A 57,671-nucleotide genomic window follows, 5' to 3' on the forward strand; every position below is an offset into this window, starting at 1 on the left:
CAAAACCGCAACGATCAATAAAGTCCTGCTCTCGCCTATCGGCTATAACTTTGTCTACACGGTTGATGGCAAAGCACCGTTTGAGAATGCCGAAAGCGGTCAGGAACCCGCCAGCCACCGCGATACATGGGACGCATTTTCTGCAAAACTGCTTATCAATAAGAAGGACGGCACTGTAATCGACCTGCCAGGCAACGGCGGCAGCATGGACTCGCATGACGGCAACACCGTCTGCACCCGCCAGGGCACGTTCGATACCATTCTCCCGCTTGATGAAGTGGCGTCCGTCACCATCGGTGATACTACGATTCCGGTAAAATAATCGGCGGAGTGCTTGCATTATCGCAAGATCGGTGCTATAACTATTAACAACGATGTGACACAGCCATGAGCTGCGAAAACCCCGGAGAGTGGTAGTCTCTGGGGTTTTCTCATGCCTAAACAAAAATGGAGAATGGAATGCTGCATGAGCACTTTCCATTCTCCATTCTTCATTTTCAATTTAAATCGTCGTCAGCAGCTTTGCGAACTCCGCACGGGTGAACGTACCCTGCGGCTTGATCGTGCCGTCGCTGAAGCCCTGCACCAAACCCTTCTGCATACACAGTGCAACCGCATTTCGGCGGTCCGCCAAGATGGAGCCTGCATCCTTGACAGACGCCAGCGTCTGGGCGGTTTCCGCATCACTCATGGCCGCTGCGCCGTCCGCCTGCAGCAAATTTGCAAAAAGCTGCATCGCATCCTCGCGGGTCATAGCAGCCGTCGGCCGGAAGTTATCGCTCAGGCCCTCGAGCAGACCGTTTGCGTACACCGCGCTGACCGCATCCGAGTACCACTCGCCTGCGCGAACGCCTGCGGGCAGTGCGCCGCTGCCGGACAGACCGCGCTGACGCGCGATGGCCGTGCAGACTTCGGCCGCCGTGATCTTATCGTCCGGACGGAATTTACCGTTCGCGCCGGTCATCAACTTGCGCTCGGTCACTGTATTGATATACTGCAGTGCCCAGCAGGTACTGCTTACATCGCTGTAGCCGGTCGCAGCAGCCGAAACTTTGGGCGAATACGACGTCATCAACGCCTTATAGCACGCGCTGTTCTGGTTCAGTACATCGGAAAGCTGCTCAAACGTCAGCAGATATTCCTCTGTATAAGCTCGGCGGGAAGCGCTCTCGTATTCGTTGTAAAAATAGGTTACGCCTTTCGTGCTGATGCGCGGATAGCTGTACAGATAAATCGCATGATCGTCCGGCAGCAGCTTCTTGACCGTCTCGATGTAGTCACCGGTCAGCAGGTCGTTCAGTGTGTACTGCGTGCCGGTGTGCAGATCAAACGCCAGACAGTTATTCCATACCGACGAACCGGCGCCTTTGCCGCTCACGCAGTTGGCCCAGACAACGAGCACCGAGCCTTCCACAGACGCACCGTAGCTGCCCTCGAGCGCATCATACTCGGCGGTAACGGACGGTCCCTTGAGGAAGAACGAGCGGATTTCGCTGTTGATGGTGTTCTGCACCTTTTTGTCGCTCAGACCGCTGATCTCCGGAAAATCGACATCCCATCCATGCTCCGTGCCGTCCTGCTGATAGCCCATGAACTTTTCGTAATGCACGGTCTTTGCAGTGATGCCGCCGCCAAGGTCGAACGACTTCGGCTGCTCGAACAGTGTTTTGCCGCTGCGCAGATCAATATACTTGCGGGTGTCGTCCTGCGTGACGCAGACCACGTTTTCGGTCAGAATAGTCGGGTTTTCCGCCTCTTTAACGGATGCTGCAAAGCCGCCGTTCTTGCGGAAGAAAATCAGTGTGCCGTCTGCGGTGTTGTGCCACGACAGACCGTAGCGCAGCTCGGAGAAGCCGCTGATGTAGCTTAGCGTGCGGTAAGACAGACTGCCGCCCGCATCCACCGCGGAAACCGAACCGTCCTCACTGCGGGCCGCGTACAGCCCCTCACCCATGTAGGACAGATAGTAATACGTCGGCGCCGTCAGCAGCTTGCCGGTGGTATCCATAATGCCCCAGCGGTTGATCTGACGAACCATTGCTTCGCCGTCGTGGAACTCCGAGATGGTGTTGTACAGAAACTCGGTCAGCAGTTTGCCCTCCGAGAGCGAATACAGTGCCTGATTGGTGCCGTTGGTGACGACCACCGTGCTCTCGCCGTAAATCGTCATGTAGGAAGGCGTTACGTCATTCGGCAGAGTGTACAGCACCGTGCCCTTGGTGTCGATCGCCTGATAATCGCCGTCCTGCGTCTGCACAAGCGTTCTGCCGTTTGAGAAGGCACCGGCCTTACGGTAGCTGCCCGAAAAAGCAGTCGAACCATCCTGCTTGACATAGGAATACAGCCCGGTATCCGCATTTCTGCACAGCAGCAGTCCGTCCTCAAAGAAGCCGACCGCGCCCGGATATGAGCCAATGCGCTTGCCGTCAGTCGCATAATACACGCTGTGGTCAGTGTAACGATACGCAACCATCGTATCCGAAAAATCCACCGAAACCGGCGAATCCGTATATGCAATGACGAGCTTGCCCGTGCGGTCGATCACCGCCGTCTGCCACTGCTCGTTTTCTACGGCAGCGAGTCCGCAGTCCGCGAAATCGCCTGCCTGTGCGTAAGCAAACGGGAGTACGGTCATGCCGTCCTCATCCAGATAGCCTGCGCGTGTCACGCCGTCAATGTCGGTGTACTCTGCCGGAAAAATGGTGCCGGCCGCCGCCGCGCTCACCAGCATCACACACGCAACCGCCAGCGCGGAAAGTGTTTTTTTGAACATATGCTTCACCTGTATATTGTGTAAAGTTCTCTATCCTTGTTATTCTTATACAATATACATTATAAGCAATCACGCACGCTCATACAAGGTCAGGCGGCAAAGTGTAACAATGGTGAAACAACCCGCCGAAATGTTACGATTATGTTACATTCCCAGAATGCACATCAGTTTCCGATAATCGGTGTTGCGCTCTTGGCGATGGATACCTTTTCCACATACGGCACATGCGCGTAAACGTTAGCTGTGGTGGAGATGTCGGAATGCCCCAGCCAGTCCTGAATCTGCTTGAGCGAAAAGCCCTGCTGCAGCAAAATCGTTGCAACCGAATGCCGTAAATCATGAAACCGGATACGCGGCAGGCACGCGCGGCGGCACACCCGCTCGAACTCACGCGAAATGTAATCCGGCCGGAGCGGCGAACCGTCCTCACGGCAGCAGACGTAATCGCTCTGACAGTAGGCTTTGCCGTACTTTTTGCGGTTGGCGTTCTGTCTGCGGCGCAGATCGGTCAGATACCGCCGGAGCGAGTCGGACAGCGGCAGCGTCCGATAGCTGGATTTGGTCTTTACGCTGTCCGCGTAGATCACGCGCCCGGAGGACAGCACCGCCGTATGATTGATGACCATGCTCCGTGCCCGAAAATCCACGGCACACCAGCGCAGACCGGCGCACTCGCTGCGGCGCAGACCATACGTTGCCGCCAGCACAAACGCCGCCTCTGCCGGCGACTGCAGCGCCGCTGCCAGAAAAATGTTGATCTGCGTCCGGTCGTACACCTGTCCTCGAAAGCGCGTCCGCTTGGGCAGCATGACATTATCCGACGGATTCGTCGGGATAATCTGCAGTGCTACCGCGTATTTCAGGCACTTATGCATAATGGAATGGAACTTAACGATCGAAGTCGGTGAAAGCCCCTGATCGAATTTCAGGTTGACAAAATCCCGAAAATCCATCGGCCGTGCCGTAGCAAGCGTTGTCCCTCGTGCGGTGAAAAACGGCTTGATGTGCTTTTCAAATGCGTAGCGGTAGCCGTCCATCGTGTTTTCGCGCACCTGCGTTTTCATCTGGGTCAGCCAGCGGTCCATGAAGTCTGCAAACGGCGTTCTCGCTTCGGTCGAGTAGCGCAGCCGCATCAGGTCCTCCGGACGCATAATAAAGTGAATGTAGCCGTCCTCCTCGTAAATGCGTATGTTCTCCATTGAGAAGCCTCCTGTAAAAATAGTCATCCTGCAGTATTCGGCAGCACCGCACAATGAAAGCTGCGGTGCTGTCTTATCCTGCATTTCCATATTCTACGAAAATTCGACCAAATTCGACAATATTCAATTTGCACAGAAAAGCAACAAAAAACCGCTCTGAATCTGCATTCAGAGCGGTTTTATCGGTTTTATGGCAATCAGATCGTGCGGACAGAGATCATACCTTCAATCGCACGCAGCTCATCGAGGTTGGCCTCGGTGGGAGCCTCTGCGGTGTCGATGATGGTGTACGCATAATCACCCTTGGAACGGTTGCCCATATTCTCGATGTTGCAGCGAACAGCGGAGGTGATGGACGCGATCATGTTCGGGATGTTCTTGTGGATCATGCAGATGCGGTAGCCGCCTTCGTACGGAACCTTGAGGTTCGGGAAGTTGACAGAGTTGCGGATGGTGCCCTTCTCGAGGTACTCGGTAATCTCGTAAACGGCCATCTTAGCGCAGTTGTCCTCGCTCTCCGGCGTGGATGCACCCAGATGCGGGAGCGTGATGGCATTCTCCTGCTCGAGGATCTCGTCGGAAGCAAAGTCGGAAACGTATGCTGCAACCTTGCCGCTCTCGAGTGCCTTCGCCATTGCCTTGGTGTCAACCAGCTCGCCGCGCGCAAGGTTGATGACGCGAACGCCGTCCTTCATTTTCTCGATCGCCTCTGCGCTGATGGTGTTCTTCGTGTCAGCGTTCAGCGGAACATGAATGGTGATGTAGTCGCAGTTTGCGAAAATCTCGTCCAGCTCGGTAACGTGCTTGACCGAGCGGTCGAGCTTGAGTGCGCCGTCAACCGACAGGTACGGGTCATAGCCCCAGACCTCCATATCCAGGCCAACAGCCGCGTTTGCAACCTTAACGCCGATCGCACCCAGACCGATGATGCCCAGCTTCTTGCCGGCGATTTCCGGGCCTGCGTAGGTGGACTTGCCCTTCTCTGCAGCAGGACCGATATCCGGCGTGCCCTTGAGGCCCTTAACCCAGTTTGCACCCTGTACCACCTTGCGGGAGGCCAGCAGCAGTGCGCAGATAACCAGCTCCTTAACGGCGTTAGCGTTTGCACCCGGTGTGTTGAAGACTACGATGCCTTCCTCGGAGCAGCGGTCGATCGGAATGTTGTTGACACCGGCGCCTGCACGCGCGATGCAGCGCAGGTTCTTCGGGAACTCGACGTCATGCAGCTTGGCAGAACGAACCAGAACGGCGTCATAATCGGTGAAATCCTCGGAGCAGGTGTACTTTGCCGGATCGAGATCGTCCAGACCTACCTTCGAGATCTTGTTGTAGAGTTTTACGTTATACATGGGATTATCCTCCAATGGAAAATGGAGAATTGAAAATGGAAAATGTCGCTATCCTTGCGCGATACCGCAATTTCCCATTCTCCATTATCAATTCTCAATTATTGTTACTTGTTTTCTTCAGCGAATTTCTTCATGAAGTCGATGAGCTTCTCAACACCCTCGATCGGCATTGCGTTATAGATGGAAGCACGCATGCCGCCTACCGAACGGTGGCCCTTCAGGTTGGACATGCCGGCTGCCATGGACTCCTTGGCAAACTTTGCGTCCAGCTCGTCGTTGCCGGTGCGGAAGGTTACGTTCATGCGGCTGCGGGAATCCTTTGCGGCTACAGTCTTGTAGAAATCCTGGGAATCGAGGTAATCGTACAGCATGGAGGAACGCTTCTCAGCACGCTCCTGCATAGCCTTTACGCCGCCCATGTCTTCAACCCACTTGGCAACCAGACCGAGTACATAGATGCCGTACGTGGGAGGCGTGTTGTACATGGAATCCTTGTCAGCCATGGTCTTCCAGTCGAGCATAACCGGATATTTCTCGAGCGGATAGTTGCCGAGCAGATCCTCGCGGACGATAACAACGGTAACACCGGCCGGGCCCATGTTCTTCTGTGCGCCGGCGTAGATGACGCCGTACTTGGAAACATCAACCGGCTTAGACAGGATGTTGGAGGACATATCCGCTACCAGCTCAACGCCTGCCGGGGGCTCGGGATCGTACTGATACTCGGTGCCGTAGATGGTGTTGTTGGCGCAGATGTAGAAGTAGTCGGCATCCGGACGGATATCCAGCTCATCCTGCGTCGGAACGTGGTCGAAGTTGGTCTCCTTGGAGGAAAATGCAGCGTGCATGTCGCCGAACTTCTGTGCTTCCTTGTAGGCCTTGGAAGCGAAGCTGCCGGTCAGCGCGTAGTCAGCCTTGCCGGTCTTCAGCAGGTTCATCGGGATCGCTGCAAACTGGGTGGTAGCGCCGCCCTGCAGGAACAGAACCTTGTAGTTATCCGGAATGGAGAGTACGCGACGCAGCGTAGCCTCGGTCTCCTTGATGATGCCGTCATATACCTTTGAACGGTGACTCATCTCCATGACTGACATACCGGAGCCCTGATAGTTCAGCATGTCGGCTGCACAGCGCTCAAGCACCGGAACCGGAAGCATGGAGGGACCTGCGGAAAAATTGTAGATACGATTGTCTGCCATAGTGAATAGCCTGCCTTTCAAATATAAGCGTAAAGACGTTCCCAGTTTACATATCACGGTCTGTCGCGGTGATATTACTTTTATGAATGGAACGTATTATTTATTATAATACAAAGCCCTTCCGTTGGCTACCGAAAAATGTCCCAAAAAATCCGCAATGAATAAACGAATGTCTGCACATTGTGGACAGTTCATGAAAATTAGTAATGCGTAATCAAAAATCAGTAATTTTTTGTGATAGGTAAATGCATACCTGTGAATCACGGCAATTCCTAATTCCTAATTCCTAATTATGTGTTATACTGTATTATAGCACAATAATGTAAGGAGCCAACTCAACTATGCACCACCGCCGACCGGCTGCGCCGCACAGCCACCGTCCCAATCACAGACAGATCAACCGCCTGATGCCGTTCACGACGGCGCCGCTGTTTCATGCTCTGCAGCTGCTCGAGACCGGCGACTCCGCGCGGTTTCATATGCCCGGGCACAAGGGTGAGCCGGTTTTCAACACCTATGCGGATATTTTTGCCATCGACTTTACCGAAACCTACGGCACCGGCAACCTGTACACCGGTGAAGGCCCTATCCGCGATGCGGAGGTTGCCGCCGCGCGGTATTTCGGCGCGGAGGACTGCTTTTTCCTGACCGGCGGCTCGACACAGGGTATTCTGGCCATGCTCGGCACCGCGGTCGGACGCGGCGGCGCTGTCCTGCTCGACCGCGAGGTACACAAGTCCGTCTGCTACGGCTGCGCGCTGCTCGGCATTACGCCATATTTTTTCTCTGCCCCGCTGATCGAGCCGTTCGCGGTTTCCGGTTCGCTTCCGGTCAAGGATGCGGAAGCACAGCTGATCGCGCATCCGGAGATCAAGGCAATCCTTCTGACCTCCCCGACGTATTACGGCATCCGGCGGGCGATTCCCGAGTTTGCTGATCTGTGCCGCGCGCACGGCAAGCTGCTGCTCGTAGACGGAGCACACGGTGCGCACTTCCCTGCTGTCGGCCTGCCGACACCGGTCGCGGAAGGTGCGGATATGGCCGTGCTCTCCATGCACAAAACGCTGCCGTGCATGGGACAGGGCGCCGTTCTGCTCTCCGCGGCAGGCGTGGACCGCCGCGCACTGCGCGAAAACACCATGCTGTTCGGCACGTCCAGTCCGTCCTACCCTATTATGGCGTCCATCGACCTTGCGCGTGCCTACACCGAGGGACCCGGTCACGCGGAGTACCGCCGCTCGGCGGAAACCTGCGCCGAACTGCGTACCTATGTGCAGCACCGGACCATGTTCACCGCACTGACCGAGGATCATTTTCCTGCGCTTGACCCATGCCGTCTGACGGTGTGCACCGCCGGAACCGACATCACCGGTCATCAGCTGGCCGATACGCTGTGGAGCGAATGCGGCGTGGCGTGCGAGATGGCGGACGACCGCAATGTTGTGTTCATCCTCACCGGCTCCGACCCGAACGGTGCGATCAGCCGTCTGAAACGCGGCCTGCGGCGCATTTCCAAACGGCGCGAGCTGCTTCCCCTGCCGTCCCTGTCCGCGCCGTTTCCGCCCGCCGAGCGCGTGATGAGCGTGCGCGACGCATGGTTCTCACAGACCGGCAGAGTGCAGCCTGCCGCTGCCGAGGGTCTGGTCTGCGCCCGTCCGGTCACGCCGTATCCGCCCGGTGTGCCGCTGCTCTGGCCCGGCGAGAAAATTACAGGAGCGCACATTGCACTTATCCGTGAAAGATGGTACAATATAATAGATGAAATAACCGTTGTTGTCCATCAATAACGCGTCTCATCCAAGCAAACGATATGTTTCCGCGCAGCAATGCGAATAGGGGGTTACTATTATGAAAATGGTACTGGCTATCATCAATTACGATGATTCGCAGGATGTTATCTCCAGCCTGATGAAAGCAGGCTTCTCTATCACCAAGCTGGCGACCACCGGCGGCTTCCTCAAAGCAGGCAACGTCACGATCCTGATCGGTCTGGACGAAAGCAAGCTGGATGAGTGCTTTGACATCATCCGCGAGCACTCCTCCTCCCGCAAGCAGATCATGCCGGCAACCGCTGAGCTCGGCATGGGCTTTTTCCCATCCACGCCGGTGCAGGTCGAGGTCGGCGGCGCAACCGTATTTGTACTCAACGTTGAGCGTTTTGAAAAGCTGTGATCTCATTTGACGCACTTGCGGGCAACAATGCGCTCAAAAACAGCCTGAAGCATGCGCTGAACGAGCGTTTTCCGCAGACCGTGCTGCTGTCCGGTGACGATCCGGCGGCGCTCAAAGCCCTTGCGAATGTGCTTGCAGCCGGTATTTTATGCGAAGGCGCGGGCAGTCATCCGTGCGGAAGCTGTCTGCCGTGCCGCAAGGTGGAGCAGGGTGTGCACCCGGATCTGATGATCGTGGACGAAGGAGAGGCCGAACTCAAGGTCGATCTAGCGCGTCAGATCAAGGCGGAAAACGCCATTATCCCGAACGACGGCGAACGCCGTGTGACAGTCATTCACCATGCGCAGAATCTCAATCCCATGGCGCAGAATGCGCTGCTCAAGGAGCTGGAGGAGCCGCCTGCGTATGCGTTCTTCATTCTGACCGCCGAGCAGCCGGATTCGCTGCTGCAGACCGTGCGCTCGCGCTGCACTAAATTTGCGCTCGAGCCGTCGCATGCGGCGGTGTCGGACGAGGAGGCGGCAAGCCTGCTTGCACCCTATCTCTCTGCGGTTGCCGAACGGCGTGAGGACCGCATGATGCTTGGTGCAATGGGTCTGGAAAAGACGCCGCGCCGTGCACTGTTAGGTGTACTCGGCATTCTGCAGGCCGCTGTCCGGGACGCGATTTTCGTCTCGAAGGCTCTGCCGCAAAAGCCGCTGCAGCTGGCACTCCGCAAGCAGACGCAGGCACTTGCCGGCGCCGTCAGTACGGAACGCCTGCTGGCGGTCTACGATTTTATTGATGTGCTGATCGACCGTGTGTCGCGCAACGCGGCATCCGCGGCTGTCACCTGTGCATTAACAAGCGATATTTACCGCATCTGTTACGCTTCCTAAGCGTTTCCATCATACAGGAGGAAAACTTTTTGACAACAATAATCGGAGTTCGTTTCAAATCGAACGGAAAAATGTATTATTTCGACCCGCAGGGGCTGGAAATCGCACCCGGTACGGGTGTGATCGTCGAGACAGCACGCGGCGTGGAATACGGCGACTGCGTGCAGGGCAACACCGATGTGCCCGATCAGCAGGTCGTGCAGCCGCTCAAGCGCGTGGTCCGTGTGGCAACCGAGACCGATATGAAAACGCTCGAGCGCAACAAAAAGCGTGCCGATGAGGCGTTTATCATCTGCAAGCAGAAGATCGAGGACCGCGGTCTGGAAATGAACCTTGTCACCGCGGAATGCACCTTTGACATGAACAAGCTGCTGTTTTACTTCACCGCAGACGGTCGTGTGGACTTCCGCGAGCTGGTTAAGGACCTTGCGAGCGTGTTCCGTACCCGCATTGAGCTGCGCCAGATCGGCGTGCGCGATGAGGCGAAGATGATCGGCGGTCTGGGCTGCTGCGGCCGCGAGCTGTGCTGCAGCTCATATCTCGATGATTTCCATCCGGTCTCCATCAATATGGCAAAGGATCAGAACCTGTCGCTCAATCCGGCGAAGATTTCCGGTGTGTGCGGCCGTCTGATGTGCTGTCTCAAGTATGAGCACGAGGCCTACGCCGAGCTGCAGAAGGTCACGCCGCGTCAGGGCAGCGTGGTCGATACGCCGGAAGGCCGCGGCAAGGTAGTTTCCACCCAGATGCTGCGCGGCACCTGCAAGGTGCAGCTGGACGACAGTCCGGAGCACTCGCTGACCGAGTTCCAGTGCACGCAGTGCTGCATGGTAAAGGGTGCGTGCCGCAACCGTCAGAATGCCGCCGCTATGGCCGAGGAACGCCGTAAGCGCGAGGAGCAGGAGGATGCTGCCGCTCCCGCACCCAAAAAGGATGCACCGAAAAAGAGCGAGGCTCCGCATCAGAAGCCGCAGCAGCCGCGTCCGCCGCGCAAGCCTGCCCCGCAGCAGACTGCCGCAGACGAACTGCCCGAAGATGCTCAGAATGAGCTGTCTCCGGACGGTGAAGGTGCGCCGCGCCGTCGCCGCCGCAGAGGCGGAAGACGCCGCCGCAAGCCGAATGGCGAGAACGATGCTCCGGAACAGAATTCCGGCGAAGAATGAGAAAAAGAGCGAAACCGTATGGTTTCGCTCTTTTTTTGTGCAAATACAGCCGCTCCCCTGTCTGCAAGCTCAGTGAAGAAAATCGGCTTCAGTGAATCACGCTTTCTACCATTCTCCTGCTTATTTTGCCGTGGCAGCGTACTTATCAACCAGCGTCTGTGCCATTTCCATCGCCTTCTCGCCCTTATTCAGACGCAGCGACAGATACGGTGTCGAACCGGCATTGAGCAGCAGGCGGCCCTTGAATTCACTGTCGCCGCAGAGCGCGGACAGGCGCGCGAAATCGGTCTCGGAGAAAGTGAGCAGCAGTCGTCCGTCCTGCTGCTTGATCTCCGCAATCCCCTGCTCGCTGGCCTTGGCACGCAGCAGCGCGATATCCAGCAGCGCGATGGCCTCCGCAGGCGGCTCACCGAAGCGGTCGATCAGCTCATCGAGCATATCACTGCGCTGCTCGTCCGTTCGGATGAGCGCGATACGGCGGTACAGATCGACACGCTGACCTGCATCCGCAACATAATCGGCGGGAAGATTGGCAGAAATCAGCAGCTCGGCCGCACAATCGACACGCGGCTTGGGTGTTTCGCCCTTCTCCTCCTGCACAGCCTCTTCGAACAGCTTGAGGTACAGATCATAGCCGACGCTCATCATGTGGCCGGACTGCTCGGGACCAAGCACATTGCCGGCACCGCGAATTTCCAGATCACGCATGGCAATCTTGAAGCCCGAGCCGAACGCCGCGAACTCACGAATCGCACCCAGGCGCTTCTGCGCGATCTCACTGAGCGCCTTGCCATGCCGATAGCACAGGTACGCATACGCATGGCGCGACGAACGACCGACACGGCCGCGAATCTGGTGCAGCTGCGCCAGACCCATATTGTCTGCGTTCTCGATGATAAGCGTGTTCGCGTTCGGAATGTCAATACCGGTTTCAATAATCGTGGTGCAGACCAGAATATCAATCTCGCCGTCTGCCATCTCGTTCATAACCTTTGCAATCTCTTTCTGACCCATTTTACCGTGAACGATGCCGATTCGCGCATCCGGAAGCCGCTGCTGCCACATGTTCGCACATCGCTCGATGGACTCCACACGGTTGTGCAGGTAGTACGCCTGCCCGCCGCGTCCCAGCTCACGCCGGATGGCATCAAGCAGCACGCCGTCGTTCTGCTCAAGCACGAACGTCTGCACCGGATGACGGTTCTGCGGCGGCTCCTCGATGGAGGACATATCGCGGATACCGGACAGCGCCATGTTGAGCGTGCGCGGGATAGGCGTTGCCGACAGCGTGAGCACATCCACGTTTTTGCTCATTTCCTTGAGCGTTTCCTTGTGCCCGACGCCGAACCGCTGTTCCTCGTCCACGACGAGCAGACCGAGATCCTTGAACTTGATCTTTTTGTTGAACAGCTTGTGCGTGCCGATAACCAGATCGACCGAACCCGCCTCCAGCTTTTTGAGCAGCGCAGTCTGCTCCGAGCCGGTCTTGTAGCGCGTGAGCAGCTCGATCGTGATGGGATGACCCTGAAAACGCTGCATCGCGGTCAGATAATGCTGCCGCGCAAGTACGGTCGTCGGTACGAGGATCGCCGCCTGCTTGCCCGCGAGAATGCACTTCATCACGGCACGCAGCGCGACCTCGGTCTTGCCAAAGCCGACATCGCCGCACAGCAGGCGGTCCATCGGACGGTCGGACTGCATATCGTCCTTAATCTCGGCAATGCAGCGCAGCTGATCGTCGGTCTCCTCGTAGGGGAAATCCTCCTCGAACTCGCGCTGCCACGCGTCATCCTGCGGGAAGGCGTAGCCCTTGACCTTGGCGCGCTCGGCATACAGCTTGATGAGACCCTCGGCCAGCTCCTTTGCCGCCGCTTTGGCGCGTGCTTTCGCCTTGCTCCAGTCCACACCGCCGAGCTTGTTCAGCCGCACGCGCTCGTTGTCGCCGCCGCCGATGTATTTGGAGATGAGGTCGAGCGAAGTCGCCGGAACATACAGAAAATCCGTTCCCGCAAACGCAATTTTGATGAAATCGCGCTCGGAACCGTCCACCGTCATGCGCTCCATGCCGATAAACCGACCGATACCATGGTGCTCATGCACGACCAGATCACCCGGCGTCAGGTCGGTGTATGACTTCACCTTGTCACGGTTGGACTTCTTGACCTGCGTTTTCTTTCGCCGGGCAAGAACCTGTCCCTCGGTCATGACAACAAGGCCGAGATCGGGATACTCAAAACCGGCAGACAGCGTGCCCTCCATGATGTTGACGCAGCCGCCCTTGGGCAGCAGGTCGCTGATTTTTACGTTGAGACCGGTGTCGGTCAGCGCGTCCAGCATGTTCTGGCAGCGCAGCGCACTGCCGCACACGACCGCCACCGCGCGTCCCTGCTCGGTGTAGCTGCGGATGTCGGCAGACGCCATGTCGAGATTGCCGCCGTAGGCGTTCATCTGGTTGGCAATAAAGTTTTCCAGATGCTGCGGCGTCAGCTCGGCCACATTGTTGAGAAAGCTGTCCAGACGCAGAATCTGGCGTTTCATGCTGCATACGCCGACAAAATCGAGCGCATATTCTCCCAGATTCGGCGGCATTTCGCCGCGCTCGAGCAGCGCGGTTACGTCATCGGCTACACGCGCGTGGAAATCGCGGACAGCGTCACGCAGACGCGGCGTGTCCTCGATGATGACGATGGCATTTTCGGGCAGATAGTCGAACGCGGTCGCCATTTCGGGATAAATGAGCGGCATATACTTGTCCGCTGCGGGCAGCGAACCGGTCTCGCACAGACGTTCTGCGTCCCGTTCAAGGTTAGTCTGCAAATCCGCGTGCTGCTTCTTTCGGCGGGTCGAGGTGAGTGCCAGAACAGCCTTTGCCAGTCCTGCCGCACCGCCCTTCGCCAGTGCCGGAATGGATTCCATGCACGGCAGACAGCGCAGGCACTCGCACTGCTCCAATCGGCGCTGACTGCCGACGTCGAACGTGGAGATCGAGTCGATTTCATCATCCCAGAATTCCACGCGGTACGGGTGCTCCGCCTGCGGCGGAAACACATCGAGGATGCCGCCGCGAATGGAAAACTGACCGGTGCCTTCGACCTGTACACAGCGCTCGTAGCCTGCGCGCGTGAGCGACTGTGCCAGCTCATCCAGCGGCGCGGTTTCACCGGTGGCCAGCGACACGATTGCCGCCTTGAGTGCCTCCGGCGGCATGGTGCGCTGGGCTGCCGCCTGCACGGACGCAACCGCAAAATGCGCTTCCGTCAGCTCGTCCAGTGCTGCCAGACGGCGCTGCTCGTAGCCGCGCGACACACCGACTACATCCGCCATCACCAGCTCACGAGAGGGCAGCTGTACAATGTCACGCTCGGCAAAGCCGCGCAGGTCGGCGGCAAAGCGGTTCGCGGCGTTATCGTCATCGGTCAGCACCAGCACCGGACGGCCGGTGTCCAGACCCAGAGCCGCCGCGAGGTGCGCCTTATGGATGGCAGATAGACCGACCGCCAGCACCGGAGATTTGCCCTCATCAACGGCTTGTTTTAACTGTTTGTATTCTTTTAGATAAGTTATACTTTTTGTAATTTCGTTCAAGAGGTTCACCTCCCTTTCATAATGGAAAATGGAGGAGTTCGCCTGTAAAGGCGGTTATTTGAATAATTGCGCAAAGCAAGATACCAGCGCAGCGCGACTGAAGTCTGCGCAAGGATAGCGCTAATTCTCAATTCTCCATTCTTAATTATTGAGACACCAAAAGGGCAGATTTCTCAATCTGCCCTAATGTTATGCGTATTTTTTGCGAAATATGCGTGTTAGTCTGCCTTGTGGCAGGTCTCGCAGTCTGCATCGCAGCCGAGAATCTCAGACGGATCCTTGCCCAGACGCTTGTAATAGTCGGAAATTGCAGAGCGCAGCGCTTCCTCTGCCAGCACGGAGCAGTGCATCTTTACCGGCGGCAGACCGTCCAGAGCCTCAGCAACGGCCTTGTTGGTCAGCTTGAGCGCTTCCTCCAGGCTCTTGCCCTTTACCATCTCGGTAGCCATCGAGCTGGTTGCGATCGCTGCACCGCAGCCGAAGGTCTTGAACTTAACGTCCTCGATGATGCCGTCGTCCGACACCTTGAGGTAAATCTTCATAATATCGCCGCACTTTGCGTTGCCGACCTCGCCGACACCGTTTGCGTCCTCAATCTCGCCAACATTGCGCGGATGCGTAAAGTGGTCGAGCACCTTTTCACTGTACTGCATAAAATCTATCTCCTTTTTGTCCAATCAAATGAATATATTGCAGGAAAATCAATCGTAGGGCGCGACAACCCCGGCGCGCCGAGTCGTCGCGCCCTACGGGATACGTTTCCGTTTATCTTAATGTGCGTGCAGCTCGGTTGCAGCGGTCAGGTTAGGATGACCGTTCTCCCAAACCGGGCTCATCGAGCGCAGGGTCTTAACAACATCGGTAACCGTCTCGATGATATAATCAACGTCCTCCTCGGTGTTCTGTTCACCCAGGGTCAGGCGCAGAGAGCCGTGCGCGATCTCGTGCGGCAGACCGATCGCCATCAGAACATGAGACGGATCGAGCGAACCGGTGGAGCATGCCGAACCGGTGGAGCCGCATACGCCTGCGTTATCCAGTCGCAGGATCAGGCCCTCGCCCTCAATCGCCTCAAAGACGAACGAAGCGGTGCCCGGCAGACGGTTTACCGGATCGCCGGTATAGTGGGAGTACGGAATGTTCTCCATAATGCCCTTAACCAGCTTATCGGTCAGCTTCTTAACGTATCCCATCTTCTCGTCCAGACCTTCAACGGCCTCCTTCATCGCTGCTGCCAGACCGATGCAGCCTGCGGTATTCTCGGTGCCGGAAACCAGACCGCGCTCCTGACCGCCGCCGTATACCAGCGGCTCAAGGGTGATGCCCTTCTTCACATACAGCACGCCGGTGCCGCGCGGACCGCGGAACTTATGACCGGACAGAGACAGCATATCGATGCCCATCTCCTGCACGTCAATGTGCATATGACCGACAGCCTGAACCGCGTCGGTGTGGAACTTTGCGCCAACCGAATGTGCCAGTTCAGCAATCTGCTTGATCGGCTGAATCGTGCCGATCTCGTTGTTTGCCGCCATAACAGAAACCAGTGCGGTGTCCTCGGACAGCTCTGCTTTAAGCTGTTCAAGGTCTACACGGCCTTCCTTATCCACATTCAGATAGGTAACGCGGTAGCCCTCCTTCTCAAGCGCCTCGCAGGTGTAAAGCACTGCATGATGCTCGATCTTGGAGGTGATGATGTGCTTGCGGCCCTTGGAGGACGGACCGTGCATAAAGCCGCGAATCGCAAGGTTGTCCGCCTGCGAACCGCCGCCGGTGAATACAATCTCACCCGGTGCATAGTCGTTCTTCTCGTTTACCGGCTCTGCCGCGTTCAGGCACTTGCCGACAACAGTACGCGCATCGTTGAGCGCTTCCTTTGCCGCACGGCCGATGCGGTACAGAGATGACGGGTTGCCGTAGTTCTCGGTCAGCCACGGCTTCATAGCGTTGAACGCAGTTTCGGACATCGGGGTCGTCGCCGCGTTATCCGCATATACGAATCTCTTTTCCATAGTATATCTGCCTTTCTTTGTCCAAAAAGGTTGTCTTAAATACAAGCTGAACAGGCGGTTTTCGATACGCGAAAACCCGAGTAAAATGATAGGTTCAGCGGGTACTACTAATATACACCCGAAACGGGTATTTTAGCAAGTGAAAAACTGACGAAACAGCAAGCATATCCTGCTGCATTTTGCATTAGTTTGTGCATTTTGTGTAGTTTTATAAGAAAGTTAGCTGCGTTTTACCGGTGCGTGTGTGTATCGAGGCGTTTTTTCAGCCGTTCGAGCACCTCAGTGTAACGCTCGGAGCGGGCGGTCGGGTTGCCGCGCAGCAGGCTCTTGCGGGTGCGGCCGAGTGCGGCTGCCCGCTCGTCAAAGCGGCGCTGCAGCTCGTCGAGCTTAGCCTGCAGCTGCTCGCGTGCAGCTGCGGTCTGCGCCCTGCGCTCATCGGAGCGCATTTCATGCACGGCGGCAAGCTGTTCCTTCGCATCGTCCATTTTTTCGGAGAGCTGCGCTTTCGCGTCGGCAAGCTGTTCCTTCGCATCATCTATTTTCTCGGAGAGCTGCGCCTTCGCCTCGCCCACCTTCTCGGTGAACTCGCCGTGTGCTTCCTCCACGCGGTAGGACAGGTTGGTCAGACCGACAAGCGCAGTCTCGGACAGCTGCTGACGCAGCTCGGCTCCCTGCTCGCGCAGACGGTCGAGTTCCTCGAGCACCTTGGCGAGATCGAGTGCGCTGCGTACGGATACGATCACATCGCTGATAAATGCCGCCGAAAACAGAACGTCGATCACAATCAACCCGATAAACGGCAGACCGAGCACCAGCTTTTCAATCGGCGGATGAATGACGCTCGTCAGGATCAGGCCGAGAAAGCCCCAGCACAGTGACGAGCGCAGGCAGACATAGCCCTGAAACTGGAATCTCTGCTTGGAGTAATCCCAGTATTTTACCTTGAATATCTTTTCCATCACCACGCCGACGATGTATTCAAACACGGTCGCCGCGATCATGCTCGCCAGATACAGCCACACCGGATGCTGCTTTAACGGCAGAGAAACATGCAGCAGGATCACGGCGCCGAAGCCGTAAATCGGCAGCATGGGGCCGCGCAGGAAGCCGCGGTTGACCAGTCTGCGCTGTCCTACCGAGACCACGGTGGACTCAAAGCACCAGCCGAGCATACAGTACAGGTAGAAAACCAGCAGCCACTGGGCGGCGGAATAACTGTAATACACGCTCTCACTCCTCACGATTCGGATTTCGTATTTATCTATTTTATCGAATTTTTTGACTTTTTGCAAGGGGAACGATATAATAGAATCATACTATTTTAATAGGAAGGGCAGGAACGCCTAATGCTGAATTTTAATCTGCACACCACGACTGAGATTGTATTTGGTAAAGATATTGAGGAACAGATCGGCCCGCGTCTGAAAGAGCTGGGAGTGCACCGCATTTTAGTGCACTTCGGCGGCTCGAGCGCACGCACGACCGGTCTGCTGGACCGTGTAGAAAAGAGCCTGTTTGCGGCGGGTCTTGCCTTTGTTGAACTGGGCGGTGTATCGCCGAACCCGAAGGTATCGCTTGTCCGCAAGGGCATTGCACTGGCAGAGCGAGAGGGCATCGACTTTGTACTGGCAGTCGGCGGCGGCTCGGTAATCGACTCGGCAAAGGCCATCGCCATGGGCGTTGCCACCAAAACCGATCCGTGGCAGTTTGCATCCACCGGCACAAAGCCGGATACCACGCTGCCGGTCGGCACTGTGCTGACGCTGGCAGCCTCTGGCTCGGAAAGCAGCAACTCCTGCGTACTCACCAACGAGGAGACCAAGGAGAAGCGCGGTATCACGAGCGAGACCAACCGTCCGCTCATCAGCTTCCTTGATCCGGAGAACACCTATACCGTGTCCAAATTCCAGACCGGCTGCGGCATTGTGGACATCATGATGCACACGCTCGAGCGTTACCTCACGCCGGAAGGCGGCGAAAGCGACATTACCGACCGCATTGCCGAGGGTCTGCTCATTGCCGTGCGCGATGCCGGCCGCCGGGCAATCGCTAATCCGCGCGACTACGAAGCCCGCGCTTCCCTGATGTGGGCGGGCAGCGTTTCACATAACGATTACACCGGCTGCGGCCGCAAGCGCCTGTTCCCGGTGCATAAGCTCGAGCATGAGCTGTCCGCGTTCCGCGATGAGATTGCACACGGTGCCGGTCTGTCCGTGCTGTTCCCTGCCTGGGCGCTGTACGAAATGAAGAACGATTTTCCGCGCTTTGCTCAGCTGGCGAACCGCGTATTTGGCGTGGAGATGGATTTCCATCATCCCGAGCGCACCGCGCGCGAAGGCATCCTGACCATGAAGCGCTTCTTTGAGGAGATCGGCATGCCGACGCATCTGACGCAGCTGGGCATCAAGCCGGAAAATTACGCACAGCTGGCAGCGAATACCGTCCGCACGGTCAAGGGTCCGGTCAAGAGCTATTCCGCACTTGATGAACAGGCTATCATCGAGATTTATAAGCTGGCGGAGTAAAACCGCCTGTGACAAAGGCAGCGCAATAAGCGTAACAGCTGCGAAGGGAAGGCTGTGCAGCAGCCGCCCCCTGTATCTCATCGCTATCGAGAACAAATGAAAGCAGGGATTTTATGCAAATTGTAGATACCGGCGTACTGACCCCATCCTTCATGGACTTCTCACTGCCGTCCGAATTTGCGAAAAGCGCGCTGTATTACTGCCCGCAGTTCGGTCAGTTCATCTGTAACAGAGATTACCGGATCGAACGAAACAGCATTGACCAATACCTGCTGATCTACATCAACAGCGGTTCGCTCTGCATCCGCACAGACGGTATGACCGCTGAGGCGCATGAGGGCGAAATAGCGCTGTTCGACTGCCGCAAGCCGCACTGCTACTGGTGTCCGGACAAGGTTGACTTCTACTGGTTTCACTTCAACGGTGCAAGCAGCAAGCAGTACACCGAATATCTGACCGAGCGCTTTGGCCTTGTGCACGAAAAGCAGCCGATGCTGTCGCTCAAGGACCAGTTCCGCACGGTTGTGCACTCGGCGCAGTACGGCATGAGCACGCAGTTTGCCTCCATGAACGAGCACCAGATTTCCATTGCCGTCCACAGCATTCTGGGCGGTCTGGCATCGCAGACCGTGCGAACCACCGTCATCAGCGAGCTGCTTGCACCGGCACTGGCGTACATTCACGGTCATTTTGCCGATGACATTTCGCTGAACGACCTTGCCGAGATGTGCGGCATCAGCAAATCCCACTTTATCCGCAGCTTCAAGCGATACGTCGGCTGTACGCCGCATGAGTATCTGCTGCAGTACCGTCTGCGTCAGTCCAAGCGTCTGCTGCTGTCCAGTGACCTGACCGTTGAGCAGATTGCCGAGGACTGCGGCTTCAACAGTGCGTCGCACTTTGCGCGGGCATTCCGGCAGGAAACGGATATTTCACCAACGGCGTTCCGGGCAATTTCCTTCTAAACGCACAAAAAAGACAGACCGCAAAACGGTCTGTCTTTTCTTCTTGTAAATCGTAATTCCGGCTGTCCGCAATGTGCTTCGTGCGGTAGCACGCATTCAATCGAATTTGCGAAGCAAATTCATAAAAAGGCGGGGCGTGTACGCGCAGCGCGACCGAGAAGTCGCGCAAGGATAGCGCCTGCCTTTTTATACAAGGGACGAAAAAATGTGTCCGCAGGACGCGGTTTTTCGTCGAAATTCGATTGAAACCGTGATTTCAATCGAGGCGAAGCCTTTAGCCGCCCAGACCCAGAGGAGAGAACAGCACATAAATGCCAACCAGCAGGATGAACGTAACTGCAATGACCGGCTTGCGGTACTTCCACGGGGTCATATCAACAACCTCAAGATCAGGCAGTACATAGGCTTCCTTGCGCGGTGCAGCCTTGGTCAGAATCGCCATCAGGATCAGGTCAATTACGAATGCGCCTACTTCAAAGTACAGGAAGTGGAACGGCAGAAGGTTCATCATCAGGCCATAGCATACGATATGGACAATGATGGCAGCCTTCGGTGCGAAGCTCGGCATGCGCGGCGCCAGAATACCCATAACAACGATGGCCAGAACCGGAACGCCGTAGTAACCCCACATCTGGTTGAGGAAGGTGCTGATGCCGGCCGGCAGATACAGCAGGAACGGTGCGATAATAATGGATGCCAGACACAGCACGATGCCGAAACGCTTTGCCATGGTGATCAGCTGCGCGTCCGTGCGCTTCTTCTTGGAGATAACCGGAAGGATGTCCAGAGTAAACAGCGTCATGGAGCTGTTCAGTACCGAGTTAAAGGAGGACAGGATCGCACCGAACATGACTGCTGCAAAGAAGCCCAGTACCGGAGTCGGCAGGATGTCCTTGATCAGAGACGGGTACGCCATATCGAAGTCGGTCAGTACGCCGCCGTCACGGATGAACTGGATAACGCCGGGCGCTACCAGAAAGATCGGGCAGAATACGCAGGTAAGACCGGTCAGCAGAGAGCCCTTCTGTGCTTCCTTCAGGTTCTTAGCGCCGAGTACGCGCTGCATGATGGACTGGTTAGTGCACCAGTAAGAGATGTGGTTGATACCACAGCCAAGTACGATCATCGGCCACGGAATGTACGGCGGCTGTGCGTCAGCAGGCTGGATTGCATTCAGGTGCTCCGGAGAGGATGTAGCGAAAATGCGGATGCCTTCTGCGATGCTGCCGTCGCCCAGTGCAATAAATGCCAGAACCGGGATCAGGATGACCGCGCCGATGATAAAGATAATGCCATTCAGAGAGTCCGATACGGCTACGGCCTTCAAGCCGCCGAAGATTGCATAGATACCGCCGATTATGCCGAGTGCAACGCACATTACGGTGGTTGCCATGAAACGGTTGCCGCCCATCAGTGCGGTAATGCCGAAGATACGCTCCATCGCTACCGAGCCTGCGTACAGCACCAGCGGCAGCATGGTTACAATATAAGCGACAAGGAAAATGAACGATACAATGACGCGGGTTGCGCGGTCAAAGCGGCTTTCCAGAAATTCCGGGATAGTGGAAATGCCGAGCTTGAAATACTTCGGGATGAAGAACAGTGCCATCAGCGTCAATGCGATCGGGCACATGGTCTCCCAGCCCATTGCAGTCATGCCGGCTGCATAGCCCTGACCGTTGCGGCCTACCAGCTGCTCCGCAGAAAGGTTGGTCATCATCAGAGAACCAAAGATAACCAGACCGCTCAGGCTTCGGCCTCCAAGGAAGTAACCGTCTTTGCTGGTCTCGTCCGTTCCCTTGGTTTTAAGCCAGCTTACGAATGCCACCGCTACAGTGACAAGCACAAATGAACCCAGTGTAAATACCATTTTTTAAACCCCTCTTGTTTGCTGTGTAAATACGCTGCCATGGGTGTTTTCAGCAGCGTGTCCCTCTTTTTCTCTGCAGTCTGCAGGATAATCCGTATAGAATTGCTAATTTTGTCTATCTCATCCAACTTCATTCCATAGCAATGCCCCCTAATCCTGCTTGGGCAGGAGCAGGGGGCACCACCATATAGAGAAATAGAATGAGAGAAAGGATCTTTGAAATTTGCGTTTATCCATTACGGATTGGCAGAACGTTGGAGCGTTTTCCTGCCGATCCGGAGAGAGGATCTTTTACGCGTGAACATTATCGCACAATCTGCGTTTGTGCGGAATGCAGTTTTCTTAGTGGAGCTGCGTCTTCAGGGTATCCAGGCGCTCCTGCGCGTTGTCCGGGGTAACTACGTCAGAACCAGAGTCAACGAACTCGTCAACGGTCTCGCCGTCCAGAACCTGAACCATGGTCTCAACAGCCTTGTAGCCCATCTCGTAAGCCATCTGGGCGACAGACATCGTCATCTGGCCGGCCAGGATTGCTTCACAAGCAGCGCGGTCACCATTGAAGCCGAGGAAGATGGTGTTCTTGTATGCGTCATGGCCCTGCGCTGCACGGGCTGCTGCCATAGCCATATCGTCGTTGTTTGCGCAAATGATTGCGATGCCTTCCGGATGTGTCTGCATGATAGCTTCCATAGCGGTGGTAGCGCGGTCAGCAGTTGCGTCTGCGTACTGTACTTCGTCGCTCAGGAAGGTGCCGCCTGCTTCTTCAACGCCAGCCTTGTAGCCGTTCATGCGAGCGGTGTTGGTCTGGTCGCCCTGTACGCCTGCGATCTCAATGCACTTGATATCGGTCCAGCCGGCAGCCTTGGCAGCCTCTACAGCAGCCTCGCCGCCCTTCTTGGCAGCAGCTTCGTTGCCGGTACCTACGAAGGACTTAACCTCCGGTGCCGTGAAGTTGGTGTCGATAGCAACAATCGGCAGCTTGGTGCCGCTGACGAGCTGCGCCGCAGTATCCGACTGCAGCGGAGAGATAATAACGCCGTCATAGCTGCCGGAGCTGAGGTCGGTCTCGATCATGTTCTGCATTTCGTCGAACGCTGTCTCAGAGCTTGGCCCCTTAACCTCTACCGTAACCTTGTCCGAATGCTCGGAAGCATAGTCCTCAGCGCCCGACTTTACATACTGCCAGTACTCGGCCGCCAGGGTCTTCAGGATAACGCTGACCTTGTAGCTGCCGCCGGAAGCGGATGCGCCACCGTCATTACTGCTGCCATCGGTCGAGGCAGAATTGCCGCCGCATGCGGTCATCGACAATGCCATCGCGCCTGCCAGCAACATCGCTAACACTCTCTTCTTATTCATAATTTTTCTCCTCTCTTTTTTCCGGGACCTGCTCTCTCAGCGCCCTTTTACGCTTGTGTATTTCACACTTGCGTGTACTCTTTATCAGCAGTCCCTCTTGATTTTCTGTTGGATGAAATTCAAGAGGGACCGGATAACAAAATAATGAAAACGGGAATAGTGTAGATGCGATTGTAAAATGGGTATTGCGATTACTATTTCATTAGAAACCCGCCTTGCGGAGGTTCTCACGACCAATGGTCGCCTTTTCGAGCGGTACGTCGAAGGACTTTACCGGGAACAGGTCCTGCTCTACGACGCACCAGCCGTCGTAGCCGCACTCGTCGAGTGCCTTATGCATTGCAGCGAAGTCAATGCTGCCCTTGCCCGGCTCAACCATGATATCCTCGGTAACAGCCTTGGCAAAAGACCACTTGTTTTCGTCCATCTTAGCCTTGACTGCCAGATCGCAGTCCTTGAAGTGGATGTACGGAATGCGCTTCGCCCACTTCTTGTAGAAGGAAATCGGCTCGCCGCCGCCGTATACATGGTGACCGGTATCGAAGCACAGATCTACATTGGTGTCGTTCAGGAAGCGCTCGATCTGCTCCTCAGTCTGAACGTGGCTGTCAACATGCGGGTGGAACAGACCGATAAAGCCGTTCGCTGCGCAGCGGTCCGCGCACTTCTGCACGTTCTTGCAGTAGGTAGCCCACTCCTCGTCGGTCAGCTCCGGGTTCATCTCCAGCTCACCGGTAGCGAGGTTGGTGTACATCGGAGGCAGCAGAACGATATACTTTGCGCTCGGGAAAGCCTTCAGCAGCTTGGAGATATCGTCGATGTCCTTGAGCATGCCTTCAACAGCCGCGTCATCAAGGAAGTTGCCGCCCTCGGTAGCGCCTACCAGAGTCAGGCCGCGTGCGTCCATTGCGTTCTTGAGCACCTTGGGATCGTCGTTCGGCATGTAGCCCCACGGACCAATCTCGCAGCCCTCGTAGCCGGCAACCTTCATTTCGTCCAGGCAGCGCCACCACTGGGGCTGCTTTGCATTGTTCGGATCGCTTGCCGGGAACCATACACCCCAGGAGTCCGGTGCAATACCAATCTTGATAGCCATAATTATATCCTCCCTGTCAAATTATTCAGGAAAATGTTACGCCTTTCCGATCTCGGCGGGATCGCTCCCGCCGGAGACCGTTTCGGCATTATGTTTTAATTGATGTAAGCGGACAACTTACTTAACGTCAACCCACTCGTGAGTCTTGGAGGACTCGATAACAGCAGCTACGGTGCGGTCGATCTTGTAGCCGAACTCGAAGTCGGTTACATAGTCAGCGCCATTGGTGATAGCGTCGAACAGAGCGTGAACCTCGAGGATCTTCATGTCGTTGTAAGCGATGGAGATACCGCCTGCCGGCTGGAATGCGGAGTAGCCCTTCATCAGCGGGTTGAGCAGTACGGTGCGGAAGCCGCGGTCGCGCTCGTTGTCAGACTGGAAGTAAACCTGAACTTCGCCCATGCGCTCCAGATCGTAACGAACAGAACCCTTGGTGCCCTGAATCTCGTAGGTCAGGTAGTTCTTGCGGCCGGTAGCAACACGAGAGCAAGCAATCTGGCCGATAGCGCCGTTAGCATACTCAGCCATGAAGGTCATGATGTCTTCGTTCTCAACATCAACCATCTCGGTGGAGCCTGCAGACTTCGGACGCTTCGGGAATACGGTGGTAGCAACTGCGTTTACCTTGGTGATGTCGCCCATGATGAACTGAGAAATGGACAGCAGGTGGGAACCGAGGTCGCCCAGAGCACCGCAGCCAGCCAGCTTGTTGATGTGGCGCCAGGTAATCGGGAGGGACTCGTCGAGCAGCTGGTCCTGATCGTAGGTGCCGGTAAAGCGCATGATCTTGCCGAGAGCGCCGGACTGAACCAATTCACGAACGTAAGCGTTTGCCGGGTTCTGGGTGTTGTTGAAGCCAACGTAGTTGACTACGCCCTTCTTGGCAGCCAGCTCAGCCAGCTCTCTGGACTCCTCAGCGGAGATGGACAGCGGCTTCTCGCAGTATACGTTCTTGCCGTTCTCCAGGGCAGCCTTAGCAACTACATAGTGAAAAGCGTTCGGGGTAGCGATATCAACCAGGTCTACGTTCGGGTCGGTAACTACATCGTGCCAATCGGTGGAGATGCGCTTGAAGCCGATCTTCTTCTGAGCGGACTTTGCAGCCTCTTCGTTAGCGTCAGCTACGATCTCGAAGGATGCGGTGCCGTAGTCAGGGCCAAACAGCATCTCAGCGTCAGCCAGTGCAGAGGAATGAGCCTTGCCCATCCAGCCGGAACCTACCAGACCAATACGGATTTCTTTCATGATAATTTCCTCCTTGACATTTAAGTCTTAGACATACTCTTTTCACGATTTACCAGAAGTTTTTGTTTTGTTTTAACTTTCGGTGTTTTCGTTTGTTTGACTATATTATAGCCGCGAATGGGTTATGTCACAATGCACTGCGTAACTCTGTTCTATACAAAAATTACTCTTTTATTTCCCCTCTTGTACAGCTTGCACAGAGCCGGATGTGTGCGTTTGCACACCTTGAACGAATACCGATTTAGCGTAGAAAAGTCTTTCAAAATAAGAATATTTTCACATTTATCCTGTTCCCGCACCAGAGGAAATATAAAAAAGAGGTGCACCGAAGTGCACCTCTGAGGCTGAAACAGTATGCGGTTTTACTTTGCCTTTACCGCGCCGTCCTTGATGAGATCCCAGTTCTTCTTGAGATAATCATAGCCGGAGTAAATGGTAACCAGCGTTACCACCCAGCCGACGATGGTCAGCAGCAGCGGCATACCATCCGCATGAGGGATGAACATAACAGCGGTAACACCATCGCCGTCCGCGAAAGCGATACCGTTTGCCAGCGCACCCATGATGATATAATACAGATAAATGACGATGATGCCGCCAATCTGCACACAGGTCTTGACCTTGCCCGTCCACGTTGCGGCCATAACAACGCCCTTATTGGCTGCAACCACGCGCAGAGACGTGATGATCAGCTCACGCGCGAGGATAACGCAGACCATCCAGCCTGCCATCGCCTTCTGCTCTACGAACAGGATGAGCGCGGACGCTACGAGCAGCTTATCGGCCAGCGGATCGACAAATTTGCCGAAATCCGTCACCTGATTGTACTTTCGCGCCACATAGCCGTCCAGAAAATCCGTGAACGATGCCACGCAGAACAGCACGAGCGCGATGACCGTGCTGGTCGGGAACGCGGCGAGATACCGGGTCTCATCGATGATCAGCATGGGCTGCGCCGCAAAATAGATGAAAAACGGAATCATCGCAATGCGGGTCAGCGTGATTTTATTTGCGGTTGTCATAGGAAATTATGCCTCCTTCTGACGGACACCGAGTAGGTCGGGTCCAAGGCTTTCGGTGATGAGAACGGACACGAACTCGCCTTCCGCCGGTTCGTTATCCGCCGCGTCAAAGTAGACGTGGCCGTCTACCTCGACCGAATCCGCGTAGGTACGGCCATACCACAGGCCCTGCTCCTCGTCAAAGCCCTCGCAGAGCACCTGCATGACCTCACCGTGGCGGGAGGTATTGTAGTCGTCGAGCACACCGGACTGCAGCTCTTCGACGATCAGACGGCGGTTCTGCTTGGTCTCGTCGTCGATCTGGTCGGGCAGCTCTGCGGCCTCCGTGCCTTCCTCCGGCGAATACTCGAACACACCGACACGCTCAATGCCGACATTCTGCAGGAACTCACACAGCTCGGCAAACTCGTCCTCGGTCTCGCCCGGCAGACCGACGATCAGGCTTGTACGCAGTACAAGACCCGGAATACGCTCGCGCATATCCTCGATCAGCCTGGTAAATTCCGCGCCGTCACCCGGACGGTGCACGGCACGCAGAATGCGCTTAGAGACATGCTGCAGCGGAATATCCAGATACTTTACGATTTTCGGCTCATCCGCAATCACGTCGATCAGCTCGTCCGTAATCTGGTCGGGATAGAGATAGTGCAGACGAATCCAGGTAAAGTCCATCTTGCACAGCTCGCGGAGCAGCTCGGGCAGCAGACGCTTATGCTCGGGCAGGTCCATACCGTACTTGGTGATGTCCTGCGCGATGACGATCAGCTCCTTAACGCCTGCGTCAGAGAGCGCACGCGCTTCCTCGAGCAGCGATGCCATCTCACGGCTGCGGTAACGGCCGCGCAGCTTGGGGATGATACAGTACGCGCAGGTGTTCGAGCAGCCCTCCGCAATCTTAAAGTATGCGGTGTACGAGGGTGTCAGGCGGTCACGGCTGCCGTCGAGTGCAGCAGAGGTCATATCGGCCATGTACGCCGCCTGCTGCCCCTTGAGCGCCGCATTGGCCGCGTCCACGATGTCATCATAGCTGCCCGTTCCGCAGAATACGTCGATCTCGGGCAGCTCAGCGCGCATCTCGTCAGCATAGCGCTGCACCAGACAGCCGGTCACGACCAAGCCCTTCATATTGCCGGTCTGCTTATTCTGGGCGGTCTCCAGAATGGTTTCGATAGCCTCGGTCTTAGCGGCTTCGATGAAGCCGCAGGTGTTGACAACGCCAACGTCTGCTTCGGTCATATCCTCGGTGATCTCCCAGCCTGCGTCCCGCAGCCGGGCCAGCATGTGCTCGCTGTCCACGAGGTTTTTCGCGCAGCCGAGCGAAATAAGTCCTAATTTCGGCATGAGATTCTCCTTCTTGTCCACATTATTATTCTATTTTATTATACCGCACAATTTCGGGTTTGTCACCACTGACTGACGGAAATTTTGGCATAGAAAAAGACGCAGAGCAAACACTCTGCGTCTTTGGAATTGCTTGATTGCAAGCAGTTGGTTCGGTAAGGAAACCTTACTTCAGCTCAACCTTAGCGCCAGCAGCCTCGAGCTTCTCCTTGATCTCGTTAGCCTCAGCCTCCGGAGCAGCCTCCTTGATGGTCTGCGGAGCGGTGTCAACCTTCTCCTTAGCTTCCTTCAGGCCCAGGCCAGTGATCTCGCGAACAGCCTTGATAACGTTGATCTTGGAAGAGCCAGCGTCAACCAGAACTACGTCGAAGTCGGTCTTAGCGTCAGCAGCAGCTGCGCCGTCGCCGCCTGCTACAGCACCTGCAACAGCTACCGGCGTAGCGGATACACCAAATTCTTCCTCGAGAGCCTTTACCAGCTCAGAGAGCTCCATAACCTTGAGCTCTTTTACAGCTTCCATAATCTCAGCAACAGTCATGGGATTAAACCTCCAATTTTAGATAATTTTTAAGTTAAAATGTGTTCCTGACCGAATAAATCAGTCAGTGCGGGGAAATTACTCAGCAGCTTCTTCTGCTGCAGCTTCCTTCGGGGCTACCAGTTCAGCAACCTTCATTTCCTCATTGCCCTCTGCCTTCTTAACGATAGCATCGCAAGCAATAGCGAGCTGCATAATGGGGTAGTTGAAGCTGTACAGTACCTGAGCGATAAGGGTTTCCTTGCTCGGCATAGCAGCCAGCTTCTTGACCTCGTCCTCACCGATGGCCTTACCTTCCAGGTAACCAGCCTTCAGGGTGAAGTTCTCGTGGGTCTTAGCAAAGTCAGCCAGGATCTTCGCCGGAGCGACAACGTCGTCGGTGGTGGAGATTGCCAGAGCGGTGGTACCGTGCAAGCACGCATCCAGCTCGTCAAAACCCAGTTCCTTAGCTGCAAAGCGGATCAGAGTGTTCTTGATGACAGCATACTCAACGCCAGCTTCACGGAGCTGCTTGCGGAGCTTGGTATCATCCTCTACGTTGATGCCCTTGTAGTCGACCAGTACACCTGCCGGAGAATTCTTGATCTTCTCTACCAGGGAAGCGACCAGAGCCTTCTTCTCTTCCAGAATCTTTGCGTTCGGCATCATTTTCACCTCCTGTAAAATAAAAGTACCCTCCCGGTGCAAAGACACAGGGAGGGTACACAGAAAACATAATCAAATATGATAATAACATGTCCGTGTTGACCTCGGCGGGCGGCGAACAAATCGCTATTTAAGCCTTGCGGCGCCAGCTGTCTTTGACCAAGCTCATTTAGTATAACGCATATAGAGCAGGTTGTCAACACTTTTTTCAAAAAAACTAAAAATTAAGGCAACACCGCACAATTAAAGCTGCGGCGCTTTGCGGAAATTTTATGTCCTGACTTTGGCTTCGGTTCCTTGCGCGAGTTCCGTCCGCGCTGCCGAGATTTCACGGCAATACATCAAGTATTACCGCAAAACCGCGCCTTGTCAGCACGCAAAATTTGCTCGCAAATCGCTCTTGTTCAATTATGCGGTATTGCCTTAAAAATCAGTCGTTGATCGGACCGTCATTCCGCTCATCAATATTAACGTACTCGACATTCTTCGCAACAGGCTTATACGCCGGACGGATGATCTTACCGCCGGTGGTAACTTCCTCAAGGCGATGTGCCATCCAGCCGACGATACGCGCGGTAGCGAACAGCGGCGTATACAGCGACTTGGGCAGTCCGAGCATTTTGTAGACAAAGCCGGAATACATATCGACATTCGCGCACATCGGCTTGTCGCTGCCCTTGATCTCGGCAAAGACACTCGGCGTCAGCTTTTCTACCAGCTCGATCAGGTCCATTTCGTCCGAATAGCCGGTCTTTTCCGCCAGCGGACGAGCGGCCTTCTTCAGTGCAACGGCACGCGGGTCGCTCAAGGTGTAAATCGCATGGCCCATGCCGTAGATCAGGCCGGAGCCGTCACCGGCTTCCTTATTCAAAATCTTACGCAGATAATTGCCGACCTCGGTCTCATCCTTCCAGTTGTGGATATTCTCCTTCATCTCCTCAAACTGCTTGACGACGCGCAGGTTTGCACCGCCGTGGCGCGGGCCCTTCAGCGAGGAAACCGCAGCCGCGATCGCCGAATAGGTATCCGTACCGGACGAAGAAGTAACACGCACGGTGAAAGACGAGTTGTTACCGCCGCCATGCTCGGCGTGCAGGATCAGACAGCGGTCAAGCAGCTTAGCCTCGTCATCGTTGAATTCGCCGGTCGGACGGATGAGGTGCAGAATATTCTCTGCAGTCGAACGGTTTGAATCCGGCACATGCAGGAACATGGAATCATTATCAAAATAGCGGCGTTTTGCCTGATATGCGTGCGAAATGATAACCGGGAACTTGGCCATCAGGCTGATGCCCTGACGCATGATGTTCTCGACCGTGGTTTCATCCGGATTCGTATCATAAGAATACAGTGCCAGCGTTGCGCTTGCCAGCTTGTTCATGATGTCGCGGCTCGGCGCACGCATGATCATATCCTCGGTGAAGTTGTCCGGCAGGGCACGCTCCAGACCAATGGTATGCTGAAATTCCGCCAGCTGACGGCGGCTCGGCAGCTTGCCGCACATGAGCAGATAACCGATTTCCTCAAAGCCGAAGCGGTTTTCTTGCTCCAGACCGTGAATCAGGTCATATACATTATATCCGCGATAGGTCAGGCGGCCTTCGATCGGCTCACGCTCGCCCTCGTTGACGATATAACCGTGTACATTGCCCAGATGAGAAGCACCGACCAGAACACCGGTACCGTCCGCGTTACGCAAGCCGCGCTTGATGCGGTAGCGCGTAAACAGATCGGGTGGGAGCTGGTTGTGCATACGAAAGCTCTCACTCAGTTCATGCAAAAGTTCTTCCTTTACATAATCAGGCTGAATCGTCATTCCGCCTTCTCCTTTCCGTCCCAATAAATTAGATAATGAATATATTGTACCGCAATCCTGCAAAAATGTCAATCAACGACACTTGTATAAACCGACAAAAACCGCTTTTTTGCAGGTTTTCCGCTTGTTCATCCTGATATCACGCAAGATTTTTATTTGCAGCGTGCAAAGATTTTATCAATTTGAAGCGAAAAAGTCGCCTGCAGTGTTGCCTTAGCACCGGTTGACCGGCACACGCGGGCTGCGTCAGCAAGATGCTCTGCCAGTGCGGAAACACGCAAAAAGTCCTCTATCCACACACGAACAGAGGACTTTCTCTATCAAATAGTCAGGATTTGCGATTTAATTGCGGCTCCACTGCGTGCCCTGACGGGTATCCTTAATGGTAACGCCCATATCAGCCAGCACACCGCGGATACGGTCTGCCTCAGCGAAGTTCTTCTCCTTCTTAGCTGCGGCGCGCTGTGCGATCAGCTCCTCGATCTTCTCTGCGTCCGGATCAACCGCATCGTCACGGTTCTGCACCAGATTGAGTACACCGGTCAGTTCCATGAACAGATCATGCGCTGCGGTCAGGAATGCCTTGGTGGCATCCTGATGAGAGCCGTTGTACGCGTTGATCTCACGGGTCAACTCGAAGATGGCGGACAGTGCGTCTGCGGTGTTCAGGTCGTCATCCATTGCGTCGATGAACTTCTGCTTGTAGCCCTTCAGAGCCTCCAGCTTCTCGGTCTCCTCGGCGGTCATGGTGTCGCCGGATGCCTTCTCGATGCGGAACTCCATATTATTGCGGGCCTCGTACAGACGGGCAAGGGAGGCCTTGTTCATCTCAAGCGACTCAGCGGAGTAGTTAAGCGGAGTGCGGTAGTGCGCGCTCAGCATGAACATGCGGATGGTCTCATAGCCGAACTGCTTTGCTGCGTCGCGGACCATGAAGAAGTTGCCCTTGGACTTGGACATTTTCTCATTGTCGATGGTCAGGAAGCCGTTGTGCAGCCAATAATGCGCAAAGGTGCAGCCGTTTGCACACTCGGACTGTGCGATCTCGTTCTCGTGATGCGGGAAAATCAGATCAAGACCGCCGGAATGGATGTCGATGGTCTTGCCGAGGTACTTGTTCGCCATAGCCGAGCACTCAATATGCCAGCCCGGACGGCCCTTGCTGCCCCACGGCGTATCCCAAGCCGGCTCACCCGGCTTTGCAGCCTTCCAGACCGCGAAGTCCATCGGATCTTCCTTTACCTCGCCGACCGAGATGCGGGCACCGGCCTGCAGCTCCTCCATCGGCTGGTGGCACAGCTTGCCATACTCAGGGAAGGACTTGGTGCGGAAGTATACGTCGCCGTTCTCAGCAACGTAAGCGTGACCGTTCTCGATCAGGCGCTCAACAATATCAATAATAGCGTCCATGGTCTCGGTCGCACGCGGGTGCACGGTCGCCTTCTTGACGCCCAGACCCTGTGCATCAACGAAATATTCCTTAATATAACGCTCAGCGATGGTGTTGAAGTCCACGCCTTCCTCGTTCGCCTTGTTGATTACCTTGTCGTCAATGTCGGTGAAGTTCTGAACGAACTCAACCTTGTAGCCGCGGTACTCGAAGTAACGGCGCAGCAGATCGAAAATGATGAACGGACGTGCGTTGCCGACATGGAAATAGTTGTATACCGTCGGACCGCAGGAATACATCTTTACCTCGCCCGGCGTGATCGGAACGAATTCCTCCTTCTGACGGGTCAGCGTGTTGTAGAGTTTCATGATTTTTATCTCCTTTTGATGGTTTTCAGGAAAGCTATGCGGAGTTTCGGGAATAAAAAAGCCTCCCAAGGGATATTCTTCCCTCGGGAGGCGTACAAACGCGGTTCCACTCCGATTTTTCGCTCGTGCAGTGCGGTAACGGGCACTTCCCGCAGGGCGTTTGACCCTGTTGCTCAGCAGGCGCACTTCACCGTTTCCCGCGCAAAGCCCTTTCAGCCGAGGAGCTTCTCTCTTTCGCGCAAGGCGAGCCGGTTACTTTTCCTGCGTCATCGCATAAATAACGATTATAGTGATTTTATTATAACCATTTTGTGAGGAGAAGTCAAGCCGACTGGTGCAGACCACAGCTTTCCGCAAAATTAAATACACCGCAGAGAGCACCATCTTGACGAACAGCGCTTTCCGCGGTATACTATGGATATACAGGGACGCTGTCTATGCAGTCAGCCCTTTATCGAATCAAAAGTTTTATGCTAATGACCGTTCGGGGACCAGCCGAGCGGTCATCGCGCTTTTACGAAGAAAATGTACAGTACAATGACCGCACAAATAAAAAGCTGAAGTGCTTTCTTCTTCATCTGCGCCCACCTCCTTTCCACCGCAGACCGCGGGGAAAGAAAGGGCTGACCGCCATACAAAAACAGCGTGTATATATCCTTAAACAACAGTATAGCAGATTAAGGCGTATTTTGTCTATGCGCTGTATGACTATAAAAACACCGCAGCGTGCACGATTTTAACAGTTCGTGCACCTGCGGTATATTTTTACACATGATGAAACGCGGTCAGAAAATCATACGCATCGAGCAGATTGCCGATATGAAAATCCATAACCTGTGCATCCATCGGCGAGCACCGGCAGTAATCCTTAAGGTTTTCCGGCGCGGTAAGACCATGTGCCTCCAATCGCTCTATACTCTCCTCTCCGGGCGCCGGATTGGAGTCCATATTGCACAGCGCCGCCAGCTCACCGCACATTTTGGCAAGCAGCTGCTCGCAGCCGCGCAGATAGGCGGCCTCCTGCCGTCGGGCGGCAACACGCACGGCATGCTGCCACAGCGCTACCGGCTGCTTCTCGAAAATACGCAGCTCGGACGCAAGCGAGGTCATTTTCTCAGTCAGCGGCGTCAGATCCGGATAACGATGCTCGAGCACACGCGACTGCAGCAGCGGCAGAAACATTTTCTGAATCTCATCCATCGTATTGATGATCTTCTGGCGGTTGTTATACGGCCGTATTACCACATTGACGAGCAGCGCCACCACCAGACCGACCAGCGTATCCGTGAAGCGGTGGAAGCCATACACGATTGAATCTCCGCCGGTATACAGGCACACATCCGCAAACACGATGCTCGCCAGCGGAATCGCAAAATTCAGCTTGAGACCGATACACAGCGAAATCACACACAGCACGCCGAGCGCCATCCATACGAAAAACGTTGGATTGGGCAGCACGGTAACAAACACACATGCGATCAGATAGCCGAGAAATGTACCCGCTATCTGATTGAGGCTCTCCTTGAGCGAATCCACCCAGGTACGGCTCATCACCGAAATGGCACCGATGGCTGCAAAAATAGGCAGGCTGGAACCCAGCACCATCGCCAGTGCAAGCGCCAGACCGACCGATACCGCAGTCTTGATGGCGCGCTGACCTACCCGAAACCGTTTGATAAACTGCAACGTCCTATCCCCTTTACCCCTGAATACCGTATGTTTTTAAGTGTACCACATTCTATCGGTAAAAGCCAACACAATCCTGTCACACAAAGAAAAAGGCTTCCCGCCATCTGTTCCGGGAAGCCTTTATAAATTTGGTTTGATTACCGCTTACTTAGCAGTGCGCTCAGCCTTGCGAGCCTTAGAGAAAGAACGGCCGTTATCCAGCTCCATCATGCGTGCGCTTACCAGACCATTAAAGAAACCCTTCATCATGATATATACAACTCCTTAAAAGTTAATGACTAAATTGCGTTTTTGTGTTTGGATCATTTCCTGATCACAGGTATTATAATACACGATAACCGCCTCTGTTACAAGAGCCATAATTTATGAATCTTCACCAATTGAAGCGTTATCTTTTTGTGCATATTCAACAGTATCCGTTTGCAAAGTGTACAAATCAAACTATTTCAGCTTGTACGCTTTACATAACGAAGCTGGCAAATCCTCCAAATCGAGCATCCTCCCCTCGAATTTCCCTGCTTTTTTGCGAGCAGAATATGCGTATCACCTTGACTTTTACGGCATTTCCCTATACTATTTATATGATAAAAATTATTTGCTACAATATAGATATAGCGCGACCCCAAACAGAGCCTGACCCGCTCGGTTTGGGGCTGCTGACTGTTTGGGGAGAGTGATGAGGATTGAATCAAAATCTGGTCGATCTGCAAAACCTGAAAAAAGAATTTGACGGAACGCCTGTGCTGCGCGGCATTTCGCTGTCCATCAAGCGCCGCGAGTTTGTGACCCTGCTCGGTCCGTCCGGCTGCGGCAAAACGACCACACTGCGCATCATCGGCGGCTTTGAGCAGCCGGATTCCGGCGATGTGTTCTTCGACGGCAAGCGTCTGAACGATGTTCCGCCGTATCAGCGCGAGATCAACACCGTATTCCAGCGCTATGCGCTGTTCCCGCACCTGAATGTTGCGGAGAATATCGCATTCGGTCTGCACATCAAAAAGCTGGACCGCGCAGATATCAAGCGCAAGACCACCAAAATGCTCGAGCTGGTCGGCCTGCGCGGCTTTGAAAACCGCGATGTGACCAGTCTTTCCGGCGGTCAGCAGCAGCGTGTTGCCATCGCGCGTGCGCTGGTATGCGAGCCGCGTGTGCTGCTGCTCGACGAGCCGCTCGGTGCCCTCGACCTCAAGCTGCGCAAGGACATGCAAATCGAGCTGAAGCGTATTCAGCAGCGCACCGGCATCACCTTTATCTACGTCACACACGACCAGGAAGAAGCGCTGACGATGAGTGACCGCGTGGTTGTCATGAACCACGGCGTTATCCAGCAGGTCGGCAGCCCGACCGATATCTACAACGAGCCGGTCAACGCCTTTGTTGCGGATTTCATCGGTGAATCCAATATCATTGACGGCGTGATGCCCGAGGACTGCAAGGTCGAGTTCTGCGGCCGCACCTTCGAGTGCGTGGACAAGGGCTTCGAGAAGAATGCGCCGGTCGATGTCGTTATCCGTCCGGAGGATCTTAAAATCGTCTACGCCGGTGACGGTCTGCTGCAGGGCGTTGTCGAGTCCATCGTATTCAAGGGCGTGCACTACGAGATGATGGTTCGCACCCAGTTCTTCACCTTCATGGTGCATTCCACCATGGCGGAGTCGGTCGGCAAGACCGTCGGCCTGACGGTCATCCCGTTTGACATCCACATCATGCACAAGAGTGCGGAGGCGCAAGCGTGAAAAAGTCCTTTGCCTATCCCTACGGCGTATGGCTCGCCGTATTTATCCTTGCCCCGATTCTGATGGTCGTGGTCTACGCGTTCCACAATGCGGACGGCGGCTTCACCCTGCATAATTTCAGCTATCTGCCCGGCTTCCCGCCGATTTTCGGACGGTCGTTCTGGCTGGCGTTTCTCTCTACCGTGGTGTGCCTTGTGCTCGGCTACCCGATGGCGTATCTGATGAGCCGCCTGTCCGCCAGCAAACAGAGCCTTTGCATGATGCTGATTATGCTGCCGATGTGGATCAACTTTCTGCTCCGCACCTACGCATGGATGTCCATTCTGGAGAACAACGGCTTCATCAACCAGTTTTTCCGTTCCATTGGCTTAATATCCTTCCTGCAGAGCCATTTCGGCTATTCGCTCGATTATATCCCGCTTATCAACACGCAGGGCGCTATCGTGCTCGGCATGGTGTACAACTTTCTGCCGTTCATGGTGCTGCCGATCTATACCGTTCTCATCAAGCTCGACCGCAAGCTGATCGAAGCCGCGCAGGACCTCGGCGCGCCGACGCACCTTGTATTCCGCCGCGTCATCTTCCCGCTGAGCATTCCCGGTGTGATTTCCGGCATTACAATGGTATTTGTGCCGTCTGTCTCCACGTTCGTTATTTCGCAGATGCTCGGCAGCGGCAAAAACCTGCTCGTCGGCGACCTTATCGACCTGCAGTTCATGGGCGGTGCGTACAACCCGCACCTCGGCTCGGCAATCGCGCTCGTCATGATCATCCTCATCTTCATCTGTATGTGGATCATGAACAAGTTCGATGACGGCTCCTCCGAGGAAGGAGGTCTGCTGCTGTGAAAAAATTTTTCAAAAACTTCTATCTGCTGCTGATTTTCCTGTTCCTGTACGCGCCTATCGTTGTGCTGATGATCTTCTCGTTCAACGATTCCAAGTCGCGCCGCCTGTGGAACGGCTTTACCACCCGCTGGTATGTCGAGCTGTTCCGCGATGCGGATATTCTCCATTCGCTGTATGTCACGCTGCTCGTGGCTGTTGCCGCTGCCGCGATTGCAACCGTGCTCGGCACGATTGCCGCCATCGGCATCCACAACATGAGCCGCAGAGCCAAGGCGGCTTACCTGACCGTCAACAACATCCCGATGTCCTCCTCGGATACCATCATGGGCGTGACGTTCATGCTGTTGTTTGCCGCCATCGGTCTGGACAAGGGCTACCTGACCCTTATCCTCGCGCACGTTACGTTCTGCACGCCGTATGTCGTGCTCAACGTCATGCCCAAGCTGCGCCAGCTGGATAAAAACGCCTATGAAGCCGCGCTCGACCTCGGCGCAACGCCGCATCAGGCGCTCCACAAGGTCATCCTGCCGGAGATTATGCCGGGCATCGTCACGGGCGCTATCATGGCGTTCACCATGTCGATCGACGATTTTGTGGTGTCCTACTTTACCGCCGGCACGACCAGTCAGCCGCTGTCAGTCGTTATCTACTCCATGACGCGCCACCGCATGACACCGAAGATCAACGCCATCTCGACCATTCTGTTCCTGATCGTGCTGGCGCTGCTCATCGTCATCAATGTGCGTCAGTCCCGCGACGAGAAGCGCCGCGAAGCCGTCCGCAAGAAAGGAGCGATGCAGCCGTGAAAAAACGCATGCTTTCCCTGCTGCTGTGCGGCGCGATGTGCACCGGGCTTCTCTCCGGCTGCGGCAATGCATCCTCGGCGGAGGTGCTCAACGTGTATAACTGGGGCGAGTACATCGACACCGACCTCATCGACCGGTTCGAGGAGGAAACCGGCATCAAGGTTATCTACAACACCTTCGATCCCAACGAAAACCTGTATTCGCGCATCCAGACCACGAGCTACGATGTCATTATCCCGTCCGACTACGCGATTTCGCGCTTTATCGACGAGGATATGCTCCAGCCGCTCAACTACGACCACATTCCCAACACGAAGCTGATCGACGAGAAATACACCCATCTGGACTTCGATCCGGAGCAGAAGTATTCCGTACCCTACACCTGGGGCGTGGTCGGCATCGTGTACAATACCAAGTACGTCGATGAAGCGGATATCGGCTCGTGGGATTTGCTGTGGAACCCCAAATACACCAACCGCACCGCCATGTTCAACAACTCACGTGATGCGCTCGGCATTGCGCTGATGTATCTTGACTGCTCCCTCAATACCACCGATAAGACTGAGCTTCGGCAGGCAGCCGACCTCATTATCGCCGGGAAGCCGGTGTATCAGGGCATCTGGATGGACCAGATTCTTGAAAAGCTGCCGAGTGAGGAAATTGTGGCTGCACCGTACTATAATGGCGATGCCGTCACGATGATCGACGAAAATCCCGACCTCGCATTCTACGTTCCGAAGGAGGGCACCAACCTGTTTGTAGATGCCATGTGCATCCCGAAGAACGCGAAGAACGTTTCGGGCGCGGAGAAGTTCATCAACTTCATGTGCTCGACCGAGGCGGCGATGGCAAACTGGGAGTACATCGGCTATTCCAGTCCGCAGACCGAGGTCTATAACGAACTGGACGAGGAAATCACCAGCGACCCGCTGTATTTCCCGGATATTACGCAGTATCCGACTGAGGCGTATACCAATCTGCCGACGGAAATCAACCAGTATTACAACGACCTTTGGGTTGATATTTTAACGTGATTTAATATGTTTGCCGTAGGGCGTGACGACCTCGGCACGCCGTGTAAACCATCTGCAACCCGTTACAACGGCGCGCCGAGTCGTCGCGCCCTACAGATTTTGACATCTGCGGCAAAGAAAAAGAACGTATCCGATCGGATACGTTCTTTTTTGCACTTACTTTTGCTCCATCGCTGCCATCGCAATCTTTTCCGGCGTAATGGGAAGCTCATAGAACCGCTTGCCTACGGCATTTCGGATTGCATCCGAAATCGCCGGCAGCGGTGTATTGATAACAACCTCGCCGATGGATTTCGCACCGAACGGGCCTTCGCCCTCGTAGCTGTTCTCGAATTCCACGCGGATCTTGCCGATGTCCACGCGTGCGGGAATCTTATACTGGAAAAGCGAATTTTCCATCGGATAGCCGCGATCGTCGTAGGTGACGCTCTCGGTCAGCGTCATGCCGATGCCCTGCGCAATGCCGCCCTCGGCCTGCACGCGCGTCAGATTCGGGTTGATGGGCGTACCGCAGTCCACTGCCGCAGCGTAATCCAGCAGGGTTACCTCGCCGGTTTCGGTATCCACCTCGATCTCAGCCGCACCGACCATATACGGCGGAGGCGAAATCTCGGACGAATGTGTAACCGTCGCCTGCAGCTCGATGCTGTTGCCGTTCATGGAAGCCGTCGCAATATCACTCAGGCTAATGGTCTTGCCTGCATTTTCGCCTTCCTCTACGCGGACTTCCCTGCCGTCGAAGCTGACCTGCTCTTTATCACAGCCGAGTAGCTTTGCGCCGAGCGCACAGATTTTGCCGCGCAGCTCGAGCGCGCACTTCTCGGTCGCCTTGCCGGTGACATAGGTCGTGCTCGAGGCATACGAGCCGGAATCATACGGCGACCAGTCGGTGTCCGCACTCAGCGTGGTAATGTTGTCAAGCGGACACTCAAGCACCTCTGCCGCAATCTGCGCAAGCGTGGTATCACAGCCGGTGCCCATGTCAGCCGCGCCGATGAGCAGCGTGTAAAAGCCCTCATCGTTGACCTTGAGCGTCGCACTGCCGACATCCATGCTCGTGATGCCCGAGCCCTGCATCGCCATGCCCATGCCGACCGCACGAATCTTGCCGTTTCCCATGTCCCGGCACGGATACTTGTTATCCCAGTCGATCATGTCGTGCACGCGCGCCAGACAGCGGTCGAGCGCACAGCTTGTGTTCATCTGACCGTAGTACGCGGGCATGATCTCGCCCTCATGCGTAATATTCATCTCACGGATTTTGAATGGGTCCATGCCGAGGATGTTCGCCAGCTCGTTTACCGCGCTCTCCACCGCGAACAGGCCCTGCGTCGCGCCGTAGCCGCGGTACGCGCCCGCCGACATGTGATTGGTATACACAACGTCACTCGTAAAGCGGAACGCCTCGGCCTTGCCGTACAGCGGAATCGACTTATGACCGGACAGACCGACCGTTGTCGGGCCGTGCTCACCGTACGCGCCGGTGTTGGACAGCGTGTGCAGGTCGATGCCGCGCACGATGCCGTCCTTGTTTGCGCCCAGACGGACGTGCATTTCCATCTCGTGGCGCGGCGAGGAGGCAATCTGGCTCTCCACGCGGCTGAAGATGATCTTGGACGGCTTCTTTGTCATCCAGGTGACAAACGCCGGATACACCGCGCTGACTGCGGTCTGCTTGGCGCCGAAGCCGCCGCCGATACGCGGCTTGGTGACGCGCACCTTGCTTTTCGGAATATGCAGTGCGTTCGCCACAATACGGCGGGTATGGAACACGATCTGGGTCGAGCTGATGATGTGCAGACGGCCGTAGGTGTCGATCTCGCAGTAGGTGCGGAAGGTTTCCATCATCGCCTGCTGACATGCCTGCGTGTGGTACACGCGGTCGATAACAACATCGCAGTCCGCGAGGACCGCGTCAATATCGCCGTTGCCGCACTCGTCATGCGCACACAGGTTGCGCCTGTTGTCCGCGCCGACCGGTGCAAGGCTCTCCCAGTTGTCCTCCGGATGCACGAGCACCGGATTGTCCTTTGCCGTGTGGAAATCGAGCACCGGTTCGAGCACCTCGTACTCCACCTTGACCAGCTTCATCGCCTTATCCACGCATTTTTCGTCCGCACCGGCAAGGATGGCAACCACATCACCGACAAAGCGCACATGACGGTCGATAACAAGGCGGTCATACGGACTGGCCTCCGGATAAGTCTGACCGGCCTGTGTATAGCGGCGGCCGTCCTGATCGACGTCCTCCCAGGTGAAGATGGCCTCCATGCCGGGGACTTTCATCGCGGCGGTCTTGTTGATAGACTTGACGATGGCGTTCGCGTGCGGCGAGCGCAGCAGCTTGACGCACAGGCAGTCGCGCGGCGTTACATCGTCCACATACACCGGCTGACCGGTCACAAGCTGCATTGCATCCTTTTTACGGAGCGGCTGATTGACTACCTTCACTGTGCGTCCTCCTCTCTCTGCTTTTTCCAGTCGAGATAGGCACGGATACCGCGCAGCTGTCCCTCATACCCCGAGCAGCGGCACAGATTGCCTGCCAGATATTCCTTGATCTCCTCATCGGTCGGGTCCTGCTTTTCGCGGAACAGCGCGATCGCGTTCATCATAAAGCCGGGATTGCAGAAGCCGCACTGCTCCGCACCCTGATCCGCGATGAACGCGCCGAATTCGGCGGCTTCGCCCTGCAAGCCCTCCAAGGTCGTGATCGTATGTCCGCTTGCACGCGCTGCCAGCACCGAGCAGGACAGCACCGGCTTTTCGTCCATAAATACGGTGCACAGACCGCAGTTCGCAGTCTCACAGCCGCGCTTGACGCTCAGGCAGCCATGCCCCCGCACAAAGTCGATGAGCAGCGTGTCCGCCGCCACATCGTCTGCTACTTTCTTTCCATTCAATGTCATTGTGATCAGCATATCCGTTCCCCCTTACTCTGCATCGAGCGCCTGTGCCGCACGGCGCACCAGCACACCCGCGAGGTGTCTGCGGTACTCCGCACTGCCGCGCAGACTGCTGCCGGTCTTAATTTCCGCCCGAACGACTTCTGCCATCTGCTCCGCCGTTTTATCCACAGGCTGTGCATAAATCTGTGCGCGCGCCGGACGAGCACCGATGGCGAACCGATAGCCGTTCTCATCCTTAACAGACGCGCAGGTCAGCACCGGAATGTCGGTCTGGCTGATGCGCACGGACTGGTAGTTGAATTTCGCATTTTTCTTGGGCACGATAATGCGCACCAGAATATCGCGGTCCTTGGGTCTTTCGGCGTACTCGGAAAGCGGCACAATGCCGCCCTTGTACAGCTCTACCTGTGCATCCAGCACGAGGAACATGGTCAGCACATCGGAAAAGCCGAACCGGCTGTACAGGCTGCCGCCGACCGTCGCAAGATTGCGCAGCTGCACGCCGACAATATGGCGCACAGACTCGCGCATCGCACCGTTCGTGTAGGCTGCCAGTCCTTCGTGCAGCTCCAGCGCGCGCAGCGAGGCCATTGCACCGATCCGGAACTCGGTTTCGGTCTCCTCGATGGTGTCCAATCCCAGACCGGACAGGTCGATTGCCGTGCCGACATTCAGCGTCTCCATCTTGAGCCAGATCATGCCGCCGATCACGCGGTTGGACTTTTTCTGGTTGAGCGTATACGCTTCCTCGAGCGACTCGGCTTTTTTGTATTCCCGTATCGTCAACATACGTTATATCCTCTCTCTTTCAGGGGAATGTGTTATCTTTTCAGTATACTACTTTTATTTTACCACAAAATCTGCTATAATGCCGTTGTGAATATCAAAATACAACGGAAAAGAAAAAGTTGTGGGAAAGGAGCCGCCATGCAGCCAAATATCCGCGTGATGCTGTTCGATGAGAACGGCGAACGCTTTTTCGGTGAGGGACCGTGCCGCCTGCTGCATGCCATCGAGCAGACCGGATCGCTTCGCGCCGCCGCGCAATCCATGCAGATGGCATACACCAAGGCGCTCGGACTCGTCCGCCACGCCGAGCAGGTGCTTGGGTTTGCGCTCACCGAGCGCAAAATCGGCGGCAAAGGCGGCGGCGGCAGCGTACTTACCGATGAAGCAAAGGAGTTTCTCTATCGCTATGAGCAGTATCGTGACGCCTGCAAACAAGCAGGAAAACAGCTCTACCCGCAGTTTTTCCCCGACGAAAAGTGAAATCGGATGTGTGATCATGGCATCCGGACTGGCAAAACGGTTTGGCTCCAACAAGCTGCTCGCCGAATTTGACCGAAAACCATTGCTCTGCCGTGCGTTTGCCGTGACAGAGGGGTTGCACCGCGTGGTCGTTACCCGCTCGACCGAGGTGCAGACATTGTGTGAAGAATGCGGCATTCCTGTCCTGCATCATGCCCTTCCCTTTCGCAGCGACACCGTGCGGCTGGGACTGGAGTACCTGCTGCCGCGGTTTCCGGCCATGTCCGGCTGCGTGTTTCTGCCGGGCGATCAGCCGCTGCTGACGAGGAAAACGCTCTGCGGTATGGTGTCGGCGTTCTGTGCGCAACCGAGGAAACGATCACGGATTTTTCGCCTGTGCGAACCGCAAAGCGGTACGCCGGGCAGTCCCGTGCTGTTCGGCGCAGATTATTTTGAGGAACTGCGTTCTCTTCCCGAGGGCAGGGGCGGCGGCGTAGTTGTCAAACGGCATGCAGAACAGGTTGCGCTGTTTCCCGTAAAGCATCCGGCGGAATTGATGGACGCGGATACGCCGGACGTTCTCGCAAAATTAAAAATGATTTTTCAAAACGATTCATTTTATCAGTAATGCCAACCATTTGATGTGGCGTTACATGGGCGTACCTTGTGCGCCCCTACGGTTACGTTTGTGCAGTCGGTTTACACGGTGCGCCGAGGTCGTCGCACCCTGCAGTATCATTTTACGCCTCTCTCAATCGGAATGGCGAATGGTTGACCGTTACAATCATTTTCCATCCTCAATTCTCCATTCGCAATTAAAAACCCCGGAAAGAACTTCTTTCCGGGGTTTTGCATTATGCTTCGGTTTTCTTATCCTTCGGGAGCACGATATTGAGCAGAATCGCAACAAATGCTGCCGGTACAATACCGGAACCGCCAAAAATCAGCTGAACCGCCTGCGGCGCCTGTGCCAGAATGGTCATATTGGCACCCATGCCGTAGCCGACACCCAGAGCAACCGACACGATGGTCAGATTACGCGGCGTCATCTCCTCCTTGGTGATCAGCTGGATACCGCTGATAACAATGGACGAGAACATCATAACAGCCGCACCGCCGAGCACGGACTGCGGCATAATGGACACGATCGCGCCCAGCTTCGGAATCAGACCGCACAGAATGAGGAAGATTGCACCGACGGCCAGTGCGCCTCGGTTGACAACCTTGGTCATGGTAACAAGGCCTACGTTCTGGCTGAACGAGGTATTCGGCAGTACGCCGAACAGCGCCGCAAACGACGAACCGATACCGTCGCAGGCTACGCCGCCGGACAGCTCCTTGTCGGTTGCCTCACGGCCCATGCCGCCTTCCATAACGCCCGAAATATCGCCGACGGTCTCGACTGCGGTAACAATAAACATAACCAGCACCGGCAGGATGGCGCGCAGATCAAACACCGGCTTTACCGGCATCAGCTTCGGGATGGCAAACCAGCCGGCCTGTGCTACCTTGTCCCAGTTGAGTACCCATGCCTTGGTAAATTCTACACCGTCCGCGTCAACTGCGGTGGTCGGCAGAACAAAACCCATGATGATTGCCGCAATGTAGCCTGCAATAATGCCGACAAAGATCGCGGACGAGCCAAGGAAGCCCTTGCAGCCGTGCTTGACGACCAGAATAACCACCAGCACGAACAGCGCCAGCAACAGATTTTCCATCGAGCCGAAATCCTTCGCGGAGTTGCCGCCGCCGAAGGAATTGATGCCGACCGAGATCAGCGACAGACCGATACTCAGCACGACCGTGCCGGTAACGACCGCCGGAAAGAATTTGCGCAGCGGCTTGAGGAAAAAGCCAAGTACCGTCTCAAACAGGCCGCCGAGAATGGACGCGCCCATAATCGCGCCATACGCAATCACACCGCCGCCCATGGTAGCCGCAACGCTGTTGAACACGCCGATAAAACCCGAGCTTGTACCCATGATGATCGGCACCTTGCCGCCGATCGGGCCGATGGAAAACAGCTGCACCAGCGTTACCACACCGGCCACGAACATCGCGTTCTGCAGAACGCTTACCTGCAGGTCCGCGAACTCGCCGCCTGCAATGCCGCACGCACCCATAATGATGAGCAGCGGCGTCAGGTTGCCGACGAACATCGCAAAAACGTGCTGCAGTCCCAGCGGAATCTTGCGCGATAGAGGCATTTTTGCCTCAAAATCGTGCGCTGCGTCCATAGAAATTTTCTCTTGCATACCCACACTCCTTTGTGTTGTCCTGTAAAGTGCCGTGCCATTCATTCCCCTTAGCAAAACACTTTCTGATTTCATGCAAATAAATTATAACAAAAACAAATTCCTATGTAAATGGATTGCGCGGACAGCCGCAGGATTTTGGAGGTATGCGCAAAAATTTACGTTCTGCGACCTGTTTCCTTAACAATTTCCCGAATCCGCGCAAAAGGAAAGGAACAACGCACACAGGCATTGTCCCTTTCGTATCGTTCCGAATTCCTGATTAACCCAGTCTTTCCTTGCGCTCGCGTCCGTCTCTCAGCAGAATGGTCAGTTCCTCGCGGTCTCCTGCACGGATGGCCTTGCGGTATTCGTCAAGGTGCTTGATGACCTCATCAATCTCCTCCGCAAGCGGCTCTGCGTTGCACAGGAACAGCTCGCTCCACATGGTCTCATTCAGCTTGGCAACACGCGTCAGATCCTTGTAGCTGCCCGCCGAATAGCCGTTGTGCTTGTCTGCCTCCGGACTTTTGATGTACGCCGAGGAAACCACATGCGCCAGCTGCGAGGTAAACGCGATCATGTGATCATGCTGCTGCGCCGTGCAGCGCACGGTCTGACCGAAGCCGAGCGACATGAAGTACGCTTCCAGCTGCTCAAGCACACGCTCGGTGCTGCTCTTTGTCGGCACAAAGATCATGCTCGCACCGTCAAACAGGGTCGACAGGGCAAAATCCAGACCGGAGAACTCACGGCCCGCCATCGGATGGCCGCCGACGTAGTGCACACCGGCGTCGAGCGCCGCCTGCTCCAGATGATCGACCATAAACTGCTTGACGCCGACCATATCCACGATCACGCAGCCCTTTTTCATCTTCGGCATGTTCTCAAGCAGCCAGTCTACCGTTGCCTGCGGGTACAGACCGATGATAACAAGGTCAGCCTCCTTGTACAGCGCTTCGGTCGCAATCGCGTCAATCGAGCCGTCAGCCAGTGCCTGCTCTGCAGTTGCACGCGTGCGGTTCCAGCCCAAAACGCGGCTGAGCGTGCGCGCCTTGATGGTTTTCGCCATCGAGCCGCCCATCAGGCCCAGACCGGCGATGAGTACGGTATCAAACATGAATGGGTTCCCCCTGTCTTTTGTTTTTTATTCAGTTAAAGTTTATAACGGCAGACAGGGTTTGTCAATGAAAAACCGACTGCCTTTGCAGCCGGTTGTTATTTCATCATTTCTTCGGTCTTGGATTGACACTGCAAATCCGGTGCCACAACGGCGTAATCCGGCAGATAACGAACATAAGCAGCGCACCTGCCAGATTGAGAATGAGATCATCCACATCGCACGAGCCGGTGCCGGTGTAGATCTGCAGCACCTCCACTGCCGTGATGCTCAGCGTGAGCGACGCCGTGAAGAAGAAAATGCTTCTCTGCCAGCGGAACAGTGCGGGCAGGAACACGCCCATCGGCGCAAACGCGATCAGGTTGCCTGCCAGATTGAGCACCACAAGCCGCAGTGAGATATTGCCGTAGCCATAGGCTAACAGGTAATTTTTCACCGTGCGGAGCGGCTCCAGATTTACCATATCGAGCGAGGTATGGCCAAATCCGCGGCCGAATGCGTTATCGAAAAACAGCACATTCAGCAGCACCCATATGTAGTACAGAAACAGCGCCAGCATGTACAGCCGCCGCCGTGTCGGACGCGTATTGTCCGGCACGCCGCAGAACAGCGCAGCACGCAAAAGCACCGCAAAAATCGCTGCAAACATGAATTTCTGCTCGGGTGCAACGGTGATTCCGGGTGCTAACTCATAATAGATGTTGAAGCACAGAAATACCGCTGTCAGCAGTACCGCTATGCCGCGAATTAAATTCTTCAAAAGGAGATTCTCCTTTGTATTGGAATATCATAGGGCGGGAGTACCCGCCCTATGTCAAAAATTCTGTTACAGACTCTCCGCTTCCTTGAGCCACAGCGCGGATACGGCATCGGACGGCATACGCCAGTCGCCGCGCGGCGAAAGCGTTACGGTACCGACCTTCGGGCCGTCCGGCAGGCAGGAGCGCTTGAACTGCTGCGTAAAGAAGCGGCGCATAAAGGTCGTCAGCCACTTCTTGATGGTCGCGTCGTCATACACGCCCTCGAAGGTCTTGTGTGCGGCACGGAAGATCTTGCGCGGCGGATAGCCGAAACGCAGCATGTAATACAGGAAAAAGTCATGCAGTTCGTACGGGCCGACCAGATCCTCGGTCTTCTGGCTGATCTCGCCGTCCTTAGGCGGCAGCAGCTCGGGTGATACCGGGGTATCGAGCACATCCTGCAGCACGTCGGACAGCTCACCGAGAGTGCGGTCTGCCTCGTAAGCGACAAGGTAGCGCACCAGTGTTTTCGGGATCGAACCGTTAACGCCGTACATGCTCATATGGTCGCCGTTGTAGGTCGCCCAGCCGAGCGCCAGCTCGGACAGGTCGCCCGTACCGACAACCATGCCGCCGTTCTTGTTGGCGAGGTTCATCAGCACCAGCGTGCGCATGCGCGCCTGACCGTTTTCAAAGGTAACGGAAAGATCGTCCTTGGACTGACCGATGTCCATGAAATGTTGATCGACTGCCGCCTTGATGTCCACGGTCTTGAGCGTAACGCCGTAGGCTTCCGCCAGTTTTTCCGCGTTGCCCTTGGTGCGGGCGGTCGTGCCGAAGCACGGCATCGTGACGGCCAGAATGCCCTTGCGGTCGAGTTCGAGCATATCAAACGCATGTACGAGCACGATGAGAGCCAGCGTGGAATCCAGGCCGCCGGACAGACCGACAACTGCCGTCTTGGCGTGCGTATGGCGCAGACGAGTTGCCAGACCGGTTGCCTGCAGCGTCAGGATCTCCTCGCAGCGCTCGTCGCGGAGCGCCTTGTTCGCCGGAACGAATGGCGTGCGCGGGAATGTACGGTCGACCAGATCGTTCTCCACCGGCTCGAGCGAGAACGAGAACACGCTGCCCTCGATAGACTCGAATGTGTTCATGCGCTGACGCTCATGCGCCAGACGCTGGAGGTCGATATCCGCGTAAATGATGCCCTGCGAGAACATCTTGCTCTCAGCCAGCAGCGCACCGTTCTCCGCGATAAGGTCGTGACCCGCGAAAACAAGGTCCTGCGTGGACTCGCCGAAGCCGGCGTCCGCATACAGGTACGCGCACAGCAGTCGTCCGGACTGCTGACGAACAAGGTCGCGGCGATAGCCCGCCTTGCCGATGATCTCATCCGATGCGGACAGGTTGACGATAATGTGCGCGCCCATCTGCGCCAGCGTAGTAGACGGCGGATTCGGCACCCACAGATCCTCGCAGATTTCTACGCCGAAGGTGAACAGCGGCTGCTCATCGCACTGAAAAATGCTGTCGGTCACAATCGGTACATAGCGCGGCTCACCGGCTGTATCAGTAAGCGTTACGCTCTCGATCGAACCCAACGCATCTGCCGATACGAAATGGCGCTGCTCGTAGAACTCGGAGTAGTTCGGAAGATGGGTTTTCGGCACGAACGCCAGCACATCACCGGCGTTTACGACAGCAGCCATATTGTACAGCTTACCGCGCACGCGCAGCGGCAGACCGACTACGATGACAGCCGCAAGCTCTGCGGTCTCGCGGCAGACGGTATCGAGTGCCTGCATCGCGCCCTCAAGCAGCGTTTCCTGCAAAAACAGGTCGCCGCAGGTATAGCCGGTCAGGCACAGCTCGGGAAATGTGATGAGCTTCGCGCCTTTGGCAGCGGCCTCCTTCGCCAGCTTTACGATCTCAGAGGTATTATATGCACAGTCCGCGACGTGCAGATCAGGCGTTGCCGCGGCAATTTTGATAAATCCATCTCGCATCGGTGATGCTCCTTCCAGTGGAATAGTCCAGATAGAGTTAGTATACCTCTTTTTGCGCGTTTACGCAAGGGAAATGCCCTCAGAAGAAAACTTGTGCACCCACAAGACTGGGTACGCGAAGCGCGCAAGCGGTATGTTGTTTCCGAGCGAAGAGTTACCGCCTGCGGGCGGCGGGAGTTCGCCGTACCCACGGCGTGGGGGCAAAAGGGTAGACACCTACGGTTTCTACCCTCTTGACTCCCGTTTCCCTTTATTTCTTAATCTGACGCAGACCAGAGACCGGCGACCGCTTCGAAACGGGGAACGGCAGAGGAGCTTTTCTACCGTAGGGGCGCACAGTGTGCGCCCATTTCTCTACCTATACGCAGTGTCAGATACCATTCTGCTACACATATCGGCTACTCCACGCAAGTGCGACATACCCGTGTCGCGCAACTCGTTTATCTGGATATTACGGACGGCACCTGCGAATTGCATTTGTCCATGTTATTCATTCGTACATATGGTGGGCGAAAACGAATCGCAAAACGAAAAAATGGAGAATGAAATGATTTCATTCTCCATTTTCAATGACTTACCGATCGACAACCGGAATCTCGGACTCATCCTTTTCATCCAGATGCTTCAGATAATGCTTTGTCTCTGCCGCGATCACGCCGGAGAGCAGCAGCACAGCGATCAGGTTCGGGATGGCCATGAAGGCATTGAGTACGTCCGCAATGGTCCACACAAGGTCGAGCGCAAGCACGGGGGCACACACAACGACCGCGATAAACAGCACCTTATACGGCAGAATCGCCTTTTTGCCGAGCAGATACTCGGCGGCACGCTCGCCGTAGTACGACCATCCGAGGATGGTGGAGTACGCGAACGTAATGATGCTGACCATCAAAATCAGCGGACCGATATACGGAATCTGTGCGAATGCTGCGGTGGTCATCTGACCGCCGTTTGCCATATTTTCCGCATTGACCGCCGGATTTTTCATCATCGAGGAGACAAGCACCAGACCGGTCATCAGGCATACGACAACCGTCGTCCAGAAGGTGCCGGTCGCAGAAACGAGCGCCTGCCGCACCGGATTGCGCGTCTGTGCCGCGCTGGCAACCAGCGGCGCCGAACCCATGCCGGACTCATTCGAGAACAAGCCGCGTGCCACGCCGTACTGCAGCGCCAGACGGATGCCGCCGCCGACCAGTCCGCCGGTCACAGCGCCCGGCTTGAACGCCAGCACGAAAATAGCCTTGAGAGCCGGCAGCAGAAAATCGTAGTTGGCGCACAGAATAACGATGCAGCCGACCACATAGAACAGCGCCATCAGCGGCACCAGTTTTTCGCACACAACTGCAATGGATTCAATGCCGCCAATAATGATAATCGCGGTGATAATGCCGAAAACAATGCCGATTGCGATACGCGGCAGGCTGATGGGAAGGTTGGTCTCCAGTACCTCGGCAATCGCGTTGATCTGCGTGCCGCAGCCGATGCCGAACGAGGCGAGCATAGCGAACAGCGCAAACAGCACCGCCATCACCTTGCCGAACTTCTTCCACTTGAGGCCGCGCTCAAGCGCGTACATCGCACCGCCCATCATGCGGCCGTCCGCGGTCTGCACGCGGTACTTGACCGCGATCAGGCTCTCCGCGTACTTTGTGGCAATGCCGAACACGCCGGTCAGCCAGCACCACAGCACAGCACCCGGTCCGCCGAGATAGATGGCCGTGCCGACACCGATGATGTTGCCCGTGCCGATGGTCGATGCGAGTGCAGTCGTCAGCGCCTGAAACTGACTGACGTCACCCGGCGAATCCGGGTCCTTTGTCACCGACAGGCGGATGCCGGTGAAGGTCTTGCGCTGGATGAAGCCCGTGCGGAACGTCATAAAAATATGCGTACCGCACAGCAGCACCAGCATGGGCAGACCCCAGATCCAGCTGTCGATTTTGTTCATTAATGCAACAAATACTTCCATGTATCCGATTCCTTCCTCACTTTTCTTCCCTTTCGGACAAGAGAAGGCGCTTACCCGCCATTTTATTCGGATAAGCGTCATGGAATTATATTATATCGAATTTTCCGGAAATATGCAAGCATATTCGTGCGTATTCGACACTTTTCCGGCATTTGACGGGATATTGCGCGTTCTCTTATCGTATGCTATAATCGTATAGAATCAAAAACTATCGAGGTGTTCTCTATGAACTCTGTGAATTATAAACGACTGGAAAAGAGCCTGACCGACGTCATCCAGGAAGCACAGATCAAAATCGGCTACGACCACCACCCGATCACGCTGTATTATCCCACGGAATCCGTGGCGCGTCTGCTCGGCACACCGGAGGAGGACGCGGACAACACCGAGCGTGCGCTCGCTTCCCTTTCCGCGCACACCGCCGGCACGCTCGGCGCAATCCAAGTCATCCGCGATGACAAGCGCTTCTGCTTCCACATTTCCGCAGAAGGCACACAGTATGTGCATGAACAGCTGCCGGAACCCGCGTTTCTGCGTGCATTTCTGCAGGTAATGCGCGGTCTGACGGTCAGCTTTGACGATATTCTTGCGGTGTTCCATCAGTTTTCCGACAAGGTGCACTGTGAGAAGCTCGAGGGCAACGAGGAGTTTGACTACCTCGTGTACTTCGAGGACGGCACACCGGACAGCTACCGCTACTGCATCAAGCTGGATGATGACGGTGATGCCGTCTATCACCGCTTTACGCCAGAGGATTATGCGGCGTTTGGCTTCTAAACCTCACGCAGACATGAAAAAGGACGCTCCTTGAGCGTCCTTTCTGTTTTGCGGTTTTACTGAGCGGACTCGGTAGTAGCCGTCTGCGCCTCGTCAGTCGAGGACTGGCTGTCGGTCGAGGTCTGGTCTTCGCTCTGCGCGTCCTCAGTCTGCGCATTGCCGTCATCATCCGATGTATCGCTGTTCAGAACAGTCTGCACGTCAGCCGGCAGATAGTCCTTGGTGTTATCATAGGTGATCTCATCGTAAGCATCGGTGGTCTGGATGTCAGCCTCGTCGATCCACTGCTGCATCATCTCGTCGATCGAGCCGGCAGTGCCCTTTTCGGAAGCAACCGCTGCGATGATCGCGTCGCGCATATTCTCGAACTCATCCTGATTCAGCTCGCAGCGCTTGATGATGTGGTAGCCGTACTTGCTCTTAACCAGGCCGGAAACTTCGCCTTCCTGCAGCGCCTTGGCAGCGTTGTAGAACTCGTCTACCATTTGACCCTCGGTGAAGGTATAGCCCTTGGCATACTGTGCTTCGCCTGCATCCTCGTTCTTCTCGGTCAGCAGCGCGTCAAAGTCCTCGCCGTTGTTCAGGCGATCCAGAACAGCCTGTGCTTCCTTCTTCGCTTCCTCATCGGTGCGGGTGGTCTCGCCGGTGGACGGATTCGTAGTCAGAATGAGGATGTGCTTTGCAGTGATGTAGTTGTCATCGAAATACTTCTGCAGCTCGTCATCACTCGGAACATTTACGCCGTTCTCACCGAAGTAGTAATCCTTCAGCACCTGTGCGCATGCGCTGACATACTGGTAGTTATTGTAGTTATCCATGTCAAAGCCGATCGAAGCCAGGCGCTGCAGATAAGCGTCCTCGCCGCCGAGCTGCTCCGCATTCTGCTTGTTTGCCATAACAATGTTCTTCTTCTGGCTGTACGACAGGGACAGACCCAGCTCATCCATCTTCTGCTTAACGATATGGATCAGAGCGACCTGCTGCTTTGCGGACTCCTTTGCGGCATCTCCGAATGTAGACGCCATATTCTTCTCAGAGAGACCGTACATAGCGTACATCTGCTGATAATTGATGATCTGGCTCATCATATAGCTTGCATACTCATCTGCGTGGATTTCCTCACCGTTGACCGTCATAACGACCGGTGCATCACTTTTCAGCTCCTGATAATCCACCACAAAGGTGGATGCGCCGTATGCAGTTGCGCTCATAACGACAGCCAGCATAACGACCAGCGCAACGATGCGCTGCACTAACTTGCTCATATTACTATGCTCCCTTTTCTGTATTTTACGAACGCTATCAGTATAACACTATTTCGGAACAGGCACAAGCGAAAACACAGAAACATCACAAATTTCGCTGCCCGCTGGGGACGCTGCCCGCTGGGGCACAAGGATGGACACCAAGGTTTCCACCCTTGTGAATCCCGCTTCCTTTATTCCTAATCTGGCGCAGACCAGAGACCGGCGACCGCTTCGAGAAGGAGAACGGCAGTCGGGTTACTCTTGCGTATCTTTCGTGAAATATTCGCGGCTCACAGATAGCTTACTGCTACACAGGCGGTTTACTCTCCGCAGGCGCGACACGAGGTGAATTGCCCGAAAGGCAAGAGAAGGTCCCCTGGGGGATACCCGTGTCGCGCAACTCATTGGCCTGGCAGCTACAGACAGCACCTGCGAATTTCATCTGATGATAAATGTTATACCGTAGGGTGCGCCGACTCGGCGCACCTTTTCTAACGAAAAAACACCCGTAAAATGCAAAAATGGAGAATGAAAACCATCTGGTCAATTCTCCATTTTCCATTCTCAATTACTGCAAACAAAAAGAGAACCGCTTCCGCGGTTCTCTTTGCTCATTTTGCGTCAAACCCTTGACAGATAACCTCAAACAGCTCATTGATACGCTCATAGCGTCCCTTGAGGTACAGCCAGCCGAACAGCGCCTCGAGTGCGGTCGCGTAGGCATACTCTGCCACGGAGGCCGACTTCGGCACGGATTTCGGCTTTGCGTTTCGTCCGTGACGCAGAACGGTCTGCTCGTCTTCATCGAGCATAGGCTGAATGCGCTTTACCGCTTCCGCCTGCGCGGACGCACGAACGAGCTGGATCGTACGGCTGTGCAGGTTTTTCGCGGTCTGAGTGCCGCCGCACGCCAGATGCGTGCGCACGAGTATCTCATAAACAGCGTCGCCCACATGGGCGAGTGCAAGACTCGTCATGCGGGCGATCGCAGCGTCATCCAGCACAGGGTGCAGATGATCGGTCATTACTTGTCCTCAGCAGCCTTTGCTTCAGCGGCCTGCTTTGCAGCCTCAGCCTTAGCCTTGGCAGCAGCAGCCTGCTTAGCCTGCATTTCCTTGAACTTGGCCTTCTCTTCCTCGGTCGGAACCGGCTCGATGCAACCCTTCGGGCAAACCTTGGTGCACATCTTGCAGTTCTTGCACTTGTCGTAGTCGATCTTGGCAACGCCGTCTACTACGTGAATTGCATCGAACTTACAGGTCTTCTCGCACATCTTACAGCCGATACAGCCGTTGGAGCAAACCTTCATAACCTCCGGACCCTTGTCCTTGTTCACGCAGTTAACGTGAACCTTCTTGACCTCGGATACCAGGTTGATGATCTTCTTCGGGCAGGTGGAAACACACTTGCCGCAGGCAACACACTTGTCGGTATCAACCTTTGCAACGCCGTCCACAATGTGGATTGCGTCAAACGCACAGGCCTTTACGCAGGAGCCGAGGCCCATGCAGCCAAAGGAGCAAGCCTTCGGGCCGCTTGCTACACGCATTGCAGCGTTGCAGTCCTGCAGACCCTCGTAGTTTGCCTTGTCCTTTGCGTTGCAGCCGCCGTTGCAGTAAACGTGTGCAACCTGACGGTCGCCGGCAGCAACCTCAACGCCGAGTACCTTTGCGATCTTCTCAGCCGCAGCAGCACCGCCGACCGGGCAGCCGTTTACCGGTGCACGGCCCTCTACGATTGCAGCAGCCAGACCGTCACAGCCCGGGAAGCCGCAGCCGCCGCAGTTAGCGCCCGGCAGGCACTCGCGTACCAGCGGGATGCGCTCGTCAACCTCTACGGCGAAAACCTTAGCGGCAACGCCGAGCAGGATTGCGAAAACGATACCCATGATGAACAGTACCGCTACCGCGTAAATAACATTTTGCATATCCATTTCTTGTGTCCTCCCTTACCAAATCGACAGGCCGGAGAAGCCCATGAAGGACATAGCCAGCAGCGCTGCTGCAACCAGCGAGATCGGGAAGCCTTCAAAGCACTTCGGGCACTTGGAAGTAGCGTCCAGACGCTCACGGATGGAAGCGAACAGCACGATTGCCAGCGTGTAGCCGACACCGGCTGCAACGCCGTATACCAGAGAGCCGATGAAAGAATAGCTGTTGGAAATGTTGGTCTTAGCAGCACCGAGCACCGCACAGTTGGTGGTGATCAGCGGCAGGAAGATACCGAGCGCAGAGTACAGCGACGGCATAGCCTTCTTCATGAACATCTCGACGAACTGAACCAGCGTTGCAATTACGAGAATGAACGCGATGGTCTGCATGTAGCCCAGACCCAGGGGTTCGAGAATGAAGTACTGTACAGCCCAGGATGCTGCGGAAGCGATCGCCATAACGAAGATAACCGCCATGCCCATGCCGAGCGCGGTGTCAGTCTTCTTGGATACGCCGAAGAACGAGCAGCAGCCGAGGAACTGAACGAGAATGTAGTTGTTGACCAGGATTGCCGCGATTGCGAGCGACAGGATATCGGTCAAGCCCATAGAGGCAGGTAATGCAATAGACATTTACTTGCCCTCCTTTCGAGCCATGATCTTCTGGATCGCAGCCAGGATGAAGCCCATCATGAGGAAGCCGCCGGCCGGCAGGATCATCATGACCATCGGGTTGGAGTTGAAGAACGGAACTGCGATGCCGTTAACGCCGTTAACGTAACCGGACAGGATGGTGCCTGCGCCGAGCAGCTCACGGAAGAAGCCCATGAGTACCAGAGCGAAGGTGAAGCCCAGACCCATTACAACACCGTCGAGTGCGGACGGCAGAACCTTGTTCTTGGAAGCATACGCCTCGGCACGGCCGAGGATGATGCAGTTTACTACGATCAGCGGCAGGAACAGACCAAGGGACGATGCCAGCGACGGCAGGAATGCCTGCATGGACAGGTCGATCATGGTTACGAAGGTTGCGATGATCGTGATGAATGCTGCGATACGGATCTTATCCGGGATAATTCTGCGCATCGCGGAAATAACGATATTGGAGCAGATGAGAACGACGGTAGCCGCCGCGCCCATGCCGATCGCATTCTGCAGAGAAGTGGTGGTTGCCAGCGTCGGGCAAAGACCGATCGTCTGCATGAAAACCGGGTTATCGAGGATAACGCCCGATTTCAGCTGTTCAGAAAATTTCATTTGGCTTTTCCTCCTTAACCCAGAGTAGCGACATATGCTGCCGCAGTATTAACGCCGTCGGTTACAGCACGGGAGGTGATGGTAGCGCCGGTGATCGCATTGATCGTGCCGCCGTCCTTGGTCACCTTGAGCTGACCGTCAGCAGTCTGACCTGCAAACTGGGTGATCCAGTTCGGGTCTGCCTGGCTCTTCGCACCGAGGCCCGGGGTCTCAGCGTGAGAGGTTACCTTTGCGCCTGCAACGGTGCCGTCCGCATTGATGCCGACGATCATCGTCAGGTTGCCGCCGAAGCCCTTCGGCTCTACCTGTACGCAGTAGCCGATCTCTTCGCCGTCCTTGGTTGCCTTGTAAACGCCGTCGATCTGAGCAGCGGTACGGCCTGCCGGCAGGGTTACGCCAGCGGCTGCAACGTCCTCAGCGGACAGTGCGGTGTCGAGATCCTCGAAATCAGCGTCCGGGATGATCTCTGCCATTGCTGCGTTGCGGGTTTCGATACCGTTCTGGGTGATCTTATCCGCGGTTACACCGTTGATAACGCCCAGCAGCAGTGCACAGATGAACGTGATGAGGCCCAGTACGACGACAAGCTGTACGATGCCGCCTTCCTTTTTGCTGTTATCCATGATTTACTGCGCCTCCTTCTTAGCCTTGTCAAGCTGATAGCCGAACTTGCGCGGATGGGTCTTCTTGTCGATTGCCCAAACCAGCGTGTTCATGATCAGGATGGAGTAGGATACGCCCTCCGGCAGACCGCCGAAGTAGCGGATGAATACCGTCAGCAGACCGCAGCCAACGCCGAAGATGATCTGGCCCTTCGGAGTAACCGGGCTGGTAACGTAGTCGGTAGCCATGAAGATCGCGCCGAGCATCAGGCCGCCGGACAGTACCTGGCTGAGCATCCACTGTACGCGGGAAACATCGCCGGACAGCGGGAACAGGAAGGTGATGACAGCAACAGTAAGGATGTAAGCTGCCGGAATGTTGATGGTGATAACCTTGCGCCACAGCAGGTAAACGCCGCCTGCCAGCAGAGCCAGCGCGGAGGTCTCACCGATAACGCCGCCGGTCTGACCGAGCAGCATCTCCAGCAGGCCGGTATCAGCCGGTACAGCACCGGTCTTAAGGGTAGCCAGCGGAGTTGCGGTGGAAATCGCGTCGGTAACGGTTACGTTGCCGAACAGCGGCAGGTTTGCATGCGGAGCAGTCCAGGTGGTCATGAAACCGGCCCAGGATGCCATCATGAACGCACGGGCACCGAGTGCCGGGTTCATAAAGTTCTTGCCGATACCGCCGAACAGCATCTTAACAACGATGATGCCGAACAGGGCACCGAAAGCGCTCAGCCACAGCGGAGCTGCAACCGGAATGTTGAATGCGATAAGTACGCCCGTAACCAGGCAGGACAGGTCGCCTACGGTGTTCGGGTGATGAACGATTTTGTTGTAAATGGTCTCAAACACAAGGCTTGCCACCATTGCGATAACAACATGGATCAGCGCACGAGCGCCGAAGGTGTAAACTGCAACCGCCAGTGCCGGAACAAGTGCGATGAGCACATCGAGCATAAGGCTCCGGGTGTCATCATCCGCCTTGATATGCGGCGAGGAG

47 protein-coding genes, 1 pseudogene and 1 other annotated feature (2 of these 49 cut by a window edge) are annotated in these 57,671 nt (G+C 55.6%); of the genes and pseudogenes, 14 read left to right on the forward strand and 34 right to left on the reverse strand.

The features are described 5' to 3' along the window. Positions 1-322, forward strand: the final stretch of a protein-coding gene (locus IEY11_RS08205) for a DUF4179 domain-containing protein (protein WP_188886272.1). The gene continues 755 nt to the left of window position 1, outside the view; the window shows 322 of its 1,077 coding nt (coding positions 756-1,077); its start codon lies off the left edge, out of view; its stop codon occupies positions 320-322. Positions 323-502: 180 nt separating this feature from the next. On the opposite strand, the gene IEY11_RS08210 is transcribed toward IEY11_RS08205, so the two are convergent. From IEY11_RS08210 to serC, 4 genes are all read right to left on the reverse strand, one after another. Next, the gene (locus tag IEY11_RS08210; RefSeq protein WP_188886273.1) at positions 503-2,773 is read right to left on the reverse strand and encodes an S-layer homology domain-containing protein; all 2,271 of its coding nucleotides are present in this window, start codon (positions 2,771-2,773) and stop codon (positions 503-505) included. A gap of 164 nt (positions 2,774-2,937) precedes the next feature. Then, on the reverse strand, positions 2,938-3,972 hold the full coding sequence (locus tag IEY11_RS08215) for a tyrosine-type recombinase/integrase (protein ID WP_188886274.1): 1,035 nt from the start codon (positions 3,970-3,972) through the stop codon (positions 2,938-2,940). A 197-nt stretch (positions 3,973-4,169) separates the two neighbouring features. Next, the gene (locus IEY11_RS08220) at positions 4,170-5,321 is read right to left on the reverse strand and encodes a 3-phosphoglycerate dehydrogenase family protein (protein ID WP_118478010.1); all 1,152 of its coding nucleotides are present in this window, start codon (positions 5,319-5,321) and stop codon (positions 4,170-4,172) included. A 104-nt stretch (positions 5,322-5,425) separates the two neighbouring features. Further along, the gene (serC, locus tag IEY11_RS08225; RefSeq protein WP_188886275.1) at positions 5,426-6,517 is read right to left on the reverse strand and encodes a 3-phosphoserine/phosphohydroxythreonine transaminase; all 1,092 of its coding nucleotides are present in this window, start codon (positions 6,515-6,517) and stop codon (positions 5,426-5,428) included. 341 nt (positions 6,518-6,858) lie between these two features. Here serC and IEY11_RS08230 point away from each other — a divergent pair, with 341 nt between their 5' ends. The 4 genes and pseudogenes from IEY11_RS08230 to IEY11_RS15065 form a co-directional block, all read left to right on the forward strand. Further along, positions 6,859-8,304 carry an aminotransferase class I/II-fold pyridoxal phosphate-dependent enzyme gene (locus IEY11_RS08230; protein ID WP_188886276.1) on the forward strand — a complete coding sequence of 482 codons (1,446 nt, stop codon included), beginning with the start codon at positions 6,859-6,861 and terminating at the stop codon, positions 8,302-8,304. Positions 8,305-8,365: 61 nt separating this feature from the next. Further along, a complete protein-coding gene (locus IEY11_RS08235; protein WP_110435421.1) occupies positions 8,366-8,689 on the forward strand; it encodes a cyclic-di-AMP receptor in 324 nt (107 codons plus the stop codon). Further along, the gene (locus tag IEY11_RS08240; RefSeq protein WP_118728771.1) at positions 8,686-9,567 is read left to right on the forward strand and encodes a hypothetical protein; all 882 of its coding nucleotides are present in this window, start codon (positions 8,686-8,688) and stop codon (positions 9,565-9,567) included. The genes IEY11_RS08235 and IEY11_RS08240 overlap by 4 nt, the downstream gene beginning before the upstream one ends. Positions 9,568-9,596: 29 nt before the next feature. Next, positions 9,597-10,469: pseudogene (locus IEY11_RS15065) on the forward strand (PSP1 domain-containing protein); the annotation flags it as partial. Between the two features lie 381 nt (positions 10,470-10,850). On the opposite strand, the gene mfd reads toward IEY11_RS15065, so the two are convergent. The 4 genes from mfd to IEY11_RS08265 form a co-directional block, all read right to left on the reverse strand. Beyond that, positions 10,851-14,315, reverse strand: coding sequence for a transcription-repair coupling factor (gene mfd / locus IEY11_RS08250; protein WP_188886277.1), 3,465 nt, complete (start codon positions 14,313-14,315; stop codon positions 10,851-10,853). A gap of 218 nt (positions 14,316-14,533) precedes the next feature. After that, positions 14,534-14,968, reverse strand: a complete 435-nt coding sequence (gene nifU / locus IEY11_RS08255) for a Fe-S cluster assembly scaffold protein NifU (protein ID WP_118477998.1) — start codon at positions 14,966-14,968, stop codon at positions 14,534-14,536. A gap of 117 nt (positions 14,969-15,085) precedes the next feature. Beyond that, positions 15,086-16,327, reverse strand: coding sequence for a cysteine desulfurase family protein (locus tag IEY11_RS08260; RefSeq protein WP_110435446.1), 1,242 nt, complete (start codon positions 16,325-16,327; stop codon positions 15,086-15,088). Positions 16,328-16,557: 230 nt separating this feature from the next. After that, complete coding sequence (locus IEY11_RS08265) at positions 16,558-17,553, reverse strand: putative ABC transporter permease (protein WP_188886278.1); 996 nt, start codon at positions 17,551-17,553, stop codon at positions 16,558-16,560. Between the two features lie 120 nt (positions 17,554-17,673). Here IEY11_RS08265 and IEY11_RS08270 point away from each other — a divergent pair, with 120 nt between their 5' ends. After that, positions 17,674-18,852: an iron-containing alcohol dehydrogenase gene (locus IEY11_RS08270; RefSeq protein ID WP_119214608.1), complete on the forward strand. Its 1,179-nt coding sequence runs from the start codon at positions 17,674-17,676 to the stop codon at positions 18,850-18,852. A gap of 113 nt (positions 18,853-18,965) precedes the next feature. Further along, positions 18,966-19,817, forward strand: coding sequence for an AraC family transcriptional regulator (locus IEY11_RS08275; RefSeq protein WP_119214609.1), 852 nt, complete (start codon positions 18,966-18,968; stop codon positions 19,815-19,817). Positions 19,818-20,091: 274 nt separating this feature from the next. Here IEY11_RS08275 and IEY11_RS08280 read toward each other — a convergent pair whose 3' ends face one another. The 11 genes from IEY11_RS08280 to IEY11_RS08330 all read right to left on the reverse strand — a co-directional run bounded on the left by IEY11_RS08280 (position 20,092) and on the right by IEY11_RS08330 (position 34,193). Further along, on the reverse strand, positions 20,092-21,687 hold the full coding sequence (locus IEY11_RS08280) for a solute:sodium symporter family transporter (protein ID WP_188886279.1): 1,596 nt from the start codon (positions 21,685-21,687) through the stop codon (positions 20,092-20,094). Between the two features lie 342 nt (positions 21,688-22,029). Beyond that, positions 22,030-23,046, reverse strand: coding sequence for a sugar ABC transporter substrate-binding protein (locus IEY11_RS08285; protein WP_118564224.1), 1,017 nt, complete (start codon positions 23,044-23,046; stop codon positions 22,030-22,032). 202 nt (positions 23,047-23,248) lie between these two features. Next, complete coding sequence (locus IEY11_RS08290) at positions 23,249-24,142, reverse strand: TIM barrel protein (protein WP_117751113.1); 894 nt, start codon at positions 24,140-24,142, stop codon at positions 23,249-23,251. Between the two features lie 117 nt (positions 24,143-24,259). Then, complete coding sequence (locus tag IEY11_RS08295; RefSeq protein WP_118360053.1) at positions 24,260-25,387, reverse strand: Gfo/Idh/MocA family protein; 1,128 nt, start codon at positions 25,385-25,387, stop codon at positions 24,260-24,262. Between the two features lie 362 nt (positions 25,388-25,749). Beyond that, positions 25,750-26,409, reverse strand: coding sequence for a CDP-diacylglycerol--glycerol-3-phosphate 3-phosphatidyltransferase (gene pgsA / locus IEY11_RS08300; protein ID WP_117751027.1), 660 nt, complete (start codon positions 26,407-26,409; stop codon positions 25,750-25,752). A gap of 6 nt (positions 26,410-26,415) precedes the next feature. Then, the gene (gene rimO / locus IEY11_RS08305) at positions 26,416-27,750 is read right to left on the reverse strand and encodes a 30S ribosomal protein S12 methylthiotransferase RimO (protein ID WP_188886280.1); all 1,335 of its coding nucleotides are present in this window, start codon (positions 27,748-27,750) and stop codon (positions 26,416-26,418) included. Positions 27,751-27,916: 166 nt separating this feature from the next. Next, entirely contained in the window at positions 27,917-28,288 is a 372-nt protein-coding gene (gene rplL / locus IEY11_RS08310; protein WP_116704748.1) for a 50S ribosomal protein L7/L12, read from the reverse strand. Between the two features lie 78 nt (positions 28,289-28,366). Continuing rightward, positions 28,367-28,936, reverse strand: coding sequence for a 50S ribosomal protein L10 (rplJ, locus tag IEY11_RS08315; RefSeq protein ID WP_308744113.1), 570 nt, complete (start codon positions 28,934-28,936; stop codon positions 28,367-28,369). Between the two features lie 7 nt (positions 28,937-28,943). Then, positions 28,944-29,110: a sequence feature (ribosomal protein L10 leader region), on the reverse strand. A 253-nt stretch (positions 29,111-29,363) separates the two neighbouring features. Then, positions 29,364-30,749, reverse strand: a complete 1,386-nt coding sequence (locus IEY11_RS08320; protein WP_188886281.1) for a citrate/2-methylcitrate synthase — start codon at positions 30,747-30,749, stop codon at positions 29,364-29,366. Positions 30,750-31,091: 342 nt separating this feature from the next. After that, positions 31,092-32,507 (reverse strand): cysteine--tRNA ligase, encoded by a 1,416-nt coding sequence (gene cysS / locus IEY11_RS08325; protein ID WP_118645840.1) that lies wholly within the window; start codon positions 32,505-32,507, stop codon positions 31,092-31,094. 765 nt (positions 32,508-33,272) lie between these two features. Then, on the reverse strand, positions 33,273-34,193 hold the full coding sequence (locus tag IEY11_RS08330; RefSeq protein WP_118728757.1) for an FUSC family protein: 921 nt from the start codon (positions 34,191-34,193) through the stop codon (positions 33,273-33,275). 686 nt (positions 34,194-34,879) lie between these two features. Between IEY11_RS08330 and potA the strand changes: the two genes are divergently transcribed. Genes potA through IEY11_RS08350 form a run of 4 tightly spaced genes read left to right on the forward strand, consistent with a single transcriptional unit; the run spans position 34,880 to position 38,620 of the window. Then, the gene (gene potA / locus IEY11_RS08335; RefSeq protein WP_188886282.1) at positions 34,880-35,932 is read left to right on the forward strand and encodes a spermidine/putrescine ABC transporter ATP-binding protein; all 1,053 of its coding nucleotides are present in this window, start codon (positions 34,880-34,882) and stop codon (positions 35,930-35,932) included. Beyond that, positions 35,929-36,780 carry an ABC transporter permease gene (locus tag IEY11_RS08340; protein WP_243183979.1) on the forward strand — a complete coding sequence of 284 codons (852 nt, stop codon included), beginning with the start codon at positions 35,929-35,931 and terminating at the stop codon, positions 36,778-36,780. Before potA ends, IEY11_RS08340 begins: the two co-directional genes overlap by 4 nt. Further along, positions 36,777-37,586, forward strand: coding sequence for an ABC transporter permease (locus IEY11_RS08345; RefSeq protein ID WP_243183980.1), 810 nt, complete (start codon positions 36,777-36,779; stop codon positions 37,584-37,586). The genes IEY11_RS08340 and IEY11_RS08345 overlap by 4 nt, the downstream gene beginning before the upstream one ends. Continuing rightward, positions 37,583-38,620 carry an ABC transporter substrate-binding protein gene (locus IEY11_RS08350; RefSeq protein ID WP_188886283.1) on the forward strand — a complete coding sequence of 346 codons (1,038 nt, stop codon included), beginning with the start codon at positions 37,583-37,585 and terminating at the stop codon, positions 38,618-38,620. The genes IEY11_RS08345 and IEY11_RS08350 overlap by 4 nt, the downstream gene beginning before the upstream one ends. Positions 38,621-38,776: 156 nt before the next feature. Here the strand turns inward: IEY11_RS08350 and IEY11_RS08355 are convergent, their stop codons facing one another. The 3 genes from IEY11_RS08355 to IEY11_RS08365 are packed head-to-tail and all read right to left on the reverse strand — an operon-like array spanning position 38,777 to position 42,318. Then, complete coding sequence (locus tag IEY11_RS08355) at positions 38,777-41,071, reverse strand: xanthine dehydrogenase family protein molybdopterin-binding subunit (RefSeq protein WP_188886284.1); 2,295 nt, start codon at positions 41,069-41,071, stop codon at positions 38,777-38,779. Then, positions 41,068-41,541: a (2Fe-2S)-binding protein gene (locus tag IEY11_RS08360; protein ID WP_118360063.1), complete on the reverse strand. Its 474-nt coding sequence runs from the start codon at positions 41,539-41,541 to the stop codon at positions 41,068-41,070. Before IEY11_RS08360 ends, IEY11_RS08355 begins: the two co-directional genes overlap by 4 nt. Positions 41,542-41,553: 12 nt before the next feature. Then, positions 41,554-42,318 (reverse strand): FAD binding domain-containing protein, encoded by a 765-nt coding sequence (locus tag IEY11_RS08365; protein ID WP_118753468.1) that lies wholly within the window; start codon positions 42,316-42,318, stop codon positions 41,554-41,556. 138 nt (positions 42,319-42,456) lie between these two features. Between IEY11_RS08365 and IEY11_RS08370 the strand changes: the two genes are divergently transcribed. Beyond that, entirely contained in the window at positions 42,457-42,798 is a 342-nt protein-coding gene (locus tag IEY11_RS08370) for a winged helix-turn-helix domain-containing protein (RefSeq protein WP_118360065.1), read from the forward strand. After that, on the forward strand, positions 42,725-43,405 hold the full coding sequence (locus IEY11_RS08375; protein WP_243022595.1) for a nucleotidyltransferase family protein: 681 nt from the start codon (positions 42,725-42,727) through the stop codon (positions 43,403-43,405). Before IEY11_RS08370 ends, IEY11_RS08375 begins: the two co-directional genes overlap by 74 nt. 226 nt (positions 43,406-43,631) lie before the next feature. Here the strand turns inward: IEY11_RS08375 and IEY11_RS08380 are convergent, their stop codons facing one another. The 5 genes from IEY11_RS08380 to IEY11_RS08400 all read right to left on the reverse strand — a co-directional run bounded on the left by IEY11_RS08380 (position 43,632) and on the right by IEY11_RS08400 (position 50,852). Continuing rightward, complete coding sequence (locus IEY11_RS08380; RefSeq protein WP_118284591.1) at positions 43,632-45,032, reverse strand: uracil-xanthine permease family protein; 1,401 nt, start codon at positions 45,030-45,032, stop codon at positions 43,632-43,634. A 262-nt stretch (positions 45,033-45,294) separates the two neighbouring features. Beyond that, positions 45,295-46,131 carry a prephenate dehydrogenase gene (locus IEY11_RS08385; protein WP_188886285.1) on the reverse strand — a complete coding sequence of 279 codons (837 nt, stop codon included), beginning with the start codon at positions 46,129-46,131 and terminating at the stop codon, positions 45,295-45,297. Positions 46,132-46,237: 106 nt separating this feature from the next. Further along, the gene (locus IEY11_RS08390; protein WP_188886286.1) at positions 46,238-46,891 is read right to left on the reverse strand and encodes a VanZ family protein; all 654 of its coding nucleotides are present in this window, start codon (positions 46,889-46,891) and stop codon (positions 46,238-46,240) included. 66 nt (positions 46,892-46,957) lie between these two features. Further along, positions 46,958-48,880 (reverse strand): NAD(+) synthase, encoded by a 1,923-nt coding sequence (locus IEY11_RS08395; RefSeq protein ID WP_188886287.1) that lies wholly within the window; start codon positions 48,878-48,880, stop codon positions 46,958-46,960. A 574-nt stretch (positions 48,881-49,454) separates the two neighbouring features. After that, the gene (locus tag IEY11_RS08400) at positions 49,455-50,852 is read right to left on the reverse strand and encodes an alanine/glycine:cation symporter family protein (RefSeq protein WP_188886288.1); all 1,398 of its coding nucleotides are present in this window, start codon (positions 50,850-50,852) and stop codon (positions 49,455-49,457) included. Positions 50,853-51,077: 225 nt separating this feature from the next. Here IEY11_RS08400 and IEY11_RS08405 point away from each other — a divergent pair, with 225 nt between their 5' ends. After that, positions 51,078-51,629: a DUF3877 family protein gene (locus IEY11_RS08405; protein ID WP_188886289.1), complete on the forward strand. Its 552-nt coding sequence runs from the start codon at positions 51,078-51,080 to the stop codon at positions 51,627-51,629. A 56-nt stretch (positions 51,630-51,685) separates the two neighbouring features. On the opposite strand, the gene IEY11_RS08410 is transcribed toward IEY11_RS08405, so the two are convergent. From IEY11_RS08410 to IEY11_RS08440, 7 genes are all read right to left on the reverse strand, one after another. Beyond that, positions 51,686-52,894, reverse strand: coding sequence for a peptidylprolyl isomerase (locus tag IEY11_RS08410; RefSeq protein ID WP_188886290.1), 1,209 nt, complete (start codon positions 52,892-52,894; stop codon positions 51,686-51,688). A 593-nt stretch (positions 52,895-53,487) separates the two neighbouring features. Then, the gene (locus tag IEY11_RS08415; protein ID WP_110435483.1) at positions 53,488-53,901 is read right to left on the reverse strand and encodes a Mini-ribonuclease 3; all 414 of its coding nucleotides are present in this window, start codon (positions 53,899-53,901) and stop codon (positions 53,488-53,490) included. Next, positions 53,901-54,809, reverse strand: a complete 909-nt coding sequence (locus tag IEY11_RS08420; protein WP_188886291.1) for an RnfABCDGE type electron transport complex subunit B — start codon at positions 54,807-54,809, stop codon at positions 53,901-53,903. Before IEY11_RS08420 ends, IEY11_RS08415 begins: the two co-directional genes overlap by 1 nt. A 15-nt stretch (positions 54,810-54,824) precedes the next feature. Then, a complete protein-coding gene (locus tag IEY11_RS08425) occupies positions 54,825-55,439 on the reverse strand; it encodes an electron transport complex protein RnfA (RefSeq protein ID WP_201309104.1) in 615 nt (204 codons plus the stop codon). After that, positions 55,440-56,063, reverse strand: a complete 624-nt coding sequence (gene rsxE, locus IEY11_RS08430; RefSeq protein WP_161273576.1) for an electron transport complex subunit RsxE — start codon at positions 56,061-56,063, stop codon at positions 55,440-55,442. 14 nt (positions 56,064-56,077) lie between these two features. Continuing rightward, the gene (locus IEY11_RS08435) at positions 56,078-56,686 is read right to left on the reverse strand and encodes an RnfABCDGE type electron transport complex subunit G (RefSeq protein WP_118360072.1); all 609 of its coding nucleotides are present in this window, start codon (positions 56,684-56,686) and stop codon (positions 56,078-56,080) included. 3 nt (positions 56,687-56,689) lie between these two features. Then, on the reverse strand, positions 56,690-57,671 hold the 3' portion of the coding sequence (locus tag IEY11_RS08440) for an RnfABCDGE type electron transport complex subunit D (RefSeq protein WP_110435488.1). It continues 32 nt past the right edge of the window; only the last 982 of its 1,014 coding nucleotides appear in the window; its start codon lies beyond the right edge, outside the window; its stop codon occupies positions 56,690-56,692.

The sequence above is a fragment of the Butyricicoccus faecihominis genome (assembly GCF_014648015.1).
Lineage (GTDB): Bacteria > Bacillota > Clostridia > Oscillospirales > Butyricicoccaceae > Agathobaculum > Agathobaculum butyriciproducens.

Coding starts and splice junctions, on each gene's coding strand:
- IEY11_RS08415 (WP_110435483.1), bottom strand. CDS start 53,901: ATGACCGATCATCTGCACCCTGTGCTGGATGACGCTGCGATCGCCCGC.
- cysS (WP_118645840.1), bottom strand. CDS start 32,507: ATGAAACTCTACAACACGCTGACCCGTCAGAAGGAGGAATTCGTTCCG.
- IEY11_RS08420 (WP_188886291.1), bottom strand. CDS start 54,809: ATGGATATGCAAAATGTTATTTACGCGGTAGCGGTACTGTTCATCATG.
- IEY11_RS08210 (WP_188886273.1), bottom strand. CDS start 2,773: ATGTTCAAAAAAACACTTTCCGCGCTGGCGGTTGCGTGTGTGATGCTG.
- rplJ (WP_308744113.1), bottom strand. CDS start 28,936: ATGATGCCGAACGCAAAGATTCTGGAAGAGAAGAAGGCTCTGGTCGCT.
- IEY11_RS08410 (WP_188886290.1), bottom strand. CDS start 52,894: ATGAGCAAGTTAGTGCAGCGCATCGTTGCGCTGGTCGTTATGCTGGCT.
- rsxE (WP_161273576.1), bottom strand. CDS start 56,063: ATGAAATTTTCTGAACAGCTGAAATCGGGCGTTATCCTCGATAACCCG.
- IEY11_RS08380 (WP_118284591.1), bottom strand. CDS start 45,032: ATGCAAGAGAAAATTTCTATGGACGCAGCGCACGATTTTGAGGCAAAA.
- IEY11_RS08425 (WP_201309104.1), bottom strand. CDS start 55,439: ATGTCTATTGCATTACCTGCCTCTATGGGCTTGACCGATATCCTGTCG.
- IEY11_RS08435 (WP_118360072.1), bottom strand. CDS start 56,686: ATGGATAACAGCAAAAAGGAAGGCGGCATCGTACAGCTTGTCGTCGTA.
- rimO (WP_188886280.1), bottom strand. CDS start 27,750: ATGCCGAAATTAGGACTTATTTCGCTCGGCTGCGCGAAAAACCTCGTG.
- IEY11_RS08275 (WP_119214609.1), top strand. CDS start 18,966: ATGCAAATTGTAGATACCGGCGTACTGACCCCATCCTTCATGGACTTC.
- IEY11_RS08375 (WP_243022595.1), top strand. CDS start 42,725: ATGAGCAGTATCGTGACGCCTGCAAACAAGCAGGAAAACAGCTCTACC.
- IEY11_RS08230 (WP_188886276.1), top strand. CDS start 6,859: ATGCACCACCGCCGACCGGCTGCGCCGCACAGCCACCGTCCCAATCAC.
- IEY11_RS08395 (WP_188886287.1), bottom strand. CDS start 48,880: ATGCGAGATGGATTTATCAAAATTGCCGCGGCAACGCCTGATCTGCAC.
- IEY11_RS08280 (WP_188886279.1), bottom strand. CDS start 21,687: ATGGTATTTACACTGGGTTCATTTGTGCTTGTCACTGTAGCGGTGGCA.
- IEY11_RS08270 (WP_119214608.1), top strand. CDS start 17,674: ATGCTGAATTTTAATCTGCACACCACGACTGAGATTGTATTTGGTAAA.
- IEY11_RS08235 (WP_110435421.1), top strand. CDS start 8,366: ATGAAAATGGTACTGGCTATCATCAATTACGATGATTCGCAGGATGTT.
- pgsA (WP_117751027.1), bottom strand. CDS start 26,409: ATGACAACCGCAAATAAAATCACGCTGACCCGCATTGCGATGATTCCG.
- serC (WP_188886275.1), bottom strand. CDS start 6,517: ATGGCAGACAATCGTATCTACAATTTTTCCGCAGGTCCCTCCATGCTT.
- nifU (WP_118477998.1), bottom strand. CDS start 14,968: ATGCAGTACAGTGAAAAGGTGCTCGACCACTTTACGCATCCGCGCAAT.
- IEY11_RS08290 (WP_117751113.1), bottom strand. CDS start 24,142: ATGGCTATCAAGATTGGTATTGCACCGGACTCCTGGGGTGTATGGTTC.
- rplL (WP_116704748.1), bottom strand. CDS start 28,288: ATGACTGTTGCTGAGATTATGGAAGCTGTAAAAGAGCTCAAGGTTATG.
- IEY11_RS08285 (WP_118564224.1), bottom strand. CDS start 23,046: ATGAATAAGAAGAGAGTGTTAGCGATGTTGCTGGCAGGCGCGATGGCA.
- IEY11_RS08405 (WP_188886289.1), top strand. CDS start 51,078: ATGAACTCTGTGAATTATAAACGACTGGAAAAGAGCCTGACCGACGTC.
- IEY11_RS08385 (WP_188886285.1), bottom strand. CDS start 46,131: ATGTTTGATACCGTACTCATCGCCGGTCTGGGCCTGATGGGCGGCTCG.
- IEY11_RS08220 (WP_118478010.1), bottom strand. CDS start 5,321: ATGTATAACGTAAAACTCTACAACAAGATCTCGAAGGTAGGTCTGGAC.
- IEY11_RS08365 (WP_118753468.1), bottom strand. CDS start 42,318: ATGTTGACGATACGGGAATACAAAAAAGCCGAGTCGCTCGAGGAAGCG.
- IEY11_RS08360 (WP_118360063.1), bottom strand. CDS start 41,541: ATGCTGATCACAATGACATTGAATGGAAAGAAAGTAGCAGACGATGTG.
- IEY11_RS08320 (WP_188886281.1), bottom strand. CDS start 30,749: ATGACGATTCAGCCTGATTATGTAAAGGAAGAACTTTTGCATGAACTG.
- IEY11_RS08400 (WP_188886288.1), bottom strand. CDS start 50,852: ATGGAAGTATTTGTTGCATTAATGAACAAAATCGACAGCTGGATCTGG.
- IEY11_RS08370 (WP_118360065.1), top strand. CDS start 42,457: ATGCAGCCAAATATCCGCGTGATGCTGTTCGATGAGAACGGCGAACGC.
- IEY11_RS08295 (WP_118360053.1), bottom strand. CDS start 25,387: ATGAAAGAAATCCGTATTGGTCTGGTAGGTTCCGGCTGGATGGGCAAG.
- IEY11_RS08260 (WP_110435446.1), bottom strand. CDS start 16,327: ATGGAAAAGAGATTCGTATATGCGGATAACGCGGCGACGACCCCGATG.
- IEY11_RS08215 (WP_188886274.1), bottom strand. CDS start 3,972: ATGGAGAACATACGCATTTACGAGGAGGACGGCTACATTCACTTTATT.